This is a genomic window from Thioalkalivibrio thiocyanodenitrificans ARhD 1 (genome assembly GCF_000378965.1).
In the GTDB taxonomy this organism is placed as follows: domain Bacteria; phylum Pseudomonadota; class Gammaproteobacteria; order Ectothiorhodospirales; family Ectothiorhodospiraceae; genus Thioalkalivibrio_A; species Thioalkalivibrio_A thiocyanodenitrificans.
In genome coordinates, this window is the sequence record NZ_KB900536.1 from 3,001 (window position 1) to 60,671 (window position 57,671).

Annotated in this window: 43 protein-coding genes and 1 tRNA gene (1 of these 44 running past the window's edge); 14 read left to right on the forward strand and 30 right to left on the reverse strand. The window is 64.8% G+C overall.

Features of this window, described 5'->3' with window-relative positions; all coding sequences use genetic code 11:
* Positions 1–163: 163 nt before the first annotated feature.
* The 5 genes from THITHI_RS0100025 to THITHI_RS20005 form a co-directional block, all read right to left on the reverse strand.
* Positions 164–865, reverse strand: a complete 702-nt coding sequence (locus THITHI_RS0100025) for a hypothetical protein (RefSeq protein ID WP_018231012.1) — start codon at positions 863–865, stop codon at positions 164–166.
* Between the two features lie 108 nt (positions 866–973).
* The gene (locus THITHI_RS20445; RefSeq protein ID WP_156820431.1) at positions 974–1,417 is read right to left on the reverse strand and encodes a hypothetical protein; all 444 of its coding nucleotides are present in this window, start codon (positions 1,415–1,417) and stop codon (positions 974–976) included.
* 1,581 nt (positions 1,418–2,998) lie between these two features.
* Positions 2,999–3,907 (reverse strand): hypothetical protein, encoded by a 909-nt coding sequence (locus THITHI_RS20450; protein WP_156820432.1) that lies wholly within the window; start codon positions 3,905–3,907, stop codon positions 2,999–3,001.
* Positions 3,908–4,278: 371 nt separating this feature from the next.
* Positions 4,279–4,908 carry a nucleotidyltransferase domain-containing protein gene (locus THITHI_RS21170; RefSeq protein ID WP_083908621.1) on the reverse strand — a complete coding sequence of 210 codons (630 nt, stop codon included), beginning with the start codon at positions 4,906–4,908 and terminating at the stop codon, positions 4,279–4,281.
* Entirely contained in the window at positions 4,908–5,726 is an 819-nt protein-coding gene (locus THITHI_RS20005) for a pentapeptide repeat-containing protein (RefSeq protein WP_083908759.1), read from the reverse strand. The genes THITHI_RS21170 and THITHI_RS20005 overlap by 1 nt, the downstream gene beginning before the upstream one ends.
* A gap of 169 nt (positions 5,727–5,895) precedes the next feature.
* Here THITHI_RS20005 and THITHI_RS21135 point away from each other — a divergent pair, with 169 nt between their 5' ends.
* Positions 5,896–6,420, forward strand: coding sequence for a phage integrase N-terminal SAM-like domain-containing protein (locus THITHI_RS21135; RefSeq protein ID WP_018231017.1), 525 nt, complete (start codon positions 5,896–5,898; stop codon positions 6,418–6,420).
* Between the two features lie 12 nt (positions 6,421–6,432).
* The gene (locus tag THITHI_RS21140; RefSeq protein ID WP_332252184.1) at positions 6,433–7,293 is read left to right on the forward strand and encodes an integron integrase; all 861 of its coding nucleotides are present in this window, start codon (positions 6,433–6,435) and stop codon (positions 7,291–7,293) included.
* Between the two features lie 390 nt (positions 7,294–7,683).
* Here THITHI_RS21140 and THITHI_RS0100055 read toward each other — a convergent pair.
* The 9 genes from THITHI_RS0100055 to THITHI_RS0100095 form a co-directional block, all read right to left on the reverse strand.
* Positions 7,684–7,774: transfer RNA gene (locus THITHI_RS0100055), tRNA-Ser, on the reverse strand.
* Between the two features lie 74 nt (positions 7,775–7,848).
* Entirely contained in the window at positions 7,849–8,043 is a 195-nt protein-coding gene (csrA, locus tag THITHI_RS0100060) for a carbon storage regulator CsrA (RefSeq protein WP_026185908.1), read from the reverse strand.
* Between the two features lie 95 nt (positions 8,044–8,138).
* Positions 8,139–9,368: an aspartate kinase gene (locus THITHI_RS0100065; RefSeq protein ID WP_018231020.1), complete on the reverse strand. Its 1,230-nt coding sequence runs from the start codon at positions 9,366–9,368 to the stop codon at positions 8,139–8,141.
* A gap of 94 nt (positions 9,369–9,462) precedes the next feature.
* On the reverse strand, positions 9,463–12,060 hold the full coding sequence (gene alaS / locus THITHI_RS0100070) for an alanine--tRNA ligase (RefSeq protein WP_018231021.1): 2,598 nt from the start codon (positions 12,058–12,060) through the stop codon (positions 9,463–9,465).
* A 107-nt stretch (positions 12,061–12,167) separates the two neighbouring features.
* Positions 12,168–12,629 (reverse strand): regulatory protein RecX, encoded by a 462-nt coding sequence (locus THITHI_RS0100075; RefSeq protein WP_051079893.1) that lies wholly within the window; start codon positions 12,627–12,629, stop codon positions 12,168–12,170.
* Positions 12,604–13,635 (reverse strand): recombinase RecA, encoded by a 1,032-nt coding sequence (gene recA / locus THITHI_RS0100080; RefSeq protein WP_026185909.1) that lies wholly within the window; start codon positions 13,633–13,635, stop codon positions 12,604–12,606. The genes THITHI_RS0100075 and recA overlap by 26 nt, the downstream gene beginning before the upstream one ends.
* 143 nt (positions 13,636–13,778) lie before the next feature.
* Complete coding sequence (gene thpR / locus THITHI_RS19665; RefSeq protein WP_018231024.1) at positions 13,779–14,366, reverse strand: RNA 2',3'-cyclic phosphodiesterase; 588 nt, start codon at positions 14,364–14,366, stop codon at positions 13,779–13,781.
* Between the two features lie 167 nt (positions 14,367–14,533).
* Positions 14,534–15,064 (reverse strand): CinA family protein, encoded by a 531-nt coding sequence (locus THITHI_RS0100090; RefSeq protein ID WP_018231025.1) that lies wholly within the window; start codon positions 15,062–15,064, stop codon positions 14,534–14,536.
* Positions 15,065–15,193: 129 nt separating this feature from the next.
* On the reverse strand, positions 15,194–15,628 hold the full coding sequence (locus THITHI_RS0100095; RefSeq protein WP_018231026.1) for a host attachment protein: 435 nt from the start codon (positions 15,626–15,628) through the stop codon (positions 15,194–15,196).
* Between the two features lie 349 nt (positions 15,629–15,977).
* On the opposite strand from THITHI_RS0100095, the gene mutS reads away from it, so the two are divergent.
* A complete protein-coding gene (gene mutS, locus THITHI_RS0100100) occupies positions 15,978–18,566 on the forward strand; it encodes a DNA mismatch repair protein MutS (protein WP_026185910.1) in 2,589 nt (862 codons plus the stop codon).
* A 352-nt stretch (positions 18,567–18,918) separates the two neighbouring features.
* Here the strand turns inward: mutS and THITHI_RS19670 are convergent, their stop codons facing one another.
* A complete protein-coding gene (locus THITHI_RS19670; protein WP_018231028.1) occupies positions 18,919–21,183 on the reverse strand; it encodes an HD domain-containing phosphohydrolase in 2,265 nt (754 codons plus the stop codon).
* Between the two features lie 707 nt (positions 21,184–21,890).
* Here THITHI_RS19670 and fdxA point away from each other — a divergent pair.
* The 5 genes from fdxA to THITHI_RS21235 all read left to right on the forward strand — a co-directional run bounded on the left by fdxA (position 21,891) and on the right by THITHI_RS21235 (position 30,476).
* Positions 21,891–22,214 carry a ferredoxin FdxA gene (gene fdxA / locus THITHI_RS0100110; protein WP_018231029.1) on the forward strand — a complete coding sequence of 108 codons (324 nt, stop codon included), beginning with the start codon at positions 21,891–21,893 and terminating at the stop codon, positions 22,212–22,214.
* Positions 22,215–22,216: 2 nt separating this feature from the next.
* Positions 22,217–25,117, forward strand: a complete 2,901-nt coding sequence (locus THITHI_RS0100115) for a PD-(D/E)XK nuclease family protein (RefSeq protein ID WP_018231030.1) — start codon at positions 22,217–22,219, stop codon at positions 25,115–25,117.
* Positions 25,118–25,279: 162 nt separating this feature from the next.
* Positions 25,280–25,873, forward strand: coding sequence for a lipid-binding SYLF domain-containing protein (locus THITHI_RS0100120; RefSeq protein ID WP_232199361.1), 594 nt, complete (start codon positions 25,280–25,282; stop codon positions 25,871–25,873).
* Between the two features lie 485 nt (positions 25,874–26,358).
* Entirely contained in the window at positions 26,359–27,954 is a 1,596-nt protein-coding gene (gene otsB / locus THITHI_RS21230; protein WP_018231032.1) for a trehalose-phosphatase, read from the forward strand.
* Positions 27,951–30,476, forward strand: coding sequence for a glycosyl hydrolase family 65 protein (locus THITHI_RS21235; protein WP_018231033.1), 2,526 nt, complete (start codon positions 27,951–27,953; stop codon positions 30,474–30,476). The genes otsB and THITHI_RS21235 overlap by 4 nt, the downstream gene beginning before the upstream one ends.
* Positions 30,477–30,559: 83 nt before the next feature.
* On the opposite strand, the gene THITHI_RS0100130 is transcribed toward THITHI_RS21235, so the two are convergent.
* Together THITHI_RS0100130 and polX are read right to left on the reverse strand one after the other, a co-directional pair.
* Positions 30,560–31,294, reverse strand: coding sequence for a 2,3-bisphosphoglycerate-dependent phosphoglycerate mutase (locus THITHI_RS0100130; RefSeq protein WP_018231034.1), 735 nt, complete (start codon positions 31,292–31,294; stop codon positions 30,560–30,562).
* Positions 31,295–31,564: 270 nt separating this feature from the next.
* Positions 31,565–33,289 carry a DNA polymerase/3'-5' exonuclease PolX gene (polX, locus tag THITHI_RS0100135; protein ID WP_018231035.1) on the reverse strand — a complete coding sequence of 575 codons (1,725 nt, stop codon included), beginning with the start codon at positions 33,287–33,289 and terminating at the stop codon, positions 31,565–31,567.
* A gap of 178 nt (positions 33,290–33,467) precedes the next feature.
* On the opposite strand from polX, the gene THITHI_RS0100140 reads away from it, so the two are divergent.
* The 4 genes from THITHI_RS0100140 to THITHI_RS0100155 all read left to right on the forward strand — a co-directional run bounded on the left by THITHI_RS0100140 (position 33,468) and on the right by THITHI_RS0100155 (position 37,586).
* Positions 33,468–33,824, forward strand: a complete 357-nt coding sequence (locus tag THITHI_RS0100140; protein ID WP_018231036.1) for a PilZ domain-containing protein — start codon at positions 33,468–33,470, stop codon at positions 33,822–33,824.
* Positions 33,811–36,447 (forward strand): AMP-binding protein, encoded by a 2,637-nt coding sequence (locus THITHI_RS0100145; RefSeq protein WP_018231037.1) that lies wholly within the window; start codon positions 33,811–33,813, stop codon positions 36,445–36,447. Before THITHI_RS0100140 ends, THITHI_RS0100145 begins: the two co-directional genes overlap by 14 nt.
* Positions 36,448–36,481: 34 nt before the next feature.
* A complete protein-coding gene (locus THITHI_RS0100150; protein WP_018231038.1) occupies positions 36,482–37,078 on the forward strand; it encodes a hypothetical protein in 597 nt (198 codons plus the stop codon).
* Positions 37,079–37,199: 121 nt separating this feature from the next.
* Complete coding sequence (locus tag THITHI_RS0100155; protein ID WP_018231039.1) at positions 37,200–37,586, forward strand: hypothetical protein; 387 nt, start codon at positions 37,200–37,202, stop codon at positions 37,584–37,586.
* A 214-nt stretch (positions 37,587–37,800) separates the two neighbouring features.
* Here THITHI_RS0100155 and THITHI_RS0100160 read toward each other — a convergent pair whose 3' ends face one another.
* The 4 genes from THITHI_RS0100160 to glgX are packed head-to-tail and all read right to left on the reverse strand — an operon-like array spanning position 37,801 to position 46,175.
* Entirely contained in the window at positions 37,801–39,618 is a 1,818-nt protein-coding gene (locus THITHI_RS0100160; protein WP_018231040.1) for a glycoside hydrolase family 15 protein, read from the reverse strand.
* Positions 39,615–41,384, reverse strand: a complete 1,770-nt coding sequence (gene treZ, locus THITHI_RS0100165; RefSeq protein ID WP_018231041.1) for a malto-oligosyltrehalose trehalohydrolase — start codon at positions 41,382–41,384, stop codon at positions 39,615–39,617. Before treZ ends, THITHI_RS0100160 begins: the two co-directional genes overlap by 4 nt.
* Positions 41,381–44,041 carry a malto-oligosyltrehalose synthase gene (gene treY, locus THITHI_RS0100170; protein WP_018231042.1) on the reverse strand — a complete coding sequence of 887 codons (2,661 nt, stop codon included), beginning with the start codon at positions 44,039–44,041 and terminating at the stop codon, positions 41,381–41,383. The genes treZ and treY overlap by 4 nt, the downstream gene beginning before the upstream one ends.
* Positions 44,031–46,175 carry a glycogen debranching protein GlgX gene (glgX, locus tag THITHI_RS0100175; RefSeq protein ID WP_018231043.1) on the reverse strand — a complete coding sequence of 715 codons (2,145 nt, stop codon included), beginning with the start codon at positions 46,173–46,175 and terminating at the stop codon, positions 44,031–44,033. The genes treY and glgX overlap by 11 nt, the downstream gene beginning before the upstream one ends.
* Before the next feature lie 317 nt (positions 46,176–46,492).
* On the opposite strand from glgX, the gene THITHI_RS0100185 reads away from it, so the two are divergent.
* On the forward strand, positions 46,493–47,188 hold the full coding sequence (locus THITHI_RS0100185; RefSeq protein WP_018231044.1) for a DUF5752 family protein: 696 nt from the start codon (positions 46,493–46,495) through the stop codon (positions 47,186–47,188).
* Positions 47,185–48,426, forward strand: coding sequence for a glycosyltransferase (locus THITHI_RS0100190; RefSeq protein WP_018231045.1), 1,242 nt, complete (start codon positions 47,185–47,187; stop codon positions 48,424–48,426). Before THITHI_RS0100185 ends, THITHI_RS0100190 begins: the two co-directional genes overlap by 4 nt.
* Positions 48,427–49,020: 594 nt before the next feature.
* Here THITHI_RS0100190 and THITHI_RS0100200 read toward each other — a convergent pair.
* From THITHI_RS0100200 to trpA, 9 genes are all read right to left on the reverse strand, one after another.
* The gene (locus THITHI_RS0100200; protein WP_018231047.1) at positions 49,021–49,623 is read right to left on the reverse strand and encodes a L,D-transpeptidase family protein; all 603 of its coding nucleotides are present in this window, start codon (positions 49,621–49,623) and stop codon (positions 49,021–49,023) included.
* Positions 49,624–49,690: 67 nt separating this feature from the next.
* Positions 49,691–51,202, reverse strand: coding sequence for an amidophosphoribosyltransferase (purF, locus tag THITHI_RS0100205; RefSeq protein ID WP_026185912.1), 1,512 nt, complete (start codon positions 51,200–51,202; stop codon positions 49,691–49,693).
* Between the two features lie 37 nt (positions 51,203–51,239).
* Positions 51,240–51,734, reverse strand: a complete 495-nt coding sequence (locus THITHI_RS0100210) for a CvpA family protein (protein WP_018231049.1) — start codon at positions 51,732–51,734, stop codon at positions 51,240–51,242.
* Between the two features lie 203 nt (positions 51,735–51,937).
* Positions 51,938–52,552 (reverse strand): SPOR domain-containing protein, encoded by a 615-nt coding sequence (locus THITHI_RS0100215; RefSeq protein WP_018231050.1) that lies wholly within the window; start codon positions 52,550–52,552, stop codon positions 51,938–51,940.
* Between the two features lie 172 nt (positions 52,553–52,724).
* Positions 52,725–53,528 (reverse strand): hypothetical protein, encoded by an 804-nt coding sequence (locus THITHI_RS0100220; protein ID WP_033336881.1) that lies wholly within the window; start codon positions 53,526–53,528, stop codon positions 52,725–52,727.
* Between the two features lie 117 nt (positions 53,529–53,645).
* Positions 53,646–54,635 carry a hypothetical protein gene (locus THITHI_RS0100225; protein ID WP_051079957.1) on the reverse strand — a complete coding sequence of 330 codons (990 nt, stop codon included), beginning with the start codon at positions 54,633–54,635 and terminating at the stop codon, positions 53,646–53,648.
* A gap of 89 nt (positions 54,636–54,724) precedes the next feature.
* The gene (folC, locus tag THITHI_RS0100230) at positions 54,725–56,023 is read right to left on the reverse strand and encodes a bifunctional tetrahydrofolate synthase/dihydrofolate synthase (protein WP_018231053.1); all 1,299 of its coding nucleotides are present in this window, start codon (positions 56,021–56,023) and stop codon (positions 54,725–54,727) included.
* Between the two features lie 38 nt (positions 56,024–56,061).
* Positions 56,062–56,988 carry an acetyl-CoA carboxylase, carboxyltransferase subunit beta gene (gene accD, locus THITHI_RS18200; RefSeq protein ID WP_018231054.1) on the reverse strand — a complete coding sequence of 309 codons (927 nt, stop codon included), beginning with the start codon at positions 56,986–56,988 and terminating at the stop codon, positions 56,062–56,064.
* Between the two features lie 158 nt (positions 56,989–57,146).
* Positions 57,147–57,671, reverse strand: partial view of a tryptophan synthase subunit alpha gene (gene trpA, locus THITHI_RS0100240; RefSeq protein ID WP_018231055.1) — the 3' portion only. 279 nt of this gene lie beyond the right edge of the window; 525 of the gene's 804 nt are visible here — the last part of the coding sequence; its start codon lies off the right edge, out of view; its stop codon occupies positions 57,147–57,149.

Below are 57,671 nucleotides of genomic sequence, written 5' to 3' on the forward strand. Positions count from 1 at the left end.
GAGATTGGTCGGCTTGTAGCGGGGCATCCGTCCCTCCCTGTGCGACTAACCGCTGTTGGCGGGGGTCTATCTCTGCTTTGTCCGTAATTCTAAGCGGTTGGCGCGTTATTCGACAGTCTCAACGCTTAAGTAAGCGGCGCGAGGTTACGAGCGTCCGCTTGACTTACTTGTTATGGCGCTCCAGCTCTGCTGCTGCCTCGCGCCTCCACTCTTCCCGTTCCTTCTCCTCTCGCTCTCGATCATCGCTATCATAGCCATCGACCTTAATTCGCTTGAAGCCCGTCGTAATGTGATGAAGGTCTTTCTGGATCTTTTCCATACTTTTCGCGATAGAATAAAGGTTCGGCTTACCAAGCTGATAACGTCCACGCAACTCCGCCATATCAACAACTATCTCTTCCACATACTTTTTCTCTGTGGCGCTCTCGTACGTAACTTTAAAACATAGAGCAGAGCTAGCCTTCGCCTCAAAATCTTGGTTTGTCTGGGTGTACCCCGAGAACCGGTATTGACCCGGGCCGAAATATCTAAGACCTGTTTGGAAGAAATTCGGCGATAGAAACTCTTCTAACAGACTCTCTGCGGCCTCGCCTCCGTCAATCACCGCTGGTTCGAATTTGACATTCTTCGCGGGCCCCTCGCCGATGTTTCGGACGCACAAACGAACTATATTCACCGCAAAATCAAGCGCATCAACGGTAATTTCTATACGAGGCTCGGTTTGTGCTTGTCGAAGCTTTCTGGTCTCAACAACCAATACTGCGGTAAGCACGGCATAAACTAGCGTGGCCAAGGTGACAAACCCGGTGAAAACGACGGTCAGTGCACCGGAGTTCTGATTGAGAAAGGCAAACAGGTTTTCCATCTATCTATCCTAATTCGCCATAACGCTGCGCGTGAGCGGCGAGCGGAGGCGGCGCGAAGCGCCGACGTAGCGAGTCCGACTCCACGCGCTTGTTAGAGGGCATTTGGCTCACAGCAGTTTCTGACTTACAGAACCGGCAATACCCAAGACGAGGAGTAACACGCCCACTCCAAACGTACCGATTTGCCACCAGAATATGCTCCATGTTTTATTCCCGAGCTTCTCGGACAGAACACGAAGAGGCCCCATCTCTTCGTCTGATTTCTTTTGCTCTCGCATTCTTGCCACTTTTGCCGTGGCGCGAAAATCCCGAAGCCGATTGACCACGCACCAGATACCTAGCCCCACCGAAACCATAAGAGCCAACAGTGAAATAGAAAATGCGCACTTCTGCCAGGAAACAGGATTGAATTCTTTGTTCAGAAGGGTCGTAACCTGGAACGCTAATGCGGCGACAGAAAAACCCAGGACTAAATTCACCGCATAGGTAAGCTGAGCAATCGTTGTCGATTGCCAGCGCACGAAACTACCCTTTGGACTATCCGTTGCCATTTAGTTGATTTGCCCTCGTCGCAGTAGGGACGCCGGTTACCCGGCGCCCCCTGCACAGATCCCGGCGTGCGGTTTTCCCGCACCGGGCTCTTCAATCATGCTCACATTCGTAGAAGCAGCAATGCTGCTCATAGATAGTCCCTGCAAGAAGGTTGGCTCGTCGTACTCCGGCCCTACATTGTCCGGCGCGAGTTGCCTTTGCAAGCTACACATGACTGTCACTCCCTTCCCCATGTGATCGGCCCTACCGTCTCCGAGTACTATGGAGTGATCCGACTCCCCATCGGCCTTCAAGCCAGCCTCCCGTTTGTAGCGGTCCGCTGTACTTTACCCTTCCCTTGGAGCCCATGGGGCCTCCCGCGTTCATGACGCATCTCTTGTTACATGCCGCAGCTTGAGAACTCCGCCGGCTCTCTACAGGCTCACCAATGCGCCTGCTTCGTATGGGCTTCACGCGCGTTACAACGCTGGCCAACCGGGACTGTTCATTTCGAAGCGATTCCATCTCTAAGGAGCTACGTCTCCAAACGGCCTGCAACATACCCTGTGTACGCTTCACCTCTCTTGTTCACGCATGCTCCAGTCTTCGTGACCAAGGCACCGTTCCGCCAGAGGCGCAACACTCGGTAATGGTGGGTGGTTCACCCTTACCATGTCGGGACTCTCACCCGACCAGATGCGCCACGCTTTGCGCGGCGCGCTAACGATCAAGCTCAGCCGCGGAGGCGCGTTAGCGCCGACGTCGGCTGGAGCGACTGGTTAGGTGCTTCATTAATGAGTGCCACCGAGACCGCATGATCCGCTTGACGAAAGTATTCCATTTCTTGCCTCAATCGCTTCCTCTTCTGCCTGAATTCCCGAAATCACGAATGGGGATGGTAGCGGCTCTCGTACAATTGCACCGCCTCGCAATATTTCGGCTCCATTCCCGTCAATGAGCAATATTCTCTTTCCTATCCGATCACTACTAAATTCATACAAATCGCTTGCGGCTCCGTCCTCGAGAGTGATCCTTAGATCCCACCCCGGGACATGGTTCGATGCTTTCACTTCAACCGAAGAAACGCATTCAGACGTAATAATGAAGGTTGCTACGTACTCTTGCGAGTACACAATTGGGCTCAAAAAGCCTAGCAACAAAGCACCTATGTATGGCTTCATAAGCACCTAACGCCTGCGCTCTGGCGCCCGGAAGCCGCGCAGCGGCTGGAGGGTCGCCTGGAGCGCCTTGTTGGCCGCAAACCTTTCTGACAAGTTGGCGGCTTCGTTCCTGAAACACGGTGAGCGGAGCCTATACGAACAATCCGTCACTGCTGCTTGATCGTTTGGCGAAGCCGCCTTCACTGCTTTTCCATTTTCCAACACTTGCCATCCTTCTCCGGAGCTGCCGACTGACACAAGCGCTTTTACGGAGACCAGCGCCTTCACTTCTCGCCTGCGCGAAACAGAACTCGCGCTTTCCAGTCTTGCTCGGCGCTTACCAAACCAACTCTACTCCTCCCTTTCCAATACGAGGCCAACGCCTTGCTCACCGGAAAATAGCGAGCGTAAGCGAGTCTATTTTTCCGGTGCAGCACATTGTTAGGGGTTATCAACGAAGACACCGTACTGCTCAATTGCATAATGCTTATGCAGGTAATCACCCCAAACATACCACGCAAGGCTGGGATCATTAGGCAATTCAAAGCCCGGACTGTTCTCTCCAATTGCTTCAGAAACGAGCTCACGCAGGAAGCCCAGACTATCATTGAAATAAAGCGGTCGATCTCCTGACTCAGCCGCAGAAGCAATTTTTCTCAACCAAGCAGAAAGTAGAAAACTTCCTTCGGGAAGATGCTTCGGTGAGTGAAAGCAAACCTCATCACCTTTTTCAGTAAAACTGTATTTGTGTTTAGCGTCAGTAACCGTGGTATGCGGCGGAACCGATATGTGTTCAGCGAGCAATGGAATATCCTCTATCACAGTAGGGCCCAACGCCGACATTATAATTATGTGCTCATGGTCGTAAGGCTTGGACGGCCAGTGTCTAATCCATTTTTTTAGGCCAGCCATATGTGCCTGAAAGAAATATGTTTGCCTATCAAGAAAAAGGGGGCAAACGTATGCGGCATCACCTATCCCGCGACCCAGCAACTTCTGACGAAGCCTATAAAGTACATTATGCTGAAAGTCCTTATGGTGCTTTTGTTTTTCCTGCAATGAGAAATAAAGTGTCCGAGGCGCAGTTGTAAGCTTCGGCGTCAGCTTGTTCCTATCTTTAATGATCTGAGCGCGACTCGGCACAGTATGAGCAAACGGTCTCTTGAATTGCATGTAAAATGGCAAGAACCTTTTTCCACTTAACAACCTGACGTCCGCACCCAACCAACGTTCTCGCCCTCTAGAAATAGGAACAATCGAGTGTTTGAAGAAGGGGAAGCTCAACAAAGCAAGGTGGCTTGCAATGGCAATTGATACCGCATCTTCAATATAGTTCGATTTCTCTTCCATGCGATCCTCACGATTGTCGGCTAAGACCCCTAACGCTTGGCTTTGCGGCGGGCCGGAGCGCAGCGTAGGCACGTCCGACAAAAGCCACTTGTTATACGATACCTTCTAATGCTCTAACCGCCTGAAAAATGTTCTCTCGTCTCAATTCGTACTCACTACTCACAGGCTCTTGACTACGAGTGGCCATAAAAAATAGCTCAGAGGATATTTCTTTCACCTGCAGGACAATCTCTGATGACGGGGAAAGCTGATTAGACGCAACCCAACGATCGATTGCACTCGACGACAAGCCGAACAACTCCTCGTTGAGGTCGAGTCGCGAATTGATCAGATCTAGAACTTGTCTCTGGGTCGCCATTCGGCTTACAAACTCATCCATCTGACTTAACCTCATGACTAATTTCATCAATCCAACATCGGCACTTCTGTAACTCCGGCATTAAGGCTGAGAGCTCGACATCCCCAATCCCTTCTCCAGAACCCCGTGTGGATAATATGCGGGCATGCATTAACAACTGGTACGCCTCATCTGAGATATTCAAACTTCTTGATCCGATTCTTCTTGCCGAATCCCTCCCAAAGGTCGGGATCTCCGTTCTTGCAAGGGAATAGCAAGTAGCAATATTACGCAAAGCCAGAAAAATTGTTGATAACTCAAAAACTAAGCTAGGAGATCCTGATCGCACAGATTGTAACGATTCCTCAAATATATCTCGAAACCTTGCACAATCTTCTGGCCCTGCCGTATATTCGCGCGGCTCCCCCAAACTTTTAAGAAAGTCTACGCCATCCGCACTGTAGATCAGCCGACTTTCAAGAGACAGGTGCCAAGCAAAGGCATTACCTGAATCCCATAGCTCCTTTATTCGTGTGTACGAATAAATGGAGAACTTTCCTGGACTGAGGCGAGAATCACGCCCTTTCACAAGAGCGAGCAGGTCGATATCTGAATCAACAGATATGTCTCCACGACAGATTGAGCCAAAGGCGTATATATGCATTATCGTCGGCTAAAACGTTTAACTAGAATAGATACCAAACAAGCGAGCATTACATACCTCACGACTGCGATACCCGCCAAGACAAGGCCTGAGAATTCACTCGGTTTCACGATGCCAAGGAACACCTGTGGAGCATTATTTATCGCCTCTGCATAGCTAGCCAAGACATACGGATCCTTGAGGAAATATACTTCACCTACCGCAATGGCAAACAGGGCAACGAAAAATGTTCGAAGTAGCTTTAGCGAGCTTTCACCATTACCCCAGAACGCGTCAAGGAGGATAAACTCGAGCCACTCTAAAAAAGCTCTAGCGCGCTTCAAACCCGGATACTTCTTTCGGTAGTAAGACTCCCGAGATCGCCATGCTTTGTACAAATGGACACGGGCTGCTTCTAATTCAATCTTAATTGCTTTATTCGCCGCAACGGCATCTCCAATTTGATTAAAATTTACCCTAAGCGTTCTGGCAAACTTTTGTTGAAGATTCTCCTGCCCGGGACACCCTGTATCGAGAATTTCGGGCTCTACCTGTGTTTGAGAGAACTCCGCATAATCGAATACACATCCTTCAAACCTACTACCCCTGAGGTTCGAGCTTGTGAACTTGCACCCAATAAATTTGCATGAATCGAAAATGCAATTACGCAGGTACGCCGAGTCAAACTGGGAGTAACTGAAATCACAGTCCGTAAAGCGCTTCTTCGTAGCAACTGGGCGCTCAAACTGTTTATTCTTCAGGTTCACCCCTTTCAGATCATATGCAAACGCTCGATCAGAAAGGGTTTCCCTACCGCTATCTCGAAAGTAGTCGTTCATGTCTCGGGAGTCATCCTTCATACCGTATAACAGTCATTTCGGTGACGGCGGTCGTAATGGCAATAGTGCCGCTGCGTCGTATTGCAATAATCAGTGCCGCGTCTTAGCATAGCCGCGCATTCCGGCTTTTCCGGGCAGGACGCCCGCGATTTCGACAAGGAGATGTCACATGCCTAACACCCCTCCCCGCGCTTCTGACGCCGCAGCCCGGTTTTTCGACAACTACCTGAGTCTCCTCGCAAAAAACGGCATTCCGGAGCGCCAGCGGCGATGGTATGTCAGGCACGTCGAGGCCTTCATCAAGGAGCAGAAGGGCCGCAGGATCAGGAGCCTCTCCGGGGCCGATATTGAGGCCTACCTTGATGTGTTGGGCCGCGAACGATGCCTTCCGGGCTGGCAGTTTTCGCAGCGTATTGCAGCCATCCGCATTCTCTACCGCGATCTGCTGAGAACGCCGGCCTCCGATGCGGTCGATTGGCAGTACTGGCTGGACTCGGCCCGCGAGCTTGATGCCGACCACCCCACGACGGCGCGGCAGCTTTCTCCGGAGGAGCTTTCCTACATCAAGGAGCGCAGGAGCGACGGACCGCTCAACGAGGTGCGCACAGCGCATCGCGACCTGCTGCTGCGCTTCACTTCCGAGATCCGCAGGCGCGGTTATGCCTACCGCACCGAGCAGAACTACGAGCAGTAGATCTGCCGTTTTCTGCTGTTCTGTTCCAACTGCCTCCCTCAGGAGACCGCGGCGGCGCAGGTGCGGGCGTTTCTCGAACACCTCGCAGTGAAAAAGCGGGTCAGCGCCAGCACGCAGAATCAGGCGCTCTGCGCACTGGTCTTTCTTTATGAACAGGTTTTTGGAAAGAGGCTGGGCGAGTTGGAAGGATTCGTGCGGGCCAGGCGCCCGCGCACCGTTCCGGTGGTACTCAGCCGGGCCGAAGTGAAGGCCCTGCTGTCCGGCCTTGATGGCGTCCATCGACTGATCGCATCCCTGCTCTATGGCACCGGAATGCGGCTGCTCGAAGGCCTGCGGCTGAGGGTGCAGGATGTCGATTTCGACTATCGCCGTATCCACGTACGCCGGGCCAAGGGCAACAAGGACCGCTACGTTCCGTTGCCCGATTCCCTGGCCGACGAGCTGCGCAAGCAGATCGAAACGGTGCGGGAGCTGCACGAGAAGGATCTCGCCGCCGGATACGGCGAAGTCGTGCTGCCGGGCGCCTTGAACCGCAAGTACCCCAATGCCGGGCGCGAACTCGGATGGCAGTTTCTCTTTCCCGCCGGGCGTCTGGCCATCGATCCCTACGGCGGCGCCATCCGCCGCCACCATCTCCACGAAAGCGCCTTGCAGAGGGCGATAAGGCGGGCGGCGGCCGCCTGCGATATCCAGAAACGCGTCGGCTGCCACACCCTGCGCCACAGCTTCGCCACCCATCTGCTTGAGCGCGGGCAGGACATACGCACGGTCCAGGAGCTGCTGGGGCATGCCAACGTCTCCACGACGATGATCTATACCCATGTGCTGAATCGCGGCGGGATGGGGGTGCTGAGCCCGCTTGATACGGACTGAGGGGTGATCACCGGCCTGTGGGGTTGCCGTCATGGCGCGCCTTTTCCTTGGGCGTCAGTCGAAGATATCGCCATTCCCGCCGCGGCGCAAAGGGCCGCGGAATGACCGACCTTCCGGGGCGAGACGCCCGGCGTTCACGCTCAAGGATGGCGCACCAACGAAAAAGCCCCGGAAATCCGGGGCTTGCAAGTATATGGCGGAGAGAGAGGGATTATTCGGCGCTGCCGCGCCTCACCCTCCGGGCCGCCGCCGCTGCGCGGCAGCGTTCGGGCTACGCTTCGCTACGCCCGTCGAACCCATCATCTCCATTCTCTCGGGTTCGAATCACGCCTTCATGCATATTCAAATGCAAGGGGCCCCGAAAAACCCGGGGCCCCTTGCATTTGAATATGGCGGAGAGAGAGGGATTCGAACCCTCGATGGGCTTTTGACCCATACTCCCTTAGCAGGGGAGCGCCTTCGACCGCTCGGCCATCTCTCCGAATCCGCCCGTGACCGGCGGTTCAGGCCGGTTAGAATACCCGCCGCTCCATGGCAGGTAAAGTCTCGCGGGCTTCAGTTGCCGGACGCCGCCGGCTCTTCGTCACCTTCACGCTTGATGCGGTCGTAGATCTCTTCGCGATGCACCGCCACGTCCTTGGGTGCATTGATGCCGATACGCACCTGGTTACCCTTCACGCCCAGCACGGTGACGGAAACCTCGTCACCGATCATGAGCGTCTCTCCTACTCGACGGGTCAGAATCAACATAGTCCTTACTCCATTTGCTTCAATCACCTGGGTCCAATTGCCGGCTTCTCTGACTCCGGCACTCCTTGCCCCGAACACCCCGCATTTTATGGCTTCTAACGTCCCTGCTGCGGATTCTCCAGTTCGAAGGCATCGTGCAAGGCCCTGACACCGAGTTCCAGGTATTTCTCGTCAACAACCACGGATACCTTGATCTCCGAGGTGGAGATCATGCGGATGTTGATCCCTTCCCGGGCCAGCGCCTCGAACATCCTGCTGGCGATGCCGGCGTGGGAGCGCATGCCCACGCCCACCAGCGAAATCTTCACGATCTTCGGGTCGCCCGAAATCTTTCGGGCGGCCAGTTCTCCGGACAGGCCCTGCAGGATCGCCAGGGCCTTGTCGTAATCATTGCGGTGCACCGTGAACGTGAAATCCGTAGTCTCGTCAGCACCCACGTTCTGCACGATCATGTCCACCTCGACGTTGGCGTCGGAGATGGGGCCCAGGATGCGATGCGCCACACCGGGCTGATCGGGTACACCGAGTATGGTCAATTGCGCCTCGTTCTGGTTGAACGCAATGCCGGAAATCAGCGCCTGTTCCATGCCGTCTTCCTCAAATGTGATCAGTGTGCCAGGTCCTTCTCTGAAAGAGGACAGCACACGCAGGGGTACGTTGTACTTGCCGGCGAACTCCACCGCCCGGATCTGCAGCACCTTGGAGCCTAGGCTGGCCATTTCCAGCATTTCCTCGAAGGTGATGCGCTCCAGGCGCCGGGCCTCGGGCACGACCCGGGGGTCAGTGGTGTAGACGCCGTCCACGTCGGTGTAGATCTGGCACTCGTCCGCCTTCAGGGCGGCGGCCAGGGCCACGGCCGTGGTGTCGGAGCCACCGCGCCCCAGGGTGGTGATGTTGCCGTGTTCGTCCACGCCCTGGAAGCCCGCCACCACCACCACGTTGCCATCGGCCAGGTCGCGGCGCACCCGGGCGCCGTCGATATCGCGGATGCGCGCCTTGTTGTGGGCGCTGTCGGTGAGGATGTGCACCTGGGCGCCGGTATAGGAGCGCGCGGGGCAGCCCCGGCCTTCCAGCGCCATGGACAGCAGCGCGATGGTGACCTGCTCGCCGGTGGACAGCAGCACGTCCAGTTCCCGGCCCTGGGGTCTCGGGTTGATCTCCCGCGCCAGGCCGAGCAGGCGGTCGGTCTCGCCGCTCATCGCGGAGACCACCACCACCACGTCGTGCCCCTGCCGGCGATGCTCCAGCACCTTCTCGGCCACGTGCTGGATACGCTCCACGCTGCCTACCGAGGTGCCGCCGTATTTTTGAACGATCAATGCCATGTCAGTGCCCGTGTCCGGCTCACAGATTTTGTGCAGTGCCGCAATTCAGGGCGGCCATTAAATCACGAATCCGGACGGTTTATAAGAGGATGTTTCAGTTCAGACGCTCGCGGATCCAGTCGGGCACCGAGGCCAGGGCACCCGGCAAGGCGGCCGCGTCGGAGCCGCCGGCCATGGCCATGTCCGGGCGCCCGCCGCCCTTGCCGCCCACCTGGGTGGCCACGGCGTTGACCAGGTCACCCGCCTTGATGCGCCCGGTCTGCCCCTTGGTGACGCCGGCCACCAGGCTCACCTTGCCGTCGCTGACCGTGGCCAGGACCACGGCGGCCTCGCCCAGCTTGCTCTTGAGCTGATCCACGGTCTCGCGCAGGGACTTCGGATCGGCCCCTTCCAGGTGCGCGGCCAGCACCTTGATGCCGCCCACATCCACGGCCTGGTCCGCGAGGTTCGAGCCGGCCTGACTGGCCAGCCTGCCCTTGAGGCCCTCGAGCTCCTTCTCAAGCTGGCGGGTGCGCTCCACAAGCTGGCCCACCTTCTCGTCCAGGTCGCCCCGGCCGGCCCTGACCAGCTCCGCCACACGGGAGAGGTTCTTCTCCGTCTCGCCGATGTAGTTGAGCGCGTTCTCGCCGGTCACCGCCTCGATGCGGCGGATGCCGGAGGCCACGCCGGATTCGGAGACGATCTTGAATATGCCGATGTCGCCGGTGCGGCGCACGTGGGTGCCGCCGCACAGTTCCGTGGAGAAACCGCCCATGGACAGGACCCGGACGTCATCCCCGTACTTCTCGCCGAACAGCGCCATGGCGCCGGCATCCAGGGCCTCCTGCAGGGGCATGACGCGGGCCTCGGTCTCGGCATTGGCGCGGATGGCCTCGTTCACCAGGCGCTCGATGCGCTCCAGCTCCTGCGCCGTCAGCGGCTGGAAATGGGAGAAGTCGAAGCGCAGCCGGTCGGGCGCCACCAGGGAGCCCTTCTGCTGCACATGATCGCCGAGCACTTCGCGCAGCGCCGCGTGCATCAGGTGGGTGGCGGAATGGTTGAGCACCACCGCCTGGCGGCGGGCCTTGTCCACCTTTGCGCCGAGCCGTTCGCCCTTGGCGATGCGCCCTTCCACCACGCGCCCCACGTGGGCATGGGCGGCGCCGTGCTTGCGGGTGTCGGTGACCTCGAAGAGCACGCCGTCGGCGAGCAGTTCGCCGGTGTCACCCACCTGCCCGCCGGATTCCGCGTAGAACGGAGTCTCGTCCAGCACCACCAGCCCGTGATCACCGGATTCCAGGGCATCCACCGGCTCGCCGTTCCTGAACAGGGCCGTGACACGGCCGCTGCCGTCGAGGTGGTCATAGCCGGTGAAGGTGCTTTCGCCCTCGATCTCGAGCTTGCCGTGATAGTCCGCCTCGAAGTGGCTGGCGGCGCGTGCGCGCTCGCGCTGTCCCTCCATCGCCGCCTCGAATCCCGCCATGTCCAGGGTGAGGCCGCGCTCGCGGGCGATGTCTCCGGTGAGATCCACCGGGAAGCCATAGGTATCGTAGAGCACGAAGATGGTGCTGCCCGGAATCTCGGTGCCCTCGAGCCCGGCGATGTCCTCCTCCAGGATGCGCAGGCCCTTCTCCAGGGTCTCGGCGAAGCGCTCCTCCTCCTGGCGCAGCACCCGCTCCACCGTGGGCTGTGCCTTGACCAGTTCCGGGAAGGCCTCGCCCATCTCCGCGGCCAGGGGCCCCACCAGGCGGTGGAAGAAGGGATCGGTGAGACCCAGCTTGTGGCCGTGGCGGGCGGCGCGGCGGATGATCCGGCGCAGCACGTAGCCGCGGCCCTCGTTGGCGGGCATCACGCCGTCGGTGATGAGAAAGCTGCACGAGCGGATGTGGTCGGCGATCACGCGCAGCGAAGGGCTCTCCGGGTCGGCGTCCCTGGCCAGGTCATTGATGGCGCGGATCAGGTTCCGGAACAGGTCGATCTCGTAATTGGAATGCACGCCCTGCATCACGGCGGCCAGGCGTTCGAGGCCCATGCCGGTGTCCACGGAGGGGCTGGGCAGCGGTCTGAGCTCGCCGCTCTTGTCCCGGTCGTACTGCATGAACACCAGGTTCCAGATCTCGATGTAGCGGTCGCCGTCGGCCTCGGGCGTGCCGGGCGGGCCGCCGGGCACCTCGGGGCCGTGATCGTAGAAGATCTCGGTGCAGGGCCCGCAGGGACCGGTGTCGCCCATGGCCCAGAAGTTGTCCGAGGCGCCGATGCGCGAGAAGCGTTCGGGGTTCACGCCCAACTCGCTGAGCCAGATGTCGGCGGCCTCGTCGTCGTCCTCGAAGACCGTCACCCAGAGCTTCTCCTCCGGGATCCGCAGCACCTGCGTCAGATACTCCCACGCGTACTCGATGGCCTCGCGCTTGAAGTAGTCGCCGAAGCTGAAGTTGCCCAGCATCTCGAAGAAGGTGTGGTGCCGGGCGGTGTAGCCCACGTTCTCCAGGTCGTTGTGCTTGCCGCCGGCACGCACGCAGCGCTGGGTACTGGTGGCCCGCCTGTAGGGACGCTGCTCGTGGCCCAGGAACACATCCTTGAACTGCACCATGCCCGCGTTGGTGAACAGCAGGGTCGGGTCATTGGCCGGAATCAGCGGGCTCGAGGCGACCACCTCATGGCCCTTGGACCTGAAGTATTCCAGAAAGCTTGTTCTGAGTTCAGCGCTTTTCATAAAGGTCTCGGTGCAATCACGTTCAAAGTTCAAGGTTCAAAATTCAAAGTTCAACGGGAAGGCCCGCCAGTTCCTTGAACCTTGAACTTTGAACTTTGAACTTTGAATCATCCTTTCAGCGCCCGCCGGACCATGTCGGCGGGAAAGCCCCGATATTGCAGGAACCGCGCCCGCTTTGCCCATTCCCGGGCATCCCCGGCGGGTGCGTCGCCGAAACGTCTGCGGGCGGTGTCACGGGCCAGCGACTGCCAGTCCACTTCGGCGGCGCGGAGACCCTCCTCGGCGTCGGCCTCATCCACGCCGCGTTCGCGCAGTTCGCCGGCGATGCGCACCGGCCCATAACCCTGTTGGACCCGGTGGCGAACAAAGGTTTCCACGAAGCGGGCATCGCTCTGATACCGTTCCGCGACGAGCCGTTCCAGGGCCTCGTCCACCGCGTCGGGCTCATGGCCCTTGTGGGTGAGCTTGCGCCGCAGTTCCGCCCGGCTGTGCTCCCGACGCGCCAGCAGCCGCACGGCATGGGCGTACGGATCGGGCTGACGTTCAGGCTTCGACCGATTCCGCCTCATCCGCCTGCGGCACGCGCTTGGGCAGGTGCTTCTCGCGGATTTGGCGCTCGATCTCTCCGGCCATCTCCGGATGCTCCTTCAGGAAGGTCCGGGCATTGTCCTTGCCCTGGCCGATGCGTTCGCCGTTGTAGCTGTACCAGGCCCCGGACTTGTCCACGATGCCGTCCTTGACGCCCATGTCGATGACCTCGCCGAGGCGCGAGATTCCCTCGCCATAGAGGATCTCGAACTCCGCCTGCTTGAAGGGCGGGGCCACCTTGTTCTTGACAACCTTCACGCGGGTCTCGTTGCCGATCACCTCGTCGCCCTTTTTTATGGCGCCGATGCGGCGGATGTCCAGGCGCACGGAGGAATAGAACTTGAGCGCGTTGCCCCCGGTGGTGGTCTCGGGGTTGCCGAACATGACGCCGATCTTCATGCGGATCTGGTTGATGAAAATCACCAGCGTGTTGGAGCGCTTGATGTTGGCGGTGAGCTTGCGCAGCGCCTGGGACATGAGCCGCGCCTGAAGGCCCACATGGGTGTCGCCCATCTCGCCCTCGATCTCGGCCTTGGGCGTGAGCGCGGCCACGGAGTCCACCACCACCACGTCCACGGCGCCGGAGCGCACCAGCATGTCCGCGATCTCGAGCGCCTGCTCGCCGGTGTCGGGCTGGGAGACCAGCAGGTCGTCCACGTTCACGCCCAGTTTCTCGGCGTAGCCGGGGTCCAGGGCATGCTCGGCATCCACGAAGGCGGCGGTGCCGCCCTGCTTCTGGCACTCGGCGATCACCTGCAGCGTCAGGGTGGTCTTGCCCGAGGATTCCGGCCCGTAGATCTCCACCACGCGGCCCTTGGGCAGTCCGCCGATGCCCAGCGCGATGTCCAGGGCCAGCGAACCGGTGGAGATGGCCTCCACGTCGCGCACCGCGGTGCTGTCGCCCATGCGCATCACGGCACCCTTGCCGAATTGACGCTCGATCTGCCCCAGTGCGGCGGACAGGGCCTTCTTGCGGTTTTCGTCCACGGTCATTCCTCGCAAAGCTGTTGGGTTTCCTGTGGGAGACGCCGGGCCGGTCCCGGGCGGCATCGCTCGACGTCCTGATGATGCTTCGGCCCCCGGACACCCTGGAGTGTGTCGCCAATCCCTCTGGTACACGAAGGCATGGATTATTCCATAGAACCCGAGTCCATCGAAAGCGACCCCAGGGTTTGAATGCCCAATGGAAAGGTCCGGAGCACTTCGTATCCCTGCCCGGGGCGGGAACACACCAGGCAAAACCGATCCAGCCGCCAGACATGGTTCGGCGCGGCCGCGTCCGGCAACCGCGTGCGCATGGCCCGCGCCAGGGTGACGTGCGCGTGGAAGGGTCTCGAATCGGGTTCGAGCCCGCAGTCGGCCAAGACGCCGGAGAGGGAGCGGGCGAGCGTGGCGAGGGGCGCCGGACAGGTTTGCGGCCCCACCCACATCAGACCCCGTGAGAAGCGCCCCAGCCTGTCCAGTTGCACCGTACAGGGCTCGCCGCGCACATCGGCCGCCCGCTGCACCAGGCAGTCACGCGTCACGGCATCGACGGAGCCGGCGAAGGCCAGGGTCATGTGCAGATTGCCGGCGGGCACGAACCGCCCGCGCAGCTTCGGCAATGCATCGCGCCAGCGTGCCAGCGCGCGGCGCTCCGCATCCGACGGCCAGAGGGCGAAGAACAGCCGCTGATGGGACGGGCCCGGAGACCCGGAGGTGTCGTGAGTCTCATCCATGAGTCTCTGCCTCGGTGAGGACGTGCCGCCCATTCAACCAGAATCCGGGGGCGCCCGCCAGGGCCGGGCACTCCGGTGAAAGCGCCGGGGATCGGGACAGGGGCGGCGCCGGTGCGGGGAACGGATCATCCACATTGACCGGCATTCGCGCTCATGCGCGGACACCATCAATCACCGGAACCCCCATCGAGGCGATCCAGAATACCCTCCAGTGCCGCCGCCACCGCCTGGCGCCGCACGGCGTCCCGGTCGCCGTCGAAGTGAAAGCGCCTGGCCCCGCTCTCCCTGCCGCCACCCGACCATGCCAGCCAGACCGTACCCACGGGCTTGGCGCTGGTGCCCCCGCCGGGGCCGGCCACGCCGCTCACGGCCACGGACAGGTCACCGCGGCTGTGTTCCAGTGCCCCGGCCGCCATGGCGCACACCGTGTGCTCGCTGACGGCGCCGTGTTCGGCGATCAACGCGGCCGGCACCCCGAGGAGTTCGGTCTTGGCTTCGTTGCTGTAGGTGACGAAACCCCGCTCGAACCAGGCGGAGCTGCCGGGCATGTCGGTGAGCAGCTTGGCGATCCAGCCGCCGGTACAGGATTCCGCCGTCACCAGGCGCACCCCCGCGCGGGCGAGGGCATCGCCCGTCTCCCGGGCGAGTACAGAGAGTTGTTCGTCTTCGTGGTTCAAGGTGCCGTTACCCGAGGTCATGCAGACCGGAGATGTATCCGGGTTCGGCTGGCAAATCCGGCCGCACCCGGGCACTTTAACGGTTGCGCATGATGGATGTCATCCCGCGGGCCGGGGCCCGGTGACAGGGCACCCGGCCGCGGGCGGGGGTCAGAGGAAGTTGGGCAAATGGCTGCGGATGGTGGCGGTGTCGTGCGTGGTCAGGTTCTTGTCCAGTTCACCCGCGATGGATTTCTGGGTCACCTCGTTCATGCACTGGCGCATGGTGCCGAGGAACGACGGCGAGGCGACGATATAGAGCTTTTCGAACAGGCCGGTGGCCCGGGCGTTGTTCAGACGATCGCACAGGGACTTGGCGAATCGTACGGCCTCGTGCTTCTTGGGCGGGACCTCCTTGCCCATCGCGTGGCGCCCGTCGCCGGTACTGTCGAAACTGCGTCCCGGGCGGTCGGAGTTGAAATCCTGCTCATGGAGTCTCCCTTCCGGGTGACTGATCTCCTCGACCGTCTCCAGGGCACTGAACGACTTCTCGGCGCTGAATATGCGCGCACGGCTTGCATCTGCAACGATCACCCATGTGGTCATGTGCCTACACCTCCTTGAATTGCGGGGGCAAGAAACCGCACGAATCCACGGGGACTCGTGTGGTATTAGTTAAAAGGAATCAGCATGATGCGGTATACACATCATGTCATTTCTGCTATTGGGCGCCGGCCGGGGAAAGAGACGGCCGGGGAGGACGGGCCGCAGGCGTCGGGACGCGCGAGATCCACTCATACCTCTTACTATAGCGGGAAACGGATTTCTCTCCACTACCCCGCCGACCCATGGCGAGGTCGGGCCGGGATGCCCCCGGCGACAGGCCGGTCCCAAGCCGGCCGCCAACGCGGGTTCAGTGGCCTTGCGCGTGCCGGGATGAGTAGAATCCTCTTCCATGTCCGACGCCCCAGCCCCCGCCAAGACGCCCCGGCACACCCCCATGATGGAGCAGTACCTGGGCATCAAGTCCCGGTACCCGGACATCCTGATGTTCTACCGGATGGGGGACTTCTACGAACTGTTCCACGACGATGCGGTGCGGGCCGCGCGGCTCCTGGACATCACACTTACCCGCCGCGGCCAGTCCGCCGGAGAGCCCATCCCCATGGCGGGTGTGCCGGTGCACGCGGTGGAGAGCTACCTGGGGCGCCTGCTGCGCCAGGGTGAATCGGTGGCCATCTGCGAGCAGATCGGCGACCCGGCCGCCAGCAAGGGCCCCGTGGAGCGCAAGGTGGTGCGCATCGTCACGCCGGGCACGGTCACCGAGGAGGCCCTGCTCGATGAGCGGCGGGAAAACCTGCTGGTGGCCCTGTGCGGACATGGCGATCGTCACGGGCTGGCCGCCCTGGATGTGAGCACCGGGCGCTTTCGGGTTCAGGAACTGGCGGGCGCCGAGGCCCTGGCCGGGGAGCTGGAAAGGCTGAACCCGGCGGAACTGCTCCTTCCCGAGGGTCACGCGGCGCCCGGGGCCCGGCGTGGCGGCACCCGACAGCGACCCGTCTGGCATTTCGAGACGCACGCCGCGCGGGATCTGCTGCTGCGTCATTTCGGCACCCGGGACCTGTCGGGCTTCGGCTGCGAGGACATGGATCTCGCCACCGGCGCCGCGGGCGCCCTGCTGCAGTACGTGCAGGATACGCAGATGAGTGCCCTGCCCCACATCACCGGGCTGGGGGTGGAACGCCGCGAGGACGGCATCATTCTCGATGCGGCCACGCGACGGAACCTGGAACTGACCCGCAACCTGGCCGGCGGAACCGACAACACCCTGGCCGCGGTACTGGACGAGACCGCCACCGCCATGGGCAGCCGCCTGCTGTCGCGCTGGATCCACCAGCCCCTGCGCCGCCGGGAGGACCTGCAGGCCCGCCACGGAGCCGTCGCCGAACTGCTGGACGGACACGCCTACCGGGACGTGCACGACTACCTGCGCCGTACCGGCGATCTGGAACGCATCCTCACCCGGGTGGCCCTGGCCTCGGCCCGGCCCCGGGATCTGGTCACCCTGCGCGACTCGCTGGCCGTGCTGCCCGGACTGCAGACCCTGCTCTCGCCGCTGGCATCGCCCCGCCTGCGGGCACTGGCCGAGGCGATCGACGAACACCCGGACGTGGTGACACTGCTCGGCCGGGCCATCATCGAACAGCCGCCGGTCCTCGTCCGCGACGGCGGAGTCATCGCGCCCGGCTACGACTCGGAACTGGATGAGCTGCGCACCCTGTCGGAGAACGCCGACCGGTTCCTGTCGGACCTGGAGGCGCGCGAGCGGGAGCGCACGGGCATTGCCAATCTCAAGGTGGCCTACAACCGGGTGCACGGCTATTACATCGAGATCAGCCGCACCCAGGCGGACAGGGCGCCTGATGACTACACCCGGCGCCAGACCCTCAAGGGTGCCGAGCGCTTCATCACCCCGGAACTGAAGGCCTTCGAGGACAAGGTGCTCTCCGCCCGGGAGCGGGCCCTCGCCCGGGAGAAGGCCCTGTACGAGGCCCTGCTGCAATCCCTGCTGGAGCCCCTGCCCGCCCTGCAGCGCACAGCCGGCGCCCTGGCGGAACTGGACGTGCTGGCCTGCTTCGCGGAACGGGCCGAAACCCTGGGCTACACGGCACCGGAACTCACCGATGACCCGGGTCTGCTCATCGAGGACGGGCGCCACCCGGTGGTGGAACGGGTGCTGGACGAGCCCTTCGTGGCCAACGGCGTGTGCCTGGACGATGGGCGCCGCATGCTGGTGATCACGGGCCCCAACATGGGCGGCAAATCCACCTACATGCGCCAGACCGCGCTGATCGTGCTCATGGCCCATCTGGGCAGCTTCGTGCCGGCGCGCCGGGCGGTGATCGGTCCGGTGGACCGGATCTTCACGCGCATCGGCGCATCCGACGACCTGGCCTCCGGGCGTTCCACCTTCATGGTGGAGATGACGGAGGCCGCCAACATCCTCAACAACGCCACCGGGCAGAGCCTGGTGCTCATGGACGAGATCGGGCGCGGCACCTCCACCTTCGATGGCCTGTCCCTGGCCTGGGCCTGTGCCGAACACCTGACGCGGCACAACCGGGCGTTCACCCTGTTCGCGACCCACTACTTCGAACTGACCGCCCTGGCCGAGCGGCACGACACCATCGCCAACGTGCACATCGACGCGGTGGAACACGGCAACCGCATCGTGTTCCTGCATGCCGTCAAGGAGGGGCCCGCCAACCAGAGCTACGGCCTGCACGTTGCGGCCCTGGCCGGCGTGCCGGCGGACGTGATCCGCATGGCCCGCCAGCGCCTCGCGGAACTGGAACGCCAGAACCTGTCCGGCGCGCCCCACGACCCTCAGTTGGGGCTGTTCAATACGGACGGTTCGGCGGCCTCCCCGGCCGATCCCGCCGCCGAGGCCCTGCGCGAGGCCCTCGAGGCGCTGGACCCGGACAGCCTCTCCCCCCGGGAGGCCCTGGAAGCCCTGTACCGTCTGCGCGCGCTGCTGGATTGAGCATTCGCGTTTGAGCCACAGAGGACAGAAAGGGCTGTTGTTGGCCACAGAGGTCACAGAGGTCACAGAGAAAAGATAAATATTGCGCACGGTATCGGGTGCCCGCCTCTCGGGTGGCGCGCCTCGACCCATTCCGTGGTTACGTGATCCTCTACCCTCTGTGACCTCTGTGCCCTCTGTGGCGCATCAGGTTTTCTGTTCGTACCGGCATGCGCTTCGACCTGGCACCCTGCGCAGAGGAACGCCATCCAGGAGGCAGGCGCCCGATACACGGCGAAGCCCTTCTCTTATCTCTGTGCCCTCTGTGGCACATCAGACTTTCCGTTCATACCGCCCGGCGCTTCGACCCGGCTCATTCCCATTGAAAACCCTTTTCACGAAACAGGCGGAGGCAGGCGTCCACTGCGGCGGGATCGTACAGGTGGCCCCGTCCCTGCTCGATCTCGGTCAACGCCTGGTCGATGCCGAGGCCCGCGCGGTAAGGGCGGTGCGTGGTCATCGCCTCGACCACGTCGGCGACCGCGAGGATGCGGGCTTCGAGAACGATCTGCCCACCCTTCAGCCCGAACGGATAGCCCGAACCGTCGAGGCGTTCATGGTGCTGCAGGATCATCTCCCGCACGGGCCAGGGGAAACTCACATCCTTGAGGATGTCGTAACCGGTCTGGGCATGGCCCTTGATCAAGCCGTATTCCATGTCACTCAGCCGCCCCGGCCGTGTGAGGATCTCGGCCGGGACCGCGATCTTGCCGATGTCATGGAGTTGGGCACCCACCCGGACGCCTTCGATGCGATGTGCATCGAGGCCCAGTTCCGCGGCAATCGACGACGCCAGGTCGGCCACCCGCCGCTGGTGGCCCGACGTATAGGGATCGTGCATCTCCACGACCCGCGCCACGGCTTCGACGGTCTGCAGGAGAGTCTTGCCGAGCGCCCCGTGCGCCTCGTCGCGCTCCGCCTTGATCCGAAGCGCTCCCAGTCCGTAGGACAGGTCCCGCGCCAGCTCTTCCAGTTGGTCGACAACCGCCTCGGTAAAGACGCCGGGCTCATCGGCATGAACGTTGAGCGACCCGAAGAGCTCGCCGTCCGCAAACAGCGCCAGCGCCGCAGTGGAGCCGATGCCGCAGGACCGCAGATCCTCGCCCCAGGGGGCGCTTTGAACATCTTCGGGAATCTCGTTGAAGACCTGCGTTCGGCCGCTGTGAAGGGCCTTGCCGCAGGGACACTGCGCGGTCTCATTCCCCGACCAGCGCGTTGCCATGGCCTCGATCGCCGCGCAGCAGTCGCCTGCGCAGGCCCTCATGTTCAAGCCCCCGTCCGGGGTCCCGTAGCCCACCCAGGCTGCCCGGAAGCCCCCATCCGACACGATGACGTCGCAGATCCGCCGGAGCAGTTCATCCTCATGGTCGGCGTGCACCAGCGCCGCGTTGGCATGGCTCAATGTGATGAGCACACGATCCAGCCGTTGCACTGCCCGCTCCGTGTCCCGTTGCGCGAGGGCATAGGCGATCGCCGCCGCGGCGTCCTGCAGCAAACGAAGGTCGAAGTCATCCCAACCCCGCTCCGTGCGCACCCGGTCGGACCCGATGAAGCCCATCAGGCGCTCACCCAGCACCACGGGCACCAGCAACAATGACTGTACTTCGCCTGCCTCGAAATGGGCACGTTCCGGCGAAGCCGGCGGCACGTCGGAGACCCGGGGTACCGCGACCGGCTTGAAGCTCCGCAACCGTTCCAGGCTCCATCCGAAACCCGCGGTCGGGAGGCCGCGCAGGCTCGGCATCTGCGCCGCAATCCCCTCCGCACACCACTCGTGGGTATTGTCCATGCGGGTGCCGTCTTCCGAGAACTGGAACAGGTAGCAGCGATCGGCCCCCACGTGGTTGCCCAGTTCGCGCAGCGCCGCATCGATCCCCTCATCGGTCCCGTGCGCACCGAGCTTCAGGAAGCGGGTGGAGATGTTGCGCACGATGTCCTGGAGTTCCACATGCCGCCACAGGCTCTCCTGCGCGCGCCGCTGCTCGGTGATGTCCTCCATGGCGTGGATGGAGTAGCGGTAGCGTCCGGCGTCATCCCGAACCGCGAAGGCGCGGGAGAGGAAGATCTCGCCGCTTTCCAGCACGACCTCGTCCAGCGCCTCCCCGCTGCTTTCCCCCTCGTGGTGCGCGCCATCCTCCGCCTCCAGTTCCAGCCGGCAACGCGGCAGCGGCTGGTCCCCGGGCGGAAAGACCTCCCAGTACCGCCGCCCGATCAGTTGACGGTAATCGAGCCCGGCGCGTTCGGCGTAGGCGCGGTTGGCCCGCAGCAGGCGGCCCTTGCGGTCATGGAGGAAGATGGGGTGGCGCACGGCGTCGAAGGCATCAAGCCATTCGCGATGGGCCTGCTCGATACGGGCCAGGCCGCGTTCGCGAAACGCCACCACCACACCCAGGAACGCCGTGACCAGCAGACCGGCCCACAGCGCATAAAAGGCATCATGGAGCGAACGATCCTCGCTGCGCAGCAACCAAAAGACGGCTAGCGACAGCAGGATGCCCGCGCAAAGCACCAAGATCACCGGCAGGTGACGGCGTCCACCCAGACCGGCCCGCGGGCCGCCTTGCCCTTCGTCGCCCATTACAGCAGACCTCACCACGGACAGCCCGGCATCCCCCGGGTCGGGGTGTGCGAGACTGCGTTCCCGCTACGATTGTTCTTCTTGTTGTTCCGGCGGAGGTGCAGCAGGCGCCGTGGTTCTACCATCCGGGCCCGCCGCATCCATCATCACCTTCTGAACATAGCACAGCTCCCAAATTGCTTCACGAAATTGGTGGAACACACAGGATAAAAAGAGAAATCAAGGTCGGTCCGTGCACGCCATGGGCTGGAACAGCAGCCGTCGCGCTACTGGGTTGAGCATTCCTGTTTGAGCCACAGAGGACACAGAGGACACAGAGGACACAGAGAAAAGATAAATGTTGCGCACGGTATCGGGGGCCCGCCTTTCGGGTGGCGTGCCTCGGCCCATTCCGTGGTTACGTGATCCTCTTTCCTCTGTGACCTCTGTGCCCTCTGTGGCGCATCAGGTCTTCCGTTCGTACGGGCAGGCCTTCGCCCCGGCACCCTGCGCAGAGGAACGCCATCCAGGGGGCGGGCTCCCGATACACGGCGCAGCCTTTTTCCCATCTCTGTGCCCTCTGTACCCTCTGTGGCCACCGGCCCTCTCCGAATCCGTTTCGGTCCGTTCAACCTATCCGCGACCCCGCACCGCGAACCCGCGGGACACGCTCGAAATCCACGGGCCTTGTCGATACACTGATGCCACGAGATTGCAGGAGAATGACCATGACATTCGTCGTCATCGAGAATTGCATCAAGTGCAAGTACACCGACTGCGTGGAGGTTTGCCCCGTGGATTGTTTCCACGAGGGCCCCAACTTTCTGGTGATCGATCCCGAGGAATGCATCGACTGCACCCTGTGCGAACCGGAATGTCCGGCGGAGGCCATCGTGCCCGAGGATGATGTACCGGAAGGCCAGGAAGCGTTCCTGGAACTCAACGCCGAACTCTCCCGGCAGTGGCCGGTGATCACCACCCGCAAGGACGCGCCGCCCGATGCCGAGGAATGGGACGGCAAGCCGGACAAGCTCAAGTACCTGGAACGCTGACAGTGAACCCGGGACGCGACTCCCGGGTGCATGGCGCCGCCCCCGGCGCAGATCCCCTGGCCTGGCTGGCCCGGCGCATCATCGAAGACCACCGGGACCAACTACCCGACCTGACCCGCGTGACCGTGCTGCGCCCCCGTGCCCACGGGGACGCGCGGCTTCGCCGGCTGCTGCTGGAAGCGGCGCACGAGCGGGGTTCCGGTGCCCTGCTGGGACCCCGCATCACGTCCATGCGCCAGTGGATCTCCGAGGCGATCCCCCCGGATGTCCCGACCCTGGGCGCCCACGGCCGGGAACTGCTGCTGTTCGAATCCCTGCGCGCGCACGCGCAACTGTTCGGGCGGCACGATCCGTGGCGGCTGGCCGACACGCTCCTGGAACTGTTCCGTGAACTCACCCTGGGCGGCACCACGCCGCCGCCCGAGTACGAGGCCTTCGTAGAGCGGCTGCGGGCAGCTTACGGCCTGGGGGCGGATGTCGGTCGCTGTCTGGAATCTCTGGGACGTGAGGCCCGCATTGTCCATACCCTGTGGCAGGCATGGCTGACGCAGCAGCATGCCGAGGGCCGGGAGGACCCGGACGCCCGCTACCTGCGCGCCCTGGCCGCCCTGGACCCCGACGGGATCGCCGCGGACCACCTCTACGTGGCCGGCTACGACGAGGTCCTGCCCGCCGAGGCGGCCCTGCTGGGCGGCCTCGCCCGTGCGGGACGAGCCCACTGGCTGGTGCCCGCACCGGCCGCGCCCGGGCTCCCGGCGCCGGATGCCCCGCCCGGCACCGACGACACGCCCTTCGGCGCATTTCTGGACCAGGTGTTTCACACGGACGGTGCGCCGCTTCGCGACCGGGCCCTGCGCTTCGCGGAAAGGCATCCCCGGAGCCCCGCCGCGGATCGCGTGGCCCTGCTCGCCGCCGAGGATGCCGAGGCCCAGGCCGCGGCCCTGGACATCCGCATCCGCGCCTGGCTTCTGGAGGGCCACACGCGTATCGGCGTGGTCACCGACGACCGTCGCCTGGCCCGGCGCCTGCGCGCCCTTCTGGAACGGGCCGGCATCGATCTGGACGACCCGGGCGGCTGGGCACTGTCGACCACCCGGGCGGCGGCCGCCCTGGAACGCTGGCTGGAGGCGCTGGAGGAGGATTTCGCCTACCAGCCGCTCATGGATGTGCTCAAGTCCTCCTTCGTCCTTCCAGGACACGACCGGGAGAAACACCTGTTCGCCGTGTACCGCCTGGAACAGGACGTGATGCTGCGGGAGAACATCCCGCGCGGCCTCGGGCGCATGCGCAGCCATCTGTCGCAGCGCACCCGGCGGCTGGGACCGGCGGGGGAATCCGGCGCCCGGGCCGCCGGCACCCTGCTCGACGCACTGGAACACGCCGCGCAACCCCTGAAGGGACTGATCAACGGGCCTGCCTGTCCGGCAGACCGGCTGATGCGCGCCCTGCGCGACAGCCTGGAACGCCTGGGCATGGACCGGGCCCTGGACGAGGATCCGGCGGGACGCCGGATCCTGGAGGAACTGGCTGCCATGGAAGGGGACCTGCGGCAGCGCCCCCTGTCCATGGACTGGCGCGAGTTCCGTACCTGGCTGGGCCGCGTGCTGGAGACCCGCCACTTCCTGCCGCACCCCCGGCCCGCACCCGTGCAGTTGCTCGGTCTGGGCGAAACCGGCCTGGCACGCTTCGACGCGCTGATCATCGCTGCGGCGGACCGGGAACATCTGCCGGGTCATGCGCCGGTGCGTGCCCTGTTCAACGATGGGGTGCGCCACGCCCTGGACCTGGAGACCTGGCACGACCGGGTCATCCGCCAGCGCGGGCGCTTCCGGCGCCTGCTGGAGGCGGCACCCCGGGTACTCATCACCTGGCAGCGGGAACGCGAGGGCGGCCCGCAGCGGCCCGCCCCATGGGTGGAACTGATCGATGCCTTTCATCGGCTTGCCTGGTCGCAGTCCCTGGACGACGTGACGCTGGCCACATGGCTCGACCACCCCGGCGCGGCCGTCGCGAGCCCCGACACGCGGCCATTGCCGCCGGCGCCGTCGCGCCCCGCGCCGGTGCTGCCGCCCGCGCGCGTACCCGCGAAGCTCTCCGCCAGCGCGCACCAGGATCTCATCGATTGCCCCTACCGTTTCTACGCGGCCCGGGGGCTGGGACTTGCGCCCCAGGAGGAACTGGCCGAGGCACTGAGCAAGGCCGACTACGGCGAGCGGGTGCATCTGTGCCTGCAGGCCTTCCATGGCGGGGTGGCGGACCTGCCCGGTCCGTGGCGCGGGCCTCTGGACGAGGCTGCTCGCCCGAAGGCCCGGGAACTGCTGGAGGCGATCAGCGAGGCGGTCTTCCGGCGGGATCTGGAGGACAACTTCATGCACCGGGGCTGGCTGGCCCGATGGCGCGCGCTGATCCCTGCCTACCTGGACTGGGCCATTGCCCGGGCGCGCGAGTGGCGGGTCGATGGCACCGAGGCGCAGTTGCAGCAGCCCTTCCACGACGCACTGGTGCTGAAGGGGCGGCTCGACCGGATCGATACCGGTGATCAGGGTCCCGCCGTGATCGACTACAAGACCGGCCCGCCGCCCGATCAGACGGACGTGGATGACGGCGAGGCGGTGCAGCTACCCACCTATGCGCTCCTGCTCCCCGATGCGGTCCGGGTTGAATACCTGCAGCTCGACCGGGACAAGGTGGTTCCCGGGGCCTGTCTTGAGGGTAAGGCGCTGGCGCAGCTCCGGGATGCCGTGGGTGCGCGGCTGCTCGAACTGGTGGCACAGCTTCGCAACGGCGCGTCCGTGCCCGCATGGGGCGATGCGGCGGTGTGCCGGCATTGCGCCATGGGCGTCCTGTGCCGGCGCGGCACATGGACGGACGAAGGCGACAGGACCCGGCCGCCGGTCGAATGAGGCGGACCCGGCCGGAAAGGCGCGCGGAACGGAAACATGGCGGGCGCCACACGGGTCCTCTACGGCAGAATCCCCGGTACATCGCGGGCAATCCCGGTGACCCGTGGCGACAGGTGTTCGATCACAGTGTTTCGTGTCCGGATGCAGTAGAATTTCCGCACATTGAACAAGCCTCGTGAGGCCACACCCATGCGCACCATCCGTTTCCCCCTCTGGATCCTGCTGCTGCTTCTCATGTCCTCGTCCCAGGCATGGGCCGACCGCTACGAGGAAACCATGGAGATATTTCGCAATGCCATGGAGAGCCGCGACTTCTTCGACCATGCCTACGGGTATGCGGTATTCCCCACCATCGGCAAGGGCGGCATCGGCATCGGTGGCGCCTACGGCGAAGGGCGGGTCTACGCCCAGGGCGAGCATGTGGGCGATACCAGCATGGCGCAGGTGACCATCGGCCTCCAGTTGGGCGGGCAGGCCTTCAGCCAGATGATCTTCTTCGAGGACGAACGGGCATTCCGGGAGTTCACCGGCGGCAACTTCGAGTTCGGCGCACAGGCCTCGGCAGTCGCCATCACCGCCGGCGCCCAGGCCGGCGCAGGCACCACGGGCACCTCGGCTGGCGCCAGCGGCGGCCGGCGCGATGCGCGCACGGTGGGCAGCTACTACCGGGGCATGGCGGTGTTCACGGTCGCCAAGGGCGGACTCATGTACGAAGCGAGCATCGGCGGCCAGAAGTTCAGCTATACGCCGAGGTGACGTTCGAGAAGGTGAAGGGTGGAAAGGCGCCTTTTTGTCACAGAGGTCACAGAGAAAAGACAGTTTCCCTCGTAAAGCTGCAGCACGCGGGCAGAATCGATCCATAGACAGGGTACCTCGTGCAACCGGGGTGTCCTCTGTATGCTTCGCGTCTTGGCGGGCACAAATGCTTTGTTGGCCTCGGTGTCCCCTGTGACCGCGTCTCCCATCACGCCGACCGCCGACCCGTGATCCGCCCCGGCTCGCGGAACCTTGTCATCATCGTCCCGCGAACGCATCGAACACCCCGGTCGCACGGCTGTCCCGACCCACCTCACGAACACAATGAGATCATTGCGTTGCCCGCCCAGCGCGCACCGAAATACATGCCGGGCACACCGGGAAGGCGCAGAATCGGTCTTGCACCCATGGGGAACGGGATATTCACCGGGACGCGCCCGGCGGCTGTGGGGCCGAGAACGGAAGGGATCGACGGAGGAGCCTGCATGATCAGACACACCGCTGCACGGACGAACCTCGCGGCCGCCCTTTTCGACATGGACGGCGTGGTCACCGACACGGCGAAGGCACATGCCGGCGCATGGAAGCGTCTGTTCGACGAGTATCTGCGAAGGCGCGCGGATCACCTCGGCGAGGCGTTCACACCGTTCGATCCCCGCAGCGATTACCGGCGATACGTGGACGGCAAGCCCCGCAGTGACGGTATCAGAAGTTTTCTCGATTCACGGGGCATCGAGCTTCCGGACGGAAACGAGAACGACGGACCGGACAAGGAAACCGTGTGTGGCCTCGGCAATCGCAAGGACCGCTATTTCCATGAATGGCTCGAGGCAAACCCGGTCCGGGCGTACCCGGGGACCCTCCGCCTCCTCGAAGATTTGCGCACCGCCGGCATCCCGACGGCGGTGTTTTCTTCAAGCCGTAATGCAGAGGCGGTGTTGCGCAGTGCCGGCGTGCTCGACCGCTTCGGTGCCAGGGTCGACGGCGAAGACAGGGCGCGGCTTGGCATCCCCGGAAAACCGGCACCGGATATGCTGCTCGAGGCCGCACACCGGCTCGGCGCCGCGCCCGGTGACAGCGCGGTATTCGAAGACGCGATAGCGGGCATACAGGCCGCGGTCCGGGGCGGCTTCGGCCTCGCGATCGGCGTGGCACGCGGCAACGTCGGCGATGCGCTGAAAGAGGCCGGCGCGGATATCGTCGTACATGATCTGAGCGAACTGCGGTGCAGCCCCGGTACCGGCCTGACAGTCAAGACGCTCGCCAATCTGCCTTCGGTCTGGGATCGCCAGGACGAGATCGGGCACAGTCTGGCGGACCGAAAACCGGCGGTGTTTCTCGATTATGACGGCACGCTCACGCCCATCGTCGAGGATCATAACCGGGCATTGCTCGACGATGACATGCGTTCCACGGTGGCGGCACTGGCCAGGCACTGCCCGGTCGTCATCGTGAGCGGCAGAGACCTTGCAAGGCTTCGGGAACTGGTCGCCCTGGATCGCGTCTGGTACGCGGGAAGCCATGGCTTCGAGATCATCGGACCCGAGGGCACGGACCAGGGCCTGAGGATGGGCGAGGAGTTCCTCCCTGAACTCGACGAGGCGGAACGCAAGCTCGAGGACCGCCTTGCGGAGATCGAGGGTTGCGCGCTCGAGCGCAAGCGATACTCCATCGCAGTGCATTACCGGCGCGTCCCGGATACGGACGTCCAGCGGGTCGGAGCCGTGGTGGACGAGGTGCTGGCCGAGCACCCGCGCCTGTATCGGGGCCACGGCAAGAAGGTCTTCGAGCTGCGCCCCGACATCGACTGGGACAAGGGCCGCGCCGTGCTCTGGCTGCTCGAGCATATCGATGCCGGGCGATCCGCCGCCGTCCCGATCTACGTGGGCGACGACATCACCGACGAGGATGCCTTTCACGCGCTCACCGGCCACGGTTTGTGCGTCGCCGTGCGCCACGAGGAGATGCGGAAATCGGCGGCCGACTACACTCTGTCCGATACACGGGACGTGAAGCGGTTCCTTCAATGGCTGACCGAAATCACCGCGGACCCGGATGCGACGGAGGGGAGTGGGCAATGAGTTCTACCGGCACCCGAGAGACAGGCAATCACGAGGTGCCCGCGCCGGACCGGGACGACACCCCGGTTCACGAGGAAGGGACCTGGTCCCTGGTCTACGAAGGCTACCGTCCCGATCAGGAGGGGCTTCGCGAGGCGCTGTGCACACTGGGCAACGGCTATTTCGCGACCCGCGGCGCCGCGCCCGACAGCCGGGCCGACGACGTGCACTACCCCGGCACCTATCTGGCCGGCGGGTACAACCGGCTCGTGAGCGAGGTGGCGGGCCGCAAGGTCGAGAACGAGGACCTGGTCAACCTGCCCGACTGGCTGCCGCTGACGTTTCGCATCGACGACGGTCCGTGGTTCTCCATGGACGACGTGGAGATCCTCTCACTGCGCCAGACGCTGGATTTGCGGCGCGGCCTGCTGTGCCGCGAGCTGCGCTTTCGCGACGCCCGCGGGCACACCACGGGCTGGCACGAGCGCCGCGTGGTCAGCATGGCCGATCCGCATCTGGCCGGGCTTTGCGTGGAACTCACCGCCGAGGACTGGTCCGGGCAGATCACCGTGCGCTCGGCCCTGGACGGCGGCGTCACCAACAGCGGCGTGGCCCGCTACCGCGATCTGGCCAACCGGCACCTGGAGGTCCTGGAGCGGGAACACCGGGGCGAGGAGACCATCTTCCTGCGCGCCCGCACCAACCAGTCACAACTGGGCGTCGCCCAGGCGGCTCGCACGCGCCTGTACAGGGACGAAGAACCGATTGACGCGCAGCGTCGGACGATCAGGGACGGACAGCGCATCACGCAGGAGATCGACTGTACCGTGCAGGCGAATAGCACATTGCGGATTGAAAAGATTCTCGCCATGTACTCTTCGCGAGACTGGGCCATCTCGGAACCGGGCATCGAGTCATTGAGAGCGCTGGGCCACGCCGGGCGCTTCGACGAGCTGCGCGCTGCCCACGAACTGGCCTGGACGCATCTCTGGAACGAGTGTGACATCAGCCTGGACGGTGATGCAGCGTCCGGGACGGAACTCAAGCTGCGCGTGCACATCTTCCATCTGCTGCAGACGGTTTCGCCACACTCCATCGACCTGGACACCGGCGTGCCGGCCCGGGGCTGGCACGGGGAGGCCTACCGGGGGCACATCTTCTGGGATGAGCTGTTCATCTTCCCCTTCCTGAGCCTGCGCATCCCCATCCTGACCCGCGCCCTGCTGCGCTACCGCTATCGCCGCCTGACGGAGGCGCGCCGGGCCGCGAAGGAGGCCGGCTGCCGGGGTGCCATGTACCCCTGGCAGAGCGGCAGCGACGGGCGGGAGGAGACCCAGCACCTGCATCTCAACCCGGACTCGGGCCGCTGGCTCCCCGACACCTCCCACCGCCAGCGCCACATCAACGCGGCCGTCGCCTACAACATCTGGCAGTACCACCAGGCCACCGGCGATCAGGAGTTCATGCACTTCTACGGCGCCGAGATGCTGCTGGAGATCGCCCGCTTCTGGGCCGATATCTCCACCTACAACCCTTCGCTGGACCGCTACGAGATCAAGGCGGTCATGGGGCCGGACGAATATCACACCGCCTACCCGGACACGGATCCCGAAGCGGCCGGCGGCATCGACAACAACGCCTACACCAACGTCATGGCGGCCTGGGTCCTGACCCGGGCGCTGGATGTCATCGATCTGCTTCCGGGTCAGCGGCGGCGCCAGCTTTGCGAGCGTTTGGGGCTGGGCGACGAGGAGTTCGAGGGGTGGCTGGAGATCAGCCGCAAGCTGCGCGTGCCCATCAACGCCGAGGGCATCATCTCCCAGTTCGAGGGTTACGACGACCTGGAGGAGTTCGACTGGGATGGCTACCGGGAGAAGTACGGCGACATCCACCGCCTCGACCGCATCCTGGAGGCGGAGGGCGACACGCCGAACCGCTACAAGGTCTCCAAGCAGGCCGACGTGCTGATGCTGTTCTACCTGTTCTCGGCCGAGGAGCTGGCGCTGCTGTTCGAGCAGCTCGGGTATCCCTTCGAGTACGACACCATCCCGCGAAACATCGACTACTACTCCGCGCGCACCTCCCACGGTTCCACCCTGAGCCGGCTGGCGCATTCGTGGGTCCTGGCGCGTGCGGATCGCGCCCGCTCCTGGCACCTGTTCCTGCGCGCCCTGGACAGCGACCTCGCCGATGTCCAGGGCGGCACCACGCCCGAGGGCATCCATCTGGGCGCCATGGCCGGCACCGTCGACCTGGTGCAGCGCTGCTACCTGGGTATCGACATGTGGGCCAACGTGCTGCATTTCGATCCGGCGCTGCCCGACGATCTGCACCGGGCACGGGTGCGCCTGCACTACCGGGGCCAGACACTGGACGTGGAAGCCGACCACGACATGCTGCGCATCCGCAGCGCCCCCTGCACCACGACACCCATCACCATCGCCTACCGCGGGCACTATCGCGACCTATCGCCGGGTGAGACTTGCGGGTTTCCGCTGCTCAAACCCAGGGAGCGTGATCGCGACGAGAACCGCCGGCCATGACGCATAAGCCGCGCAGGGCGGATAAGCGAAGCGCATCCGCCTGGCCAGGATATTGCGCCGGATGCCGCTGCGCCTTATCCGGCCTACGGACGCGGTACTTCGCGAGGCAGGACCGTCCCCTCGGGCACCGGGCCAAGATAGCGGCTTTCCGTGGGTTGTAGCGCGTCATCGAGCTCATAGAGCAGCGGCCTGCCCACCGGGATCTCCACCCTTGGGATGACCTCATCGGGGATGCCGTCGAGGATCTTGACCACCCCACGCAGGGAGTTACCGTGGGCCACGATCAGGGGTGTGCGACCCTGCTCCAGGGCGTGGCGCACCGGCCCCGTCCAGGCCGGCTCCAGCCGGGCCACGGTGTCCTTGAGGCTCTCGCCGCGCGGCAGCTGCTGGGGCGCCAGTTCCGCGTAGCGCGGATCATTGCCGGGAAAACGCGGGTCCTCCGGATCGAGCAGCGGCGGGCGCTCGGCCCAGGAGCGGCGCCAGATGCGTACCTGCTCCTCGCCGACCAGATCGGCGATCTGCGCCTTGCTGAATCCCTGCAGCGCCCCGTAATGACGCTCGTTGAGGCGCCAGTCACGGACCACCGGCAGCCACTCCATGTTCAGTCCCTCGAGCGCGATCCAGAGCGTGCGTATCGCCCGGATCTGCACCGAGGTGAAGCACAGATCGGGAGTGATTCCCTCGGCTGCAAGGACTTCGGCGGCATCGGCGGCCTGGCGTCTGCCCTCATCGGTGAGGTCTACATCCACCCATCCGGTGAACAGCTTGCGCCGGTTCCAGGTGCTTTCGCCATGACGCATGAGGATGATGCGGGGCATGGGATACCTCCTGCCGTCTTCCGGGGCGGCCCGGAATCTGTTGAACGGGCATGATTCCGCGGCCGCCGATCTGTGCGTGTGGCGCAGCCCCGGCTGCGCCGTAGGAGCGGCGACCCCGCCGCGAACAGCCGAGTCCGACCGACCTCCACCATTGTTCGGCCCATCCCTGGGCCTCACCCCTATGGGGCTTGCGCGACGATTCGCTCCCGACGAATCGTTGTTCGGCCCGGGGTCGGGCCTCCTACATCCGGCCCGCGCAGTGATGCCGGATCAGCGCCGCCTCAGCAGCCTTTTCAACTCCTTGAGCGGCCGGGTATTGATCACGTCGGCCGCCTCCAGCCAGCCGCGGCGCGCCTGACCGATGCCGAAGCGCATGAGATCGAGATCGCCGGTGCTGTGGGCATCGGTGCTGACGGCAACCTTGACGCCCATCTCACGCGCCATCCTACAGGCGCTGTCGTCCATGTCGAGCCGGTCCGGTTGGGCGTTGAGTTCCAGGCAACAGCCGCACTCGGCGGCCTGCTTCATGATGCGCTCCGGATCCACCTCGTAGGGTTCGCGCCTGCCGATGAGCCGCCCGCTGGGATGGGCGAGAATGTTGAAATGCGGATTGTCCATGGCCCGCAGGATGCGCTCGGTCTGCTTCTGGCGCGACAGGTTGAACCGGTAATGTACGGCGCAGACGGCGAAGTCGAGCTCGCCGAGCACATCATCGGGGAGATCGAGGGAACCGTCTTCCAGGATGTCCACCTCAATGGACTTGAGCACCACGATGTCATCAAGCCTTTCGTTCAACCTGTCGATCGCGCGGATCTGGGCGAGCAGGCGCTTCTTGTCGAGGCCGTGTGCCACGGCAACGCGGCGTGAATGGTCGTTGATGGAAACGTATGCGTAGCCGCGCTCACGGGCCGCCTCGACCATGTCCTCCAGGGAGTTGCGCCCATCGGTGGCCCGGGTATGGCAATGCAGGTCACCGTGGATGTCGTCCAGGGTGATGAGCCTCGGCAGCCGGCCCTTCGCCGCCGCCTCGATCTCGCCGCGGTTCTCGCGCAGTTCGGGCTCGATGTACGGAAGGTCGACGCTGCCAAAGACCTCCTTCTCGGAACGCCCGGCGACCCGTTTGTCGCCGCGGAACACGCCGTACTCGTTGTGCTTGAGGCCCCGGTCGACGGCCCGCTTGCGCACCGCGATGTTGTGGGCCTTGGAGCCGGTGAAGTAATGCAGCGCGGCGCCGTAGGCCACCTGGGGCACCACACGCAGATCCACCTGCATGCCGGAGCGCAGGATCACCGTGGATCGGGTCGTGCCATGGGAGATGACCTCCGAGACCTGGTCGTAGTCCACCAGCCGGTCCATGACCGGCGAGCCCTTGCGGGCGGTGACCAGGATATCCAGATCGCCGATGGTCTCCTTGCGACGGCGGTAGCTGCCCGCCACGGTGATCTCCTTCAGACCCTCGGTCTCCCCGAGATACGCGACCAGCGGCTCGGCAACGGCCTCGGCATCGATCAGGCGGTGGCGCTTGCCCTTGGAGCCCGGGGCACCTGCCAGCCGGCTCAGGATGGTCTGTTCGAGCTTCGGGCCAAGGCCTTCGAGGCCGCGAATCAGGCCCTGCTCGGCGGCGTGCTTGAGGTCCTGCGCGTTCTTGATGCCGAGTGCCCGGTACAGCGTCTGGACCCGCTTCGGGCCCAGGCCCCCGATCTTCATGAGATCGCTCAGGGCGGCAGGCGTGCGTTGCTCGACCTCCTCCAGCAGCGGCAGCCGTCCCGTCCTGACGATGGTCTCGATCTTCTCGGCCAGATCCTCGCCGATGTCGGGCAGTTCGGAGAGATCCCTGCCCTCCGCGATCAGGTCGGCCATGCTCCTGGACATGCCGCCCACCGTGCGCGCGGCATTGCGGTAGGCGCGCACGCGGAAGGGATTGGCGCCCTCGATCTCCAGAAGATCCGCCAGGCGGTTGAACATGTCGGCGATGTCGGCATTGAGTCCGGGCACAGCGTGACTCCGGGGTCCTGTTCCGCTCTTAGATCATCGCCGCCATGCTGTCCAGCGTCCTGGTCGGCACGGTTGTGAACGTTGCGTCTCCAAGTCCTGCGACATCCAGGTCGGTGGACTACACTGCATGTAGAACTCATCCGGGCGCACACGATCCCGGCAGGATTCAGGAGAGAACATGGAACGCCGCGAAGGGGCGCGCAGAGCCGTGAACATGGGCACCATGATCGAGTACCTGTCCGGTGTGCCGGGCCGCAAGGTCACGGGGCGTGTTCGCGATGTCAGCCTCAGCGGCCTGTATCTGGAGATGCCCAATGCGGACCTGACCGATTATGCACGCCTGCGGCTGAGGTTCGGCCCGGGCGGGAACGACGCCGGTGAGACCCGCATCTGGAACTGCTTCGTAATTCGGGTGGCCGACACCGGCGTTGGCGCCATGTTCGAGAACGCCGACCCGTCGGCTATCGACGGGTTGCTGGATCTGCTGCGCGAAGCCCCCGGAGGCCCCCAGGGCGAGGGCATTGACCCTCGCTGAACTGATTTCAGCGCGGTCCGTACCCGGCGATCGGTCGGGCGTGGCGGCGCTGGATCGCAATTCCATCGGGACGACCACACGCGGCGAGCTTCTCGAACGCGCCGGACGGCTGGGCTCGGGGCTTGCGACCGCGGGACTCAAGCACGGTGACCGCGTGGTCATCATGGCACCCAACAGCGCCGACTGGATCGTCTCGGCGCTTGGTGTGATGGACGCCGGCGGCGTGGTGGTGCCGCTGGACGTACAGATGCCCTCTGAGGATCTGGCACACGCCCTCGCCGATTGTGACCCGGGCTTCATCTTCACCACCCCGGCTTTGCGCGAGCGTATCGAGGCGCTGGATCTCGATCTGCAGGCCCAGTTGCGCCTGTTCGGGGATGATGCAGACGATGCCGATGCGTGGAGCGCCCTGCTGGCACCAGAACCCTCCGAGCCCGTCGCCGCAGACGAAGACCTCGCAGCCATCTTCTACACCTCCGGCACCACCGGGCCGCCCAAGGGCGTGCCGCTCACCCACCGCAATCTGAGCAGCAACGTGGAGGCCCTGTGCGAACAGGGCCTGGCGGATCACACGGACCGCATCCTGGTGCCGCTGCCGTTTCATCACGTATATCCCTTCACGGTGGGGATCCTCATTCCCCTGACTCTGGGGGCGCCGATCATCATCCCGTTCTCCCTGGTGGGCGCGCAGATCGTGCGGGCCCTGCGCGAGGGTGAGGCCACGGTCATGCTGGGGGTGCCGCGTCTCTACGAGGCGGTGTGGAGCGCCCTGGAGGAGCGCATCGCCGGGCGCGGACGGCTGGCCGCAGCACTGTTTCATGGTCTGCTGGGGGTATCCATGGCGGCGCGCCGGCGGCTGGGCTGGCGGCTGGGGCGCCGCATGTTCGCCGGCCTGCACAAGCGCCTGGCCCCGGACCTGCGCCTGGTGGTGTCCGGCGGCGCGGCGCTTGATCCGGACCTGGGGCGCCGGCTGCAGGGCCTGGGCTGGGAGATCGCCACCGGCTACGGCCTGAGCGAAACCTCGCCAATCCTCACCTTCAATCCGCCGGACCGGATCCGGCTGGAGAGCGCCGGCATCGCCCTGCCCGGGGTGGAGCTGCGCATCGACGCCCGCGACGGGCCGGGCGAGGTCCTGGCCCGGGGGCCGAACGTATTCGGCGGCTACTGGAACCTGCCCGAAAAGACCGCCGAGGACCTGGACGAGGACGGCTGGTTTCATACCGGTGATACCGGCGAACTGGACGACGACGGGTATCTTTACCTGCGTGGGCGCGAGTCCGCCATGATCGTGCTTTCGGGCGGCGAGAACGTGGACCCGGAGCGTGTGGAAAAGGCCCTGGCGGCAGCCGATGACATCCGTGAGGCGGGGGTCCTGGCGCATGAGGACCGCCTGGCGGCGGTGGTGGTGCCGGAGCCCCGGGTGCTGCGCGAGTCCTCCGGCGAGGCCCTCCGCGAGCGCGTCGAGAAGGTGGTGGAGGAAGCGGCCCGTGAACTGCCGAGCCACCATCGGCCGGGCATGGTGCGTATCGCCCTGGACCCGTTGCCGCGCACCCGCCTCGGCAAGCTCCGCCGCCACAAGCTCGAAGAGTTGTTCGAGCGCCTGGGCGAAAGCGACGACGCCAGCGAGGCGGCACCGGAACCCGTCTCGCGAGAATCCATGTCCCCCGAAGACCAGCAGTTGCTGTCGGATCCGGCCGCCGAGGGCACGTGGAACTACCTGGCGAAACGCTTCCACGACCTGCGCCTCACCCCGGACAGCGGACTGAGCCGGGATCTGGGCATCGACTCGCTGGGCTGGGTGGATCTGAGCCTGGCCCTGCGCGAGCATGCGGGGATCGAACTGGACGACTCGGCCATCGCCCGGGTGAGCACGGTGCGGGAACTGCTGCGCGAGGCGGCGGGCTCCGCCGAGGCCGGTGAAGGCAGCGAGGATCTGGCCCAGGCGCTCGAAAGTCCGGAGGAGCTCCTGGAACTGGAGCATGAACAGGCACTGGCTCCGCCCGGGCCCATGCGGAGGATGGCCGGGCGCATGTTGCTGGGCCTTCTGTGGTTTGCCACCCGTCTCCTGCTGAGAGTGGAGATCCGCGGACGCATGCCCGAGAACGGCCCCTATCTGATCGCGCCGCGGCACCTGAGCGCGCTCGACCCCCTGGTGCTGATACGGGCCCTGAGCGCGCGCCAACTGGAATCTCTGTACTGGGCCGGATGGACCGGGCTGATGTTTTCCGGTCGCCTCACCCGCTGGTTCAGTCGCACCGCGCGCATCCTGCCCATCGATCCGGGCGCGGCGCCGCGCAGCAGCCTGGCACTGGCGGCGACCGCCCTCAAGCGCGGCCACACCCTGATCTGGTTCCCGGAGGGTCAGCGTTCCCCCGACGGCGCCCTGCAGAAGTTTCGTCCGGGAATCGGTGTCGTGCTTCGGGCACAGCCGGTGCCGGTGATACCCGTGTGGATCGAGGGGACCAGGGAGGCCATGCCGCCCGGACGGATCCTGCCGCATCCCGGACGGGTGCGCGTGATCATCGGTGAACCCATCGATTCGGACAGCTATGGCCGCGACGAGCGTGAGATCGTGGAGAACCTGCACTCGAAAGTCGCCGCACTCGGAGACAATAAGAAGTGAAGTTCGCGGTGTCGACGTCCGCGGCAGGGAAACGATGATCCCGTTGTGGTTCAAGGCGGTTTATCTCGCGTTCGTCGCCGTGCTCATCCCCGCCTACACGCTGGAACATGGGCTGGTGAATTTCCTCTGGTTCTCCAACGTGGCGCTGATGGGCGGGCTGCTGGCCGCCCTGTTCGCGAGCCCCCGCCTGGCCAGCATGATGCTGGTGGCCGTCGCGCTGCTGGAGATGGGCTGGATCATGGACTTCCTCGGCAGTCTCCTGCTGGGAGGGACAACACCGCTCGGTATCGTGGACTACATGTACGATCCCGACATCACCCTGCTCGTGCGCCTGCTTTCCCTCTATCACCTTGTGTTGCCCTTCGTGTTGCTCTGGATCGTATGGCGTCTCGGTTACGATCAGGACGCGTGGAAACCGTGGGTGGCGGTGGGTACCGGCATCCTGATCCTGACATTCCTCCTCTCCGGCCCGGATCGCAACGTGAACTGGGTGTGGGGCCCCGGCCAACCGCAGGACCTGATCTCCCCCTACCTCTGGCTTGGTATCTTGATCGCAGCTTGCACGACGGTGTGGTGGCTGACACATCGGTTGATACGGATCTTCATGGGGCACTTCGATCGAATCGTCTGACCCGGATATTGCGCCAAGGGGGCCGGACAGGGCGGACAACCCCGGCCCCATGGAACCCCACTGCACAGGGGCAGTCTCTGTATATTAGAATATACTTACATTTCTGCCATGCAGGCCGCGGATGACAGAGCCCCAACCCCCCCCGAAATGGAACGACCGCCTGGTGGACACCCTGCGTTCGCGCGGGACCCTGCTCTTCCTGGCAGGCCTGCTGGCGGGCTGGCTGGTGTTCGCCGATCACGCCCGCGAGGGTCCCCTGCTGGTCACCCTGCATAACGACAGCGACGTGCTGATCGAGTCCGTGTGGTTGGACTTCAGCCACGCGTTGTCCCAGTCCAGCCTCTACGAGGGGCGGCTGCAGCCGGGGGAACGACGCCGCATCGCACTCAATCACCCGCCGGGGGCAGGATTCAACATGAAGGTGAGTTATGCCGACGGCGAGAGCCTGGAGTTCTGCGCCAATCGCGGCGTGAGCGGCCGGCGCCAGGAGGTGCGCCTCTACCGCTAGCTGTGATCTCTCAATAGGTTGTTCACAGGTAAGACCTGCGGGTCGCTCGCAGGAGCTCAGCCCCCCCGGGGGTGAACCGCCCCCGACATCGGTGGATCGTTCTTCGCCCGGGGGACCGGGCTCCTACGGGGGCCCCACGCAGCGTGGGTGCCCAGTCCCCTGGGCGATCGGGCTGGACATCGGTGGATCATTTATCGCCCGGAGGACCGGGCTCCTACGATGCCCCTTTCCAATGGTTGGACAGATTGATGCCGCTGGAGATCAGGCCCACGTGACTGAAGGCCTGCGGGAAATTGCCGAGAAAGGCGCCCGAGGCCGGATCGATCTGCTCGGGCAGCAGACCCAGGTGATTGGCGCGGCCGCACAGGGAATCGAACAGTGCACCGGCCTCTTCCAGGCGCCCCTGCCCTGCCAGGTTGTCCACCAGCCAGAAGCTGCATAACAGGAAGGCGCCTTCGTCGCCGGGGAGGCCGTCCGGGGACTCGTGGGGCAGATAGCGATAGAGCAGACCGTCGCCGGCACCGAGACGCCGAACGACGGCCGCCGTGGTGGCCACCATCTTCGGGTGATCGGCGGCGATGACACCGCGCAACGGCAGGGCGAGCAGGCTGGCGTCGATGCCGCCTCCGCCCAGGTGCTCGGTCAACGAGCGAAGTTGCGGGTCCCAGGCCTCCTCCAGGATCGCCTGGCGGATGTACGCCGCCTCGGCCCGCCATGCCTGTGCGTCACCCTCCATCCCGTGCTGCTCGGCCATGCGCGCGCCGCGGTCCAGGGCCACGGCGCAAAGGGCGGCGGAATAGGTGAACGGCCGACCGGCGGTACGCACCTCCCAGATGCCGTGATCCGGCGTACGCCATTCCCGCCAGGCGTCCTCCACCAGCCGGCGCAGACGTGCCCACAACGTCCCGTCCATGGGCCCGCCCATCCGGGTCCATCGGTAGGCACAGTCGAGGATCTCGCCGAACACGTCATGCTGGCGTTGCTCCACGGCCCCGTTGCCCCAGCGTACCGGGCCGGAGCCGCGGTAGCCCTCCAGTTCAGGTACCTCGCGCTCCGGCGGCGGCAGGTGCCCGTCCACGTCGTAGAGCACCCTCGGCCGGCCCGCCCGATCCACCGCATCCAGCACCCAGCCCAGAAACCCCGCCGCCTCATGGCCCATGCCGATGCGCCCCATGGCATAGACGGAGAAGGCGGCGTCCCGGATCCAGGCAAAGCGGTAGTCCCAGTTGCGCGGACCACCGATGGCCTCGGGCAAAGAGGTGGTGGGCGCGGCGATCATCGCTCCGGTGGCGGTGTGGTCCAGCAGCTTGAGCGTGATGGCCGAACGGCGCACCAGATCCTCCCGCGGCCCCTGGTAGTGGAAGTGGCGCATCCAGCGGCGCCACACTTCCAGCGTGGCGTCCAGTATCTCGTCGGGGCCGTGGCTGTGGAAATGGTGGGCGTGGGCACCCCAGGACAACACCAGGTGATGGACGTCGCCTTCCCGAAGTTCGTAAATGCCCTCCTCGGACTGCAGCGGCAGGCTGGATTCCAGGTACAGTTCCAGTTCCGGCCGGCGCGCCGTGATCAGCACCAGACCGCCCCCGTGGGGCCGGGTCCGGGCACCGCCCCAGGGCTGCACCCGGATGCGCAGGCGCACCCGCCCGCCCAGCACCTCGATACGGCGCAGCAGCTCACCCCTGCCGGCGGCGGTGTCCTCGGAAAGATCCGCGCCGCTGCGCAGGGTCAGGGCGTCGGTGACGCGCACCCGCCCCTCGGGACCGCGCATCTCCGTGACCAGCACGCCCGTATCGGGCTCGTAGAACTGGCGCGACGAGACCAGCGGTTCCGGGGCGACGGTGAACCCGCCGCCGCGACGCGCATCCAGCAGGCCGCAGAACAGGGGCTCGGAATCGAAGCGCGGCACGCACATCCAGCTCACGGCGCCGTCGCGTCCCACCAGTGCGGCGGTGGTGCCGTCGCCGATCAGTCCGTGGTTTTCAATGGGCAGATAACCCTCCACCCGGCGTAGTTCGTTCTCCGGTTCGCTCACGGCTCTTCCCCGCCGCAGGGTATTGCATTGGAGACCAGATCAAGGATCGCCACGGACTCTGCGGGAAGGTGGACCGCCTCGCGCGTGACCGCGACACCGGGATCGGAGGCGAGCAGGATCCGGGGGTGGCGCCCCGCCGGACAGTCGAGACGCCTTTGCGCCGTGCCCAGGTTGCACGCCACCGCCAGATCCCCGCGCCGCATGATCAGCCAGCGCTCGGACTCGTCATAGTGAACGACGATCCCCTCAAGGCAATCGTCGCCGAAGGCCGGGTGGGCGCGGCGCAGGGCGATCAGGTCCCGGTACCAGCGCAGCAGGCTCGCGTGCGGCTCACGCGCCGGCTGATCCCAGTCCAGCCGGGAGCGCTCGAAGGTGTCGGGCGCCTGTGGGTCCGGAATGCGTGCGGGATCCCAGCCGAAGGCGGCGAACTCCCCGCGCCGGCCCTCGCGTACAGCCTCGGCCAGGTCGGGATCCTCGTGATCGGTGAAGTAGAGAAACGGCGTGTCGGCGCCCCACTCCTCGCCCTGGAAAAGCAGCGGAACGAAGGGTGCGGTCAGCACCAGGGCCGCCCCCACCCTGAGCAACCCCGCGGAGAGCAGCTGCGCGCTGCGCTCGCCCATGGCGCGGTTGCCCACCTGGTCGTGGTTCTGCAGACACCCGACAAAGCGGCGCCCCGGCAGGTCGGCGGCGGGTCTGCCGTGACTGCGCCTGCGATAGCTGGAGTAGCGGCCGTCGTAGACCAGCCCCCGGGTCAGGGCCGCGGCCAGGTCGGCCACGGCGCCGAAGTCCTCGTAGTAGCCGTCGCGCTCGCCGGTCAGCACCGCGTGCAGGGCGTGATGAAAATCCTCGTTCCATTGCGCATCCAGGCCATAACCGCCGATCTCCGGTGCGCGCACCACGCGCGGATCGTTGAGGTCGCTCTCGGCGATCACCACCAGGTGCCGCCCCAGCCGCGCCTCCAGGGCGCGCACCTCCCGGACCAGTGCCTCCAGGAAATGGATGGCGGAGGTGTCGACGATGGCATGCACGGCGTCGATGCGCAGGCCGTCAAAGTGGTAGTCCTCGAGCCACATGAGGGCGTTGTCGAGAAAGAAACGCCGCACCGTGTCGCTGTGGGCCCGGTCCAGGTTCACCGCATCGCCCCACGGCGTGCGGTAGACGTCGGTGAAATAGGGGCCGAAGCGGCCCAGGTAGTTGCCGCTGGGGCCCAGGTGGTTGTAGACCACGTCCAGCAGCACCCCCAGACCCTTGCAGTGGCAGGCATCCACCAGGCGCTTGAGTCCCTCGGGCCCGCCGTAGGCATGGTGCGGCGCGAACGGGTCCACTCCGTCATAGCCCCAGCCGCGCTTTCCCGGGAACTCCGCCACGGGCATCAACTCCACGTGCGTGATGCCCAGGTCCTTCAGGTGATCCAGCCTGTCGATCACCGCCTCGAAGGTGCCTTCGGGGGTGAATGTGCCCACGTGCAGTTCACAGATCACCGCCGAGGCGAGCGGCGGGGCCTGCCAGCCGGCGTCGTGCCACCGGAAACGGCCGTGATCCAGCCAGCGGGACGGGCCATGGACGCCGTGGGGCTGCCAAGGGGAACGCGGATCGGGAAACGGACCCTCCCCGTCGAGCCGGAAGGCGTAATCGGTGCCGTAACCCAGCTCCGGCGCTTCCACGGACCACCAGCCGTCGGCCTCCCGCACCATGGGCCGGCGCTGCCCGGCGCATTCCAGCTCCACCCGTCGCACCTCGGGCGCCCAGACACGCACACAGGTCACGGCCGATGCTCCTCGCGCACCAGCAGTGCCACCGGGAACGACCCCAGCAGCGATGCAACCGGCGCTTCGCCACCGTCGACCACCTCTTCGGTGAGCACATTGCGCCAATGCCCTGCCGGAAGATGCAGTGCGGTGTCGCCCCACTCCCCGCCCAGCGCGTGCACCAGTCGCGGCACCAGCACGGCCACACCCTCCCCGCGCAGAAAGGCCACGCCGTGGGCGGCCCTTCCCCCCGTGAGACGCAACGGACGATACTCACCTTGCGGTCCCAGCCAACGGGGGTGGTCGCGGCGTACACGCAGTGCCTGGCGGATGACCCACAGCTTGGGCATTCCTTCATCCGAACGGGCGAGGATCTCCGCGACGGAGAGCCCCTCCAACTCCGCCAGCAGCCGCTCGCGAATCACAAAGTCCACGGGCCTGCGATTGTCCGGATCCACCAGGCTCAGGTCCCAGAGCTCCGCGCCCTGGTAGATGTCGGGCACACCGGGGGTGGTGAGCTTGAGCAGGGTCTGTGACAGCCCGTTGATTCGCCCCGGCGTCACCAGGAGTTTGACGAAGTCATCCAGTTCCGCGCGGAACTCACTGTCCTGCAGCACCGCGTTCACGAAGTCGCGCACGGCCTGCTCATAGCCGTCGTTCGGCTGTGTCCACGAGGTGTGCAGCTTGGCCTCGCGCACCGCCTTTTCCATGTAGCCGGCCATGCGTTGTGCGTCGATGGGCCATGCCCCCACCAGCGTCTGGTAGAGCAGGTACTCGGTGGGGGGATCCGGCAGCTCGTCGCTGCGATGAACCGCATTGCGTTTCGTCCAGTGATGCACCGCCGCCGTCCATTTGTCCGGCATTTCCGAGAGCAGCAACAGGCGGGCACGCACATCCTCGCTGCGCTTGGTGTCATGGGTGGAGGTGGCGAGCAGCGACTGCGGATGGCGGGCGAGCGCTTGCGCGCAGGCATCATGAAAGTGCTCCACGGACACGCCGAAGCACGCCGGGTCGCCGCCCACCTCGTTGAGTGCGATGAGGCGGTGGAAGCGGTAGAAGGCGGTGTCCTCCATGCCCTTGGCCATGGCCGGACCGGTAAGCTGCTGAAAACGCGTGGCCAGTTCCGCCTCGCGATCGCCGGGTATGCGAAGCAGCAACAGGCCGTGGAGAAAGCCGAACAGTTCCGGATCGAGCTCCGCGCGCCGTTCCCGGGCCTGGTCAATGGCCTGCGTCACATAGCGTACATCCGCCTCCGAGACGGTCCCGTCCGGGTGGCGCACATAGGTGCGGTAAACGGGAAAACAGGCGGCCACCTCCAGCAGCACCTGGTAGAGCTCGTGTCGGGTGTAGTCGCGATGCCGGCGGTGGCGCTCGCAGACGTCCACGGACAGCGACACCAGACGGTTGAGTTCGCTGCCCAGCAGTTCCTTGACCACCTGACGCTTGCAGTCGTGTACCAGTTCGGCGAAGTCCGCGGCCTCGCCCGTGAGCTCCTCCAGCAGCCGGGTCAGCGGTGCCTCGCCCGCCGGATCGGCGAACAGCCCCTGCACCCGATTGAGAAAGTCATAACCGGTGGTGCCGGCCACGGGCCAGTCGGCGGGCAGGGATTCGCCGGGCTCGAGGATCTTTTCCGCCACGACCCAGGCGTCGGGGCAGGCGGCGTGCAGCCTGTGAAAGTAGCGGGTCGGATCGCGCAGGCCGTCCGGATGGTCGATGCGCAGCCCGTGCACCTCGCCCGCACGCGCCCAGCGGATGGGCAGTGCATGGATGGCATCAAACACCTCTTCCTCCTCCACGCGCAGACCGGCCAGATCATTGATGTCGAAGAAGCGCCGGTAGCCCAGATCCCGACCGGCGGTGCGCCACCAGGCCAACCGGTAGTTCTGTTTCTCGATCAGCTCGTCCAGGGCGTCCGGATCCGTGTTGATGCGATCCACGTGATCCCGAATGGCGGCATCGGCCGCGGGTTCTTCCCCGCCAAGCTGCACCAGCAGGCGACGGATCACGTCCTTGTCGCGATGACGGCGCTCCACTGCCCAGCCCAGGGTCACATGGGGACGCGGCAGGCGCGAGCACGATTCCGCGATGAAACCGAGCAACTCGGAATCACTGGTTGCGTAGGCCTTGCAGAGCAGATCCGACAGGGTGGACGGGTCCAGGGGAAAGGCATGTTCATGATAGTGCAGCGTGAACACACCGTCGCGATAGCGCATCTGCAGATCCTGCGCCTCCAGGATGCGCCCGTAGTGATCGCCCAGCACCGGCAGGAGCACCTTGTTGGGCCAGCGCTCCTCGGAGGCCTCCCAGTCCACGTCGAAGTACAACGCGTACCGGCTTGACGGACCGTTCTCAAGCACGTCCCACCACCAGGGGTTCTGATCCCCGGCCACGGCCATGTGATTGGGCACGATGTCCAGCATCTGCCCCATGCCCGCCGCCTCCAGGACGTCGCACAAGCGCCTGCGCGCGGCCTCCCCGCCCAGTTCCTCGTTGACCCGCGTGGGGTCGACCACGTCGTAGCCGTGGGTGCTGCCGCGCACCGCCTGCAGGCAGGGCGAGAGGTAGACATGACTGATTCCCAGCCGGGAGAGGTAGGCCACGACGCCGGCCGCCGCGTCCAGACCGAATTCCGGACGCAGTTGCAACCGGTAGGTGGCCACCGGTTCAGGCCGCATGACGCAATACCACCACCGATCGGGCCTCCACCCGGAGATTCGCCCCTGCCGGCAACGACTCGTCGCCCCCGGGCCAACCCTCCGCGGTGTCCAGTTCCTTCACCCATTCATGCCCCCATTGCTCCCCGGGCAGGGTGAAATCCAAAGGCTCGTGGTAGGCGTTGAAGATCAGATAGAAACTGTCATCCTCGATGTGCCCACCCCCAGGGTCCGGGGCGGGGATGGCCCGGCCGTTGAGAAATACCGCCAGTGACTTTGCGAAGTCCTCTCCCCAGTGTTCCTCCGCCATCTGCTCGCCGTCCATGGTGAACCACGCGATATCCTTGATGTCGCTGCCGTGGATCGCCTGCCCCTGGAACCAGCGGCGGCGGCGGAACACCGGATGATCGTGCTGGAACCGGATCAGGCGCCGGGTGAATTCCAGCAGGTCCCCGTCGCGCTTTTCCCAGTCGTACCAGGCGATCTCGTTGTCCTGGCAATAGGCATTGTTGTTGCCCTGCTGGGTGCGGCCCAGTTCGTCACCTCCCAGCAACATTGGTATACCCTGTGACAGACACAGGGTGGTGAGAAAGTTGCGCTGCTGGCGCCTGCGCACGGTGTCAATTTGCGGATCATCGGTCGGGCCTTCCGCGCCGCAGTTCCATGAACGGTTGTCGTCGGCGCCGTCACGGTTGTCCTCACCGTTGGCCTCGTTGTGCTTCTCGTTGTAGGAGACCAGGTCGCGCAGGGTGAAGCCGTCGTGGGCGGTGACGAAATTGATGCTGGCATGGGGCAGACGGGAAGAGGATTCGTAGAGATCGGAACTGCCGGTGAAACGGTAGGCGAATTCGCCGAGGGTGCGATCCTCGCCGCGCCAGAAATCGCGCACCGTGTCCCGATACCGGCCGTTCCACTCGGACCAAAGCGGCGGGAAGTTGCCCACCTGGTAACCGCCCTCGCCGATGTCCCAGGGCTCGGCGATGAGCTTGACCTGGCTGATCACGGGATCCTGCTGGATGATGTCGAAGAACGCCGACAGGCGATCCACCTCGTGCAGCTCGCGCGCCAGGGTCGAGGCCAGGTCGAAACGGAAGCCGTCCACGTGCATCTCCAGCACCCAGTAGCGCAGGGAGTCCATGATCAGCTGCAGCACGTGGGGGTGGCGCATGTTCAGGCTGTTGCCCGTTCCCGTGTAGTCCATGTAATGGCGCGGATCGTCGGGCATCAGGCGATAGTAGGCCGCATTGTCCAGCCCCTTGAGGCTCAGCATGGGCCCCCGGTGGTTGCCCTCGCTGGTGTGGTTGTAGACCACGTCCAGGATCACCTCCAGACCGGCCCCGTGCAGGGCCCTGACCATCTCCCTGAACTCCCGAACCTGCCCGCCCGGCGTCGTATCCGCCGCGTACTCGTTGTGGGGTGCGAAGTAGCCGATGCTGCTGTAGCCCCAGTAATTGCGCAGCCCCCTTTCCTGCAGGTGGGCGTAATGGATGAACTGGTGAACAGGCATGAGTTCCACGGCGGTTATGCCCAGCCCCGTGAGGTACTCCAGCGCCGCCGGATGGCCGAGCCCCGCATAGGTGCCCCGCAGTCCCTCGGGGATCTCCGGGTGTCGGACGGAAAAGCCCTTGACGTGGGTCTCATAGATGACGGTTTCGTGCCATGGCGTTTGCGGATGCCGGTCGTCCCCCCAGTCGAAGGCCGGATCGATGACCACGGAACGGGGCACGAACGGTGCGCTGTCCGCATCGTTGAACGAATCCTCCGGATCATCGAAGCGGTAGGGAAACACCGCCTCGTCCCAGGTGACCCGGCCGTCCACCGCCTTGGCATAGGGATCCAGCAGCAGCTTGGCGGGATTGCAGCGCAGACCGCGGGCCGGGTCCCAGGGGCCGTGGACACGATATCCGTAGCGCTGACCCGGCCCGATGCCGGGCAGGTAACCATGCCAGCAGTGGGCGGTCACCTCGTGCAGTTCATGGACCTGCGTCTGGCTACCCTGTTCATCGAGCAGGCACAGATCCACCCGCTCCGCCACCTCCGAGAACACGGAGAAATTGGTCCCCTCCCCGTCCCAGGTGGCGCCCAGCGGATAGGGTTCCCCGGGCAGCACCGCCGTGGCGGGCCGGTCTTTACCGGGATCGATGGTCTGGTCCATATGACACTCCGGGTAACGCGCATGTCTCGCGAGGGCCGCGAATGAATGTGACTTTCCGGCCTGTGTCGCACTGCCCCTGGAAGGAGAAGCGCGGCCTCGTAGGGCGGATAAGCGAAGCGCATCCGTCAAGTCCCTGCCAATGGTGTACCGGATGCGGCTGTGCCTTATCCGGCCTACGAGTTCTGCGACGCCCGTCAAGATCATCAGTTTGATCACTATGCTCCGAATGATCCGGGAATAAAACCGCCGGGCGAAGTGGGTTCACCAGACTACAATCAGGAGCATAACCGCCTTCCCTCTCGTTGCCAGGAGGCTTCATGCAGAACGCTACCGACACGTCAGCCGGTACGGGCGACACACCGCCCTTCTCGGTCAAGGACTGCGCCCTGATCGCCATCTCCACGGGACGCCGCGCCCACACGCTTGGCGAGATGTGTGAGCATCTCCAGACAGTGAGCATCGACAGCATCTACTACCATTTCTGGGGCGGGCTGATCCAGGCGCGCTTCGACGAGCGCGAGTACAACAACGACTTCGCTTCCTGGGTGCGACATGCCCTGCACGACGCGCCCCTGGCCGAGCGCCTGGCCGTGCTCGACCCCACGGACTTTGCCGATCTGGAGGATCTGCGCCGTGAGCTTCTCGATCTCATGGAACAGCGTCTGGACGAGAGCGAGTCGCTGCACTGGATGCGCGCCACGCGAACCTTTGAATTCATCCGCTCCCAGATCGTCATCTTTGACACGCGCCATCGCATCCGGTATCCTGAGCAACTGGCCGAGGTCATCCCGCAGCTCTCCACCGGCAGCATCTTCTATCACTTCATCGACGCGCGGCGCCGCGTGCCGGATCACCTGGATGACTTCCGCGAATGGCTCTCAGCGTTCGGGGAACGCTACGCCGGCCTGCGCGATCAGCTGGCGGGCGTGGAACCCTATTTTTCCTCCATGACCGAGATCCGCGAGCGCCTCACGCGGGCGCTTGAACTCGCTGCATCCGGGGAGTCCTCATGAGCCGCCTCCTGGAAGCCTACGCGCGCGTTGCCGGCGAGGACGTGATCGATCACCTGAGCCAGCTGGCGGCGCAATACCGGGGTATGAAGGTGGTGCATGTGAACTCCACCCGGATGGGCGGCGGTGTCGCGGAGATCCTGGACAAGCTGGTCCCCCTCTCACGGGAACTTGGGCTGGATGCCCGATGGGAGGTGATCACCGGAGACCCGATCTTCTACCAGTGCACCAAGGCCATGCACAACGGCCTGCAGGGCAACCCCGTGAACCTGGAACCCTCCTGGCTGGAGGCCTACGAGGAGACCAACCGGCACAACGCCGAGCAACTGCGTCCGATCCTGGAGGAGGCAGACGTGGTGTTCATCCACGATCCGCAGCCTGCCGCGCTGCTGGGACACTTCCCGAAACGCCGCGGCAAGTGGGTCTGGCGCTGCCATATCGACGCCAGCCGGCCCTACCGGCCCGTGTGGCGTTACCTGCGCCGTCACGTGAGCGGTTACGACGCCAGCGTGTTCTCCCTGGCCGGTTTCGCCCAGGCGCTGCCCCACCCCGAATACCTGATCCCGCCCTCCATCGATCCCCTGAGCGACAAGAACGTGGACCTTGCGGAGGACGAGATCGACGCCGTGCGCCGGCGCTTCGAGCTCGACCCGGAGCGTCCGCTGGTCACCCAGGTGTCGCGCTTCGACCGCTTCAAGGATCCGCTGGGCGTGATCAGGGCCTACCGTCTGGCCAAGCGCTTCGTTCCCGGCCTGCAACTGGTGCTTGCCGGCGGCTCGGCAGACGATGACCCGGAGGGGGAGGCGGTGCTCGACGAAGTGCGCGCCGCCGCCGGTGACGACGCCGACATGCACGTCCTGCTCCTGCCCCCGGACGCCCACCGGGTCATCAACGCCCTGCAGCGCGCCTCGGACCTGGTGATCCAGAAGTCCACCAGGGAGGGCTTCGGGCTCACCGTCACCGAGGCCATGTGGAAAGGGCGCCCGGTGATCGGCGGCGACACCGGCGGCATCCGCCTTCAGGTGGTCGACTTCCACACGGGCTTTCTGGTGAGTACGCCGGAAGGTGCCGCATTGCGCATGCGCTACCTGCTCAATCAGCCCCGGCTGATCCGGGAGATGGGTGCCAAGGCACGTACCTTCGTGCGCGAGAACTTCCTGCTCACCCGCCAGTTGCGCGAGTACCTGACGCTCGGCATCGGCGTGCTCACCGGCAAGGGGGAATGGATCGAGCTGGGATGAGTATTTTTGCCACAGAGGGCACAGAGGTCACAGAGAAAAGAAAACGATACTCTCGCGAAGGCGCGAAGCACGCAAAGGAAGGCCGAATACCATGGGTGGGTGGTCACCGTTCCGACGTCGATTAACCTCCGGCGGCGCCCATGGGGCGCCCTATGTCACTGCTTTTCTTCGCGTGCTTGGCCGCTTCGCGAGAGGAATTTTCTCCTTATCTCTGTGACCTCTGTGGCAAAACGCCTTTCAGCAGATCCGCGGCAACGGAGCGTCCTCCAGTGCGTAGGTTGGGGTGAGGAACGAACCCCAACATGCGATGCTTCATCCCTGCCAATGTTGTTGGGGTTCGCGCTGCTCACCCCAACCTACGCATCTCCTGGTTCCCTTGGCGTGCTTCGCGCCTTTGCGAGAGACACTTTCTTTTCTCTGTGCCCTCTGTGGCAAAACCGCCTTTCAGCAGATCCGGGGCAGCAGGTCCTTCACGGGAAATGCATATTGCTGCCTGTGTCCGCTGTAAGCGTGCCTTCCGTCGTTCGCCTCCAGCGCGCAGATCGGCGGCCGCAGCAGAAGGGGGGTGGCGAGATATGCGGGCCGGCCCCGCACCTACTCGACAATCACTACCAGCGTCCCCTGCGGCACCCGATCAAACAGCTCGATCACATCGGTGTTGCTCATGCGCACGCAACCATCCGATGCCGGCCGTCCGATGCGTCCCTCCTCATCGGTGCCGTGGATATAGATGAAGCGTTGAAACGAATCGATCCCGTCGCCCCGGTTGACACCCTCTTCCAGGCCGTCCAGCCACAGGATGCGGGAGGTGATGTTGTCATCGGGACTGCGCTCCCCCGGGCCGTTGAGTATGCGGGCCACTTCACCGGTGTTGCGCCGTCCCCGGAAGATGGTACCGAGCGGGGCCTGGTCGCCGATGCGGCGCCGCACCTGATGCACGCCCAGGGGCGTCCTCAGGCTGCCGTCCCGATTGCCGACGCCGAAGCGCGACGTGGACACGGGATAGTGCTGCATGGGCAGACCGCGTTCGAACCGGTAGAGGCGCTGTTCGCCCACGCGCACGATCAGCACCGGGTCACGGATCCGGTCCGGGTAGGTCCGGGCGAGGTCATCGAGTATGTTTCGGTACCAGGTGCTCATGGGTATGAAGTAGGCGTTGTACGTATCCCGGCCGTCCCACCAGGCCGTGGCCGACAACGGCAGCCAGGCGGACAGCCCGATCAGACAAACGCCCAGACCCGCGAGAACGCCATGGCACCGGCCATCACGTGTTGTTGTACAGGTCCAGATGGGCGTATTCCCGCGCCTTTTTCTGCTTGGCCAGATCATTGCGCCGCTGCTTGAGGTAGTCCAGGTACTCCGGCCCTACGCCCGTCACGTAATCGCCGTCAAAGACCGAGCAGTCGAAACGGGTGAGCTTCGGATTGCCCTTGCGAACCGCGTGGACCAGGTCATCAAGATCCTGGTAGATGAGCCGGTCCGCCGCGATGGCATGGCAGATTTCGTCCACCGTGCGCCCGTGGGCGATCAGCTCGTCGGCCGCCGGCATGTCGATGCCGTAGACATTGGGGTATCGGATAGGCGGCGCCGCCGAAGCAAAATAGACCTTCTTCGCACCGGCCTCCCGCGCCATCATCACGATCTCGCGCGAGGTCGTTCCGCGCACGATGGAATCGTCCACCAGCAGCACGTTCTTGCCCTTGAATTCCAGCGCGATGGCGTTGAGCTTGTGGCGCACCGACTTACGCCGCTGGGTCTGTCCCGGCATGATGAAGGTGCGGCCGATGTAGCGGTTCTTGATGAAACCCTCCCGGTACTTGAGATCCATCTCGTGGGCCATCTCGATGGCCACGGTGCGCCCCGTATCCGGGATGGGAATGATCACGTCGATATCGTGATCCGGCCATTCGCGCAGAATCTTCTTGCCCAGGCGGGTGCCCATGCGCATGCGCGCACGGTGGACGAACACATCGTCGATCACCGAATCCGGCCGGGCGAAGTAGACATACTCGAAGATGCAGGGCGAGAACACCAGATCGCTGTCGGCGCACACCTTGCTGTGCACCTTCGCCTGCGCGTCGACAAACACCGCCTCGCCCGGCGCCAGATCACGCACCAGGTGAAACCCCAGCGTATCCAGAGCCACGCTCTCGGAGGCCAGCATGAATTCCTCGCCTTCCGGCCCCTCCCTGCTGCCCAGCACCACCGGACGGATGCCGTGGGGGTCGCGAAAGGCCAGGATGCCGCGTCCGGCCACCATGGCCACCACCGCGTAGGCACCCTGGCAGCGGCGGTGCACGCCGGCCACCGCCTGGAAGATGTCGTCCGCGTCCAGGGCCAGGTGATCCGCCTTGAGCAGCTCCTGGGCAAACACGTTGAGGAGGATCTCAGAGTCCGACTCCGTGTTGATATGGCGCCGGTCCTGCAGAAACAGTTCGCGCTTGAGTTCCTGGGCGTTGGTGAGATTACCGTTGTGCCCCAGGGCGATGCCGTAGGGAGAGTTCACATAGAAGGGCTGGGCCTCGGCGGAGGAAGAGCTGCCCGCGGTGGGATAGCGCACATGGCCGATACCCATACTGCCGGTCAGGTTGCGCATGTGCTTCTCGTGGAACACGTCGCGCACCAGGCCATTGTCCTTGCGAAGATGCAGATGCCCATCCTCGTCGCAGGTGACGATGCCCGCAGCGTCCTGCCCGCGATGCTGCAGCACCAGCAATGCATCGTAGAGCGCCTGATTGACAGGACTGCGACTGACAATTCCTACAATGCCGCACATGCGACCCCCCGGGGGACTTCAAACATACACAAAACCTTCAGGACTGAAACACGAAGTGCGCTGCCAGTTCCTCGGACAGGAAACCGCGCAACCAGATGGCCAGACGCTCAAAATGGGGCATGAGCATGCTCTCACGCCACCAGACCTCTTCCGGAAGCACCGTCAGCGCCCCCAGCAGGACCAGCACCGCCACCACCAGTACGCCGCGGGCCAGGCCGAATACCACACCCAGACTCCGATCGGTGCCGGACAGGCCCGTACGTCTGACCAACTGCCCGGCAAGCACGTTGATGACGCCACCCAGCACCAGGGTGATGATGAACAACGCGGCGAAGGCGATCCCGATACGCAGGGTACCGTCCGAAACGGCCACCGGCAGCATCTCGGCCAGGGCACTTGCGTAACCCAGGGAGATCCAGAATGCGATCACCCATGTGGCAAGCGAGATCGCCTCCTTGACGAATCCGCGAAACACGCTGATCACCGCCGAAAGCGCGATGATGCCGATTATGATGAAATCAATCCAGCCCATGGTGCGTTCCGGACCCGGCGGACCATGAACTGCCGTCGGTCCGACTCACCCGGAAATGCGCGGGCCGCCCGCAACGGGCGGGTGGATCGAGGCGCACTGACCGTGTCGACATCATCTGTATATTTTACCAGTCCGCCGCACGGGAGATAAGGGAAGTGCCGGGCAGACCGGCTGCCGGCCGGGATGGACAGTGGCGCTCATCGTCAGGGATGCGCGACCACGATCCCCTGCAGTTCCACTTGATCCTTCATGCGATCGCGCAGACGTTCGGCCTCCGAGCGTTCCGCCACCGGACCCACCTTGACGCGATAGAACATCCGGCCGTTGGCACGGGCAGGCTCCACGAACGCCGTGAATCCCAACTCACGCAGGCGGTCGCGTTCGCCACGCGCGTTGGCCTCCTCGCCGAAACTGCCCACCTGTACCGCGAAGCCGCCGGGATCCCCGGAGGGTTCTCCGGACGGCCTTTCCTGCACGGGCGCCGGGGCAGGGGCCGGTGCGGGCGGTGCAGGAGACGGGGCGCTTTCGGCAGGCGGCTCCACCAGCGCACTGCGCGGGGGAAGCGGATCCGGTTCCAGGCTGCGCGCCTCGCTCCGGGGCGGAGACCGCGTCTCGCCGGCCGGCGCTTCCGGAGGTCCGTCCAGCGCCAGGGGCGGGGCGGTTTCCGGACGCAGGAATTCGGGCTCCGGGGGGATGGCGTCGCGCAGGCTGATCTGTGCGTCACGCCCCGTGCCGTCCAGCAGCATGGGCAGGAAGATCACCGCCAGGGCCAGCAGCACGGCGGCGCCGACCAGACGCTGTTTCAGTCGTGGATCCACAGCCAGGACCTGAAGTCGATGGGGTCCTCATTATGGAATCGCCGGACAGGGCCGTCCACTGCGGCGGTCACGGTATCCGCGCCGCCCGCATGGGCCCTGTCCTCCCTGCCGGCACCTCCCGGCGACTCCGGGCAGCCCGGACAGCCCGGGCATCCGCCGTATCGGTATCCCATCAGCGTCCGAACACGCCGCGCACGGAGTCGCGCACCCCTCGGCGGATCTCGCGCTGGGTTTCTCTCTCAACCTCGCTTTGCGCCTCCTTCTGGGCGCCTTCCATCTGTCGGGCCAGCCAGCCGCGGTCCCCTGCCTCGCGCTGCTGTCCACTGCCCGACCCGGCAGCGGACGTCGGGAGATCCTGGTGGCGTACGTTCGGCGGCAACTGGAAGGTATGGTCGCCTAACCGTTCACCGCTGACCGAACTCAGGCGCATCTCTTCGGTCATCACGAGACCATAGCGGTTGATGTCCACACCGGAAACGTCGCTGAACGCGGCTGCATCGTCCACGTTGCCGAACAGTTCGGCCATGCGTTTCAGGGCCTGCCCGGAGGCACGCACCCGGGCATCATCACTGAGCACGACCACGCCATCGTCGCGCCACTCGTTGGTCCAGTCGTCACCCACCTCCACCCGATAGCGCTGGCCACGGATTCCGGCCACGGTCTCATGCTGGCCCAGCGGGGTGAGACGCACCTGCTCGCTGCTGCCGCTGCCCTGCACCATGGCGCGGATCTGCCTGGCCGATACCGCCATCCAGCCCCCGTCATTCCGGCTCAGCGCGTAACCTTCGCCACCGGTGATCAGGAGGAAGTTCCCCTCGGGAAGGCGGAAGCGGATGTGGTCCTGATCCCGGTACTCCACGGCCAGCTCGCCGTGCGGCGTGTCGTACACGATGCGCGAATCGGCCTGCGCTGCGCCGGCCATCACCAGAATCGAAACCGCCACCCACATGGCCGCCGCGTAAAGCTCTCTCATCATTCACCCCCTGTCTGCACTCGAGTCCACATCCCGAACGAAGGAAACGCCCGGGTCACCGATGTCTCGGACCCCGGCGGAGGCCCACCGGTCCTTCGACACCCGGGCTCAGGCCGCACTTCATCCCCGGACATCCGGATCCGGTGCTTCCTTTGCCGGCACCTCCCCGGCACCGCGCCAGGCAAGGGCCTTCTGCTTGAGCTCACCAAACTTCCCGGTCAGGTTCTCCAGACGCTGTTCCCATTCCGCGTTGGGCTCCTGCCCCTCGGTAACCTTGAAGAAGACCTGCATCAGGGCCGTCATGCCGATAGGCTCGATCACGGCCTGCTTGACGCCCCAGGCAAAGACCAGCGCGATGATGAGCGTCAACGGACCCGCGGCACCGGGGAACAGGGCGACCAGACCGGCCACCGGCGCCAGAATGATCAGGAACACAAGGAAGGTCAGGCCCCAGATGAAGAAGGCGAGAAAGAAGGCATTCTTCAGGAACGCCTTGTAATTCTGTGCATAGAGGATAAGCGCGGTGCGGCTCGAAGCCCACGGATTGTCCGAACGCATGCGGATGTTGTAGGCCAGGATCACCTCGTCCAGATAGGTCAGGGACAGGTTGATCACCGTGTTGATGAAACTGACCAGCCCCTTCATCCCGGGCACCGGCAGCAGCGCTGCTATGGTGAAGAACGTGCGGTTGAAGATCCGCAGGATGCCCTTGATCAGCTGGTCCACTCCGAACAGGACCGAGGACTCCACAAAGCGCTCGCGAACCACCTGTTGCGCATGGTCGATCTGACCGCGGCCCCCGGGCAGTTCCTTGCCCTCCATCAGTTCCACCAGTACGGCGATATGGCCTGCCTTGACCATGTAGAGCAGGTACTCGCGCACCATATACACCGCAATGCCCACGAGACCGAAGCCGATGAACCCGCCCCAGACGCTGAAACCGGCCGGATTGTCTCCGATCATGCCGATGCCGTAGCCGACCCCGGCGCCCGCACCGGCGCCGATGACGTATGCCAGGGTGATGCCGATATAGATCAGAAAACGGAAAACCAGAAACGGCGCGGTCCTGCGCAACAGCCCGATGATTTCACCTATCTTGAAGTCCTTCATGCGGATCGTTCCTTCCGATACCCGGATCGGGGTGAGGTTCAACATGCACGGGTTCCCGAACCTCACCCTAGGGTAACGCAATGCGAAGATCAAACGGCCGGGACATCCGCCCGTGGCTCGGCCATCAGGCCCAGAACCTCGCCTACCGTGTAAAACGAACCGAACACCAGGACCCGGTCGCCCGGACCGGCATCGGCGCAGGCAGTGTGAAATGCCTCCGCGACACTGTCGTGGCATGACACGCCCGATGCACCCAGGCCCCGCAGGCGGCGGCAGAGTTCCGCCGCCGGCAGCGCACGCGCATTGCCGGGCAGGCCGGCGCCGTACCAGCGGGCGATGCGGGGCGCCAGCGCCCGGACCACACCGTCCAGATCCTTGTCCGCCATCACCGCCAGCACTGCCAGGGTGTCCCCTGGAACCCGATGCTGCGCCAGCGTCCCGGCCAGGACCTCCGCGCCCAGGGGGTTATGGGCCACGTCCAGAATAACCGTCGGATGTGCGCCCACCTGCTGGAAACGGCCGGGCAGGCGCACGTCACGCAAACCGCGGCTCACCGCCTCCCGCGACACCCCGAGGCGTGCCTGCAGCAGATGCACGGCGGTCAGCGCCGTGGCCGCGTTGTTCAACTGGATGGCCCCGGGCAACGCGGGCAGGGGCAGGTCTTCCCGGCACCGATTATCGGGTGCATGCCACCGCCAGTCCTTTCCCGACGTGCCGGGCGCCCAGGTGTAGTCACGACCGGCCAGATACAGGCACGCACCCAGCCGCAGGGCGGTGCCGATCACACTGGCGGGCGGCGCCAGGTCACCGCACACCGCCGCACGGCCGGGTCGGAAGATTCCCGCCTTCTCGGCACCGATCCGTTCGCGATCGTCACCCAGCCACTGCTGATGGTCCAGGCCCACGGAGGTCACGATGGCCACGTCGGGATCCACGATATTCACCGCATCCAGGCGCCCGCCGAGCCCCACCTCCAGGATCATCACCTCCACCCCGGCCTCACGAAACAGCCACAGGGCCGCCAGGGTGCCGAACTCGAAATAGCTCAGGGTATCGTCGCCGCGCGCGGCATCCACCCGGGCAAAGGCCTCGCACAGTTGTGCATCGCTCGCCGGCACGCCGTCGACGCACACACGTTCGTTGTAGCGAAGCAGATGGGGGGACGTGAAAGTGCCGGTGCGGTAGCCCGCAGCGCGGTAGATGGCATCGAGCATGGCCACCGTGGAGCCCTTGCCGTTGGTCCCGGCCACGGTGACAACCGGACAGGCGGGATGCAGCAGATCCAGTGGCTGCGCCACGCGGGCCACCCGTTCCAGGCCGAGATCGATGGGCACGGAGTGCAGGGTTTCCTGCCAGGCCAGCCACTCGTCGAGGGTTTGGAAGCGCATGGATGTGCGACGGGCCGGGCCGCCGCCCGGGTCGGGGATCAGGCGCCGGGTTCGGCGGCGCCGGGCTCGGGACCCCGCGGATCGGGGACGCCGGGCACCCGGGCACCGGGCGACGGACGATGCGTCAGCATGGCCAGCAGGGAACCAATGCGCTCACGCATCTCCCGGCGGTCGATGATCACGTCGATGGCACCCTTCTCCACCAGGAACTCGGCACGCTGGAAGCCCTCCGGAAGGGTCTCGCGCACGGTCTGCTCGATCACACGCGGCCCCGCGAACCCGATCAGGGCGCCGGGTTCGGCCACATTGATGTCGCCCAGCATGGCGAGGCTCGCCGAGACGCCGCCCATGGTGGGGTCGGTCATCACCGATACGAAGGGTACGCCCCGGGCGCGCAGACGCCCCAGGGCCGCGCTGGTCTTGGCCATCTGCATCAGGGAAAACAGCGCCTCCTGCATACGTGCGCCGCCGCTGGCCGAGAAGCACACCAGCGGGATGTTCTCCTGAGCGGCGGTGTCCACGGCGCGCACGAAGCGCTCACCCACCACCGAGCCCATCGAACCGCCCATGAAGGAGAAGTCAAAGGCGCACGCCACCACCGGCACATCCGTGACGCGGCCCTTCATCGCCACCAGCGCGTCCTTCTCGCCGGTGCTTTTCTGGGCGGCGGACAGGCGATCCCGGTAACGCTTGCTGTCGCGGAACCTCAGAATGTCCATGGGCTCCACGCCCGCGGCGATCTCCTCGCGGCCTTCCTCGTCCAGGAAACTGTCCAGACGGCGCCGCGCACCCATGCGCATGTGGTGCACGCACTTGGGACACACGTCCAGGTGTCGTTCCACTTCGGGCCGATACAAAGTGGCACCGCATCCGTCGCAGCGCATCCACAGGCCCTCGGGCACGGCGCGCTTGGTGGTGGCATCGGTACGGATGCGGGAGGGTACGAGTTTCTCAAACCAGCTCATAGAGGCGATTCAAAGTTCAAGGTTCAAAGTTCAAAGTTCAAAGTTCAAAGTTCAAGGTTTAAGGTTCAAAGTTCAAAGAGGGCGGCTCAGATTCAACATCCCGGATGGCTCAGGGAGGGCGCCCCTTTGAACTTTGAACATTGAACCTTGAACTGCCTTTATCGATCCATGGCTGCGCGCATCTCGGCAAGCAGTTCGCTCACCGCCCGGCGCCCGGCCTCGGGGTCGTTCTCGTGTTCCGCGATGCGGTTGACCAGGGCACTGCCCACCACCACCGCATCGGCAACCGCCGCCACACGCGCGGCGGAATCGGCGTCCCGGATGCCGAAACCCACACCCACGGGCAGGTCCGTGTGGGCCCGGATGGCGGCGAGCTTTTCGGCCACCGCATCCACATCCAGTGTCGCGGCTCCGGTGACGCCCTTGAGCGACACATAGTACACGAAGCCCGAGGCGGCGGCGCAGATGCGCGAGATGCGCGCCTCGTGGCTGGTGGGCGCCAGCAGGAAGATGGGATCGATCCCGTGGGCGTGCAGGGCCGCCACAAGTTCGTCGCCCTCCTCTGGCGGCAGATCCACGGTAAGAAGACCGTCCACCCCCGCCTCGGCGGCCGCCCTGGCGAAGTTCTCATAGCCCATGATCTCCACCGGGTTGAGATAGCCCATGAACACCACAGGGGTCTC

Excerpts from the sequence above, each read along its gene's own strand:
- THITHI_RS0100025 (WP_018231012.1), bottom strand. The coding sequence starts at position 865 with ATGGAAAACCTGTTTGCCTTTCTCAATCAGAACTCCGGTGCACTGACC.
- THITHI_RS20445 (WP_156820431.1), bottom strand. The coding sequence starts at position 1,417 with ATGGCAACGGATAGTCCAAAGGGTAGTTTCGTGCGCTGGCAATCGACA.
- THITHI_RS20450 (WP_156820432.1), bottom strand. The coding sequence starts at position 3,907 with ATGGAAGAGAAATCGAACTATATTGAAGATGCGGTATCAATTGCCATT.
- THITHI_RS21170 (WP_083908621.1), bottom strand. The coding sequence starts at position 4,908 with ATGCATATATACGCCTTTGGCTCAATCTGTCGTGGAGACATATCTGTT.
- THITHI_RS20005 (WP_083908759.1), bottom strand. The coding sequence starts at position 5,726 with ATGAACGACTACTTTCGAGATAGCGGTAGGGAAACCCTTTCTGATCGA.
- THITHI_RS21135 (WP_018231017.1), top strand. The coding sequence starts at position 5,896 with ATGCCTAACACCCCTCCCCGCGCTTCTGACGCCGCAGCCCGGTTTTTC.
- csrA (WP_026185908.1), bottom strand. The coding sequence starts at position 8,043 with ATGTTGATTCTGACCCGTCGAGTAGGAGAGACGCTCATGATCGGTGAC.
- THITHI_RS0100065 (WP_018231020.1), bottom strand. The coding sequence starts at position 9,368 with ATGGCATTGATCGTTCAAAAATACGGCGGCACCTCGGTAGGCAGCGTG.
- alaS (WP_018231021.1), bottom strand. The coding sequence starts at position 12,060 with ATGAAAAGCGCTGAACTCAGAACAAGCTTTCTGGAATACTTCAGGTCC.
- THITHI_RS0100075 (WP_051079893.1), bottom strand. The coding sequence starts at position 12,629 with ATGAGGCGGAATCGGTCGAAGCCTGAACGTCAGCCCGATCCGTACGCC.
- thpR (WP_018231024.1), bottom strand. The coding sequence starts at position 14,366 with ATGGATGAGACTCACGACACCTCCGGGTCTCCGGGCCCGTCCCATCAG.
- THITHI_RS0100090 (WP_018231025.1), bottom strand. The coding sequence starts at position 15,064 with ATGACCTCGGGTAACGGCACCTTGAACCACGAAGACGAACAACTCTCT.
- THITHI_RS0100095 (WP_018231026.1), bottom strand. The coding sequence starts at position 15,628 with ATGACCACATGGGTGATCGTTGCAGATGCAAGCCGTGCGCGCATATTC.
- mutS (WP_026185910.1), top strand. The coding sequence starts at position 15,978 with ATGTCCGACGCCCCAGCCCCCGCCAAGACGCCCCGGCACACCCCCATG.
- THITHI_RS19670 (WP_018231028.1), bottom strand. The coding sequence starts at position 21,183 with ATGGGCGACGAAGGGCAAGGCGGCCCGCGGGCCGGTCTGGGTGGACGC.
- fdxA (WP_018231029.1), top strand. The coding sequence starts at position 21,891 with ATGACATTCGTCGTCATCGAGAATTGCATCAAGTGCAAGTACACCGAC.
- otsB (WP_018231032.1), top strand. The coding sequence starts at position 26,359 with ATGATCAGACACACCGCTGCACGGACGAACCTCGCGGCCGCCCTTTTC.
- THITHI_RS21235 (WP_018231033.1), top strand. The coding sequence starts at position 27,951 with ATGAGTTCTACCGGCACCCGAGAGACAGGCAATCACGAGGTGCCCGCG.
- THITHI_RS0100130 (WP_018231034.1), bottom strand. The coding sequence starts at position 31,294 with ATGCCCCGCATCATCCTCATGCGTCATGGCGAAAGCACCTGGAACCGG.
- THITHI_RS0100140 (WP_018231036.1), top strand. The coding sequence starts at position 33,468 with ATGGAACGCCGCGAAGGGGCGCGCAGAGCCGTGAACATGGGCACCATG.
- THITHI_RS0100150 (WP_018231038.1), top strand. The coding sequence starts at position 36,482 with ATGATCCCGTTGTGGTTCAAGGCGGTTTATCTCGCGTTCGTCGCCGTG.
- THITHI_RS0100155 (WP_018231039.1), top strand. The coding sequence starts at position 37,200 with ATGACAGAGCCCCAACCCCCCCCGAAATGGAACGACCGCCTGGTGGAC.
- treY (WP_018231042.1), bottom strand. The coding sequence starts at position 44,041 with ATGCGGCCTGAACCGGTGGCCACCTACCGGTTGCAACTGCGTCCGGAA.
- glgX (WP_018231043.1), bottom strand. The coding sequence starts at position 46,175 with ATGGACCAGACCATCGATCCCGGTAAAGACCGGCCCGCCACGGCGGTG.
- THITHI_RS0100185 (WP_018231044.1), top strand. The coding sequence starts at position 46,493 with ATGCAGAACGCTACCGACACGTCAGCCGGTACGGGCGACACACCGCCC.
- THITHI_RS0100190 (WP_018231045.1), top strand. The coding sequence starts at position 47,185 with ATGAGCCGCCTCCTGGAAGCCTACGCGCGCGTTGCCGGCGAGGACGTG.
- purF (WP_026185912.1), bottom strand. The coding sequence starts at position 51,202 with ATGTGCGGCATTGTAGGAATTGTCAGTCGCAGTCCTGTCAATCAGGCG.
- THITHI_RS0100210 (WP_018231049.1), bottom strand. The coding sequence starts at position 51,734 with ATGGGCTGGATTGATTTCATCATAATCGGCATCATCGCGCTTTCGGCG.
- THITHI_RS0100220 (WP_033336881.1), bottom strand. The coding sequence starts at position 53,528 with ATGATGAGAGAGCTTTACGCGGCGGCCATGTGGGTGGCGGTTTCGATT.
- THITHI_RS0100225 (WP_051079957.1), bottom strand. The coding sequence starts at position 54,635 with ATGAAGGACTTCAAGATAGGTGAAATCATCGGGCTGTTGCGCAGGACC.
- folC (WP_018231053.1), bottom strand. The coding sequence starts at position 56,023 with ATGCGCTTCCAAACCCTCGACGAGTGGCTGGCCTGGCAGGAAACCCTG.
- accD (WP_018231054.1), bottom strand. The coding sequence starts at position 56,988 with ATGAGCTGGTTTGAGAAACTCGTACCCTCCCGCATCCGTACCGATGCC.